Here is a 57,671-nt window from a genome sequence, read left to right on the forward strand (position 1 = left end):
CCAGACGTCTACGTCTTTGCGCTCTTTGGCGCTAATGCCGTAAATGCGCTTAACCACTTCGAACAGCCCTTCGACCACGCGCTGTTCCGGGAAATAAGGCCGTAGCTGCTCATCGCTGATGGCGTAAAGATGCTGCTTCTGCTGTTCGCTGTAGTAGGTGATATCCCACGGCTGTAAATCCTCGACGCCGTAATGTTCTTTGGCGAAGGCGCGCAGCTGCGCCAGCTCTTCTTCCGCCTGGGGACGCGCGCGTTTGGCCAGATCGGACAGGAAGTCGATAACCTGCCGGGGATTTTCCGCCATTTTTGTGGCCAGCGATTTATGCGCATAGCTGTCGAAGCCGAGCAGTTGCGCCAGTTCGTGGCGCAGCGCCAACTCTTCCGCCATGATGTCGCTATTGTCCCATTTGCCGGCGTTCGGCCCCTGATCGGACGCGCGGGTGGCGTAGGCGCGGTACATTTCCTCGCGCAGCGCCTGGTTGGCGCAGTAGGTCATCACCGGGAGATAGCTGGGGATATCCAGCGTCAGCAGCCAGCCGTCCTGTTCTTTGGCTTCCGCCTGCGCTTTGGCGGCGGCCAGCGCGCTTTCCGGCAGGCCATCCAGTTCGGCGACGTCGGTTATCAGCTTGCTCCAGCCCATGGTGGCGTCCAGCACATTATTGCTGAACAACGAACCCAGTTCGGACAGGCGCGCGGCGATTTCGCCATAACGTTTCTGTTTTTCAGGCGGCAGGCCGATGCCGGACAGTTCAAAATCACGCAGCGCGTTATCGACGGCTTTCTTCTGCGCCACGCTCAGCTCGGCGTAGTGCTCGCCGTCTTTCAGGCTACGGTACGCCTGATACAGTCCGGCATGCTGGCCGACCCAGGTGCTGTATTCAGACAGCAGCGGCAGGCATTGTTCGTAAGCGGCGCGTAGCTCCGGGCTGTTTTTCACCGCATTCAGGTGGCCGATCGGCGAAAAGATGCGGCCGAGGCGATCGTCGCTGTCGGCCAGCGGCTGGCAAAGGTTATCCCAGGTAAAAGGGCCGGGTTGCGCCACCACGCGCGCTACGGTCTCACGGCAGGTTTCCAGCGCGGCTTTGACCGCCGGGACAATATCTTCTGTTTTAATCTTGGAGAAAGGGGGCAGGGTAAAGGGGGACAGTAATGGATTCGTCATAGCGCAGTCCTGATGTTATGGGATCGACAAGGCTGATAAATAGCTGATTGCTTATTAAGATGAGGTCAACGATGGTTAAAATCAATGGCGGCGGGCGCGATCGGCGTCAATTCATTCCCGCGCTCTGCTGTTGAAGCCTTGTCCGACCCGACGATCGCTTATCTTCCATCATGAAAAAATTTCAAGTTTGCCTGGCAGGGTGAAGAGTTTTCAGCTCAGCCGCGAAATGTTACGTGGTAGTCTCTTTGCATCATCTTAATTTTAAAATGAAAAATAGAGACTGAATCAATATGGCCACACAACAACAGACTCCTCCTTTTCGCGCCGACGTTGTCGGCAGCTATCTGCGTCCTCAGTATCTGCATGATGCGCGCGCTCAGTTCAGCAAAGGCGAACTGTCCGCCGCACAGCTCAAAAGCGTTGAAGATAAAGCGATCACCGAACTGGTTGAGAAACAAAAACGCGCCGGATTACAGGTGATTACCGATGGGGAGTTTCGCCGCAGCTGGTGGCATCTGGACTTTATGTGGGCGCTGAACGGCGTTGAAAAAGCCGCCATCTCCAAAGGATACGTGTTTGCCGATAAAGAGACGCGCGCGGAAACCGCCCGTCTGAGCGGCAAAATTTCCGGCGAGAACCATGCTTTTGTCGAACATTTCAAATTCCTGCTCCAGTTTGCCGAACCGGGTATCGTACCCCGCATGACGGTTCCCTCGCCGGCGCAATTTCTGGCAGAACTTCAACGTCCGGACAATATGGCGCAGACCCGCGAAATTTACCCGACGGAAGACGAACTGGTTGCGGATATCGCCGGCGCGTATCAGACGTTCATCAAAGAAATTTATGCCGCCGGTTGCCGCAATCTTCAGTTGGATGACTGCACCTGGGGCATGCTGGTCGATCCGAAATTTGCCGGCGCGGGCGCGGCGGATACGCCGAAATCCACCGACGACGGCTGCGGTTGCGGCCATTCCCATGGCGCAGCGCCGAAGAACGGCAAGGTCGGCGCGCTGGCCGAGCTGTATCTGAAAGTGAACAACGCCGCGATTGAAGGCGCGCCGGCGGATCTGGCGCTGACCACCCACGTTTGCCGCGGCAATTACCACTCATCCTGGGCCGCCAGCGGCGGCTATCAGCCGGTGGCCGATGTCCTGTTCGCCCGTGAAAATGTTTCAGCCTACTATCTGGAATTCGATACCGAACGCGCCGGCGATTTCTCGCCGCTGGCGCAGGTTTCCGGCGACAAACAGGTGGTGCTGGGGCTGATCTCCTCGAAGTTCGGCGAACTGGAAGATAAGCAGGCGGTGATCGACCGCATCAATGAAGCGACCCGCTATATTCCTCTGCAACGGTTGTGCCTCAGCACCCAATGCGGCTTTGCCTCCACGGAAGAGGGCAACATCCTGACGGAAGAACAGCAATGGGCGAAAATCGCATTGGTGAAAGCGATCGCCGACCAAGTGTGGGGCTGACCCGCTAATCGCTCTGCGGAGAAGGCGGCGATAAGCGCCTTCTCCGTTTCCGTCATCTATTCCCATCCTTACGAACTCAATTCCGTTACTCTGACCGCGCCTGTTTTTCTGCCAGAATCTTAAGACCTGCTCACCGTTATACGATTTTCCATCCTGCCGGGTATATCCGTTCATGAGGATATAACTGCATGCCAGCTCATTGATAGAACTGTTATTAGCGATATTTTCCGTTTGTCGGAAAATACGTTCTGATCATTTTTTATGCCAAAATATTGGCGTATATTTTACGAAAATTTATCAATCTTGAGGCCCATTTCATGGAAGAACAGTACACCACAATGACCAAAGCCGTACCCCAAGGTGAAGTAGTTTGTGTCCCCTCAAAACCAAGGCTGTATTTTCACCCGGACAGCGAAACGCTGTTAGCGGTAGATAGCGATGAATGCCATACGCTGGAGCAGGAAAGCAATACGCTGAACCTGCTGCTGGCTAGACGCATGGATGCCCTGCAACGCATCGAAACGTTGACTTCCGCGAGTGCTGCGCTGGACTGGACAAAAATAGTGGAACGCAATCGGTATACGGCCCAGTTGAAAGCGGAATACCAGGTGCTGGATGATGTTTGTAATCAACTCCGTAGCGAACTAGCCGACCTCTCCCCGGCCGATACTCTTCCCAAGGCCACTCTGCTGGACGAAAACAGTAAAAAGAACGCCATCGGCATCATGGAACTTATCGAAATTCATGGGGGTAAGCGCGGGGCGAAATATGTTTATGTGCGGTCGGATAAGATTAGAAGCCACTGGCGCCGCTACCGTCTGAATCGCGATGAGCAGAAAAGCGGCGGCAAGAGTTTCCTGAAAACGGTGGAATATGTCGGGGAAGACGGCCAGATGCGAACCCGTCAGAAAATTGACCCGGAGACGCTGAAAAAACAGGTGTCAACGTTGAAACCGTCCCTGAAGTTATGGGAGGCGAAACTGTTGGACGACCGCAGTGGCGTCTGGGGCCAATGGGCGCGGGAATTTAATGACAGCTTGAAAACAGACGGGTACGACGGCAAGCAGATGGCGTTCGATTCACAGGCGCAATTGATGCGCTGGGCATACGGCGCCGGGGTGAAATGCCTGCTTAACCCGTTTGAGGTGGATATTCGCACCGGAAAGCGCAGACCGATATCGGAGCTGAGCGGTAAGGTGAGCGCCTATGCCAATCTGGCGCTGGCCGAGGCGAAGAGCAGCGGAACGTTGTATCTGCCGGACAAGGCCGGGGTGAAAATTTGTTACCCGCTTGACCCGCAGAAAGTGCCGGGAGGCGGAACCGGCGTGCTCGGCACGCTGCGTTTTGACCTGACGTTGACGCTGTCGGGGAGCATCGGCGCGAGTCTGGGTATTGAGGTTGGGGTAAATATGGCGGCGGATCGGGCGAAAGGACTGCCGATGAAAGCATCGCTGGATGGCGTACCGGGTACGCGGCGGGTGGACGTGTCGAAGGCGCTGGAAGAGGTAAAACCCGGCGCGGAACTGAGCGTATTCGTAGGGGCGGAAGCCAGCGCCAATGTGTCCGGCGCGGTGATCTGGAAAAACCCGGACAATAAGGGCGAGGATAAATATAGCACGCTGGCGAAGGTGTCGCTGGGGGCAACGGTACAGGCTGGTATTGGGGGCAGCAGGGTGCTGCTGTTCAGTTATCAGGGGGGCAAGGTGCGGATACAGGTCAGCGGTGGGGTATGCTGGGGCACCGGTGGCAAGGGGGCCGTGCTGTTTGACGTCGACGGCCCGGCGATCATGACCGACTTTATGCCGTGCCTGACATATATGCTGCGCAATGCGGATTATCTCCAACTGATGCACATCATGTCGGCGGAAACCTATTACGGCTTCTGCGCCATTCCGCTGCTGGTCGGGATGTATGGGGTTAACCGACTAATTGATGGGGTGGAAGCAACATCTGAAAAATTGCAGGATAGTTTGAGAGATAGCTGGGAGGCGAAGGAGGCTCGGGTGGCGCTGATGGAGCGAATACTCAGCACCAAAGGCGACTGCCTGAAATATGCGCCGCCGGAGAGCAAAGGCGCGGCCATCGCCTCACTGATTGAAAGCAATTTCTGGGATCGGGCTGCCAGCCCCGCCAGCCATGCGGAAACGCCGTGCGAAGGCGGAACCATATTCAGCGCGCGCAAACGGGCGGTGCTGTACGTGCTGCGTTGGGTGCAGTCGAAGCGCGACTATGAAAATGTGATGCAGCATCTATCGAAAAAAGTAAGTGAAAAAGGCGATTGGCGGCAAAATGAACAACAGGTGGCGGCATTTCTGGGACAGGGAGAAACGCCGCGCACCTACGGCTCAGGCGGTTTTGTGCCGAACGCGGTCAATGTCACGATCGTGCCGAGCCACTACGCGCAGAATCTGCGGGACATTTATCAAAGCCTGCCGGACAGCGAGCGGACTCAGAGGGAGATTGAGAGCCAGTTGCCGCTGCAAGAAGTGCAGCCGATACTGATGTACAGCTGTACCAAACTTATTACGGCAATGCACGGAGCATAACGATGAACAGAAGACAATCAGGGTATTACGCGGCAATCGTGCTGACCGGGCTATTGCTGGGCGGCTGCAAGGACGAGCAAAAACAAGAGGCGGAACGGGCCGCGCTGGCGCAGACGTCGCTGGATAATATGATCATGGTAAAGGGCGGGCGTTTTCAGATGGGGGACTTCGGCCCGCTGGTGGGAGAAAAACTGCCGTTCAGCCCCGAACAGGATACCAAGCCGCTGCATTGGGTGGCGCTGTCGGACTTCCGGATGGGGAAATACCGGGTAACCTGGGGCGAATTTAACCGCTGGCTGGCGTTTCAGGGGCGGGATAAAAATGCTTATTACAAGCGCATCAGGGATAACGATGACAAGGATTTTGCCTCTGACAAGGTGAGGATTAGTGATAACTATCCGGCATCCGTAAACTGGCGCGACGCCCAAGCCTACTGCCGGTGGCTGGGGATGGAAAGCGGACGACGCATAGATTTGCCGACGGAAGCGCAGTGGGAGTACGCCGCCCGCAGCCGGGGACAGTTCTTGATCTATGCCAACAGCGATAACCGATATTACTATGGGAATGACAACGCACGGAATTTCACGCCAGTCATGAGGCCGGTGGGAAACTATGCCCCGAACCCGCTGGGTCTTTATGACATGATGGGAAATGGAACCGATTGGATTAATGACTGGTATGCGGCGGATTATTACCAACACTCGCCGGAAAAGGATCCGCAGGGGCCGAGAGAGGGTACAAAGAAAGTACAACGGGGATATCAGGGGGATCTAGATGGCGCTTATACCATCTATCGAGCCAAGCAAACTCCTGCTGATGAGAGTATAGGAAATGGCTTTCGCTGTGTCGAAAACTCGCCGTTGAAATAATGCCTGGCAAGGGGCGTATGCATAACAATGCAGGAAGCAGCATAACGATGAACAGAAGACAATCAGGATATTATGCGGCGATCGTGCTGGCCGGGCTATTGCTGGGCGGCTGCAAGGACGAGCAAAAACAAGAAGCGGAACGAGCCGCGCTGGCGCAGACGTCGCTGGATAATATGATCATGGTAAAGGGCGGGCGTTTTCAAATGGGGGACTTCGGACCGCTGGTGGGAGAAAAACTGCCGTTCACTTCTGACCAGGACAATAAGCCGCTGCACTGGGTGGCGCTGTCGGACTTCCGGATGGGGAAATACCGGGTAACCTGGGGCGAATTTAACCGCTGGATGGCGTTTCAGGGGCGGGATAAAAATGCTTATTACAAGCGCATCAGGGATAACGATGACAAGGATTTTGCCTCTGACAAGGTGAGGATTAGTGATAACTATCCGGCATCCGTAAACTGGCACGATGCCCAAGCCTACTGCCGGTGGCTGGGGATGGAAAGCGGACGACGCATAGATTTGCCGACGGAAGCGCAGTGGGAGTACGCCGCCCGCAGCCGGGGACAGTTCTTGATCTATGCCAACAGCGATAACCGATATTACGATGAGAATGACAACGCACGGAATTTCACGCCAGACCTGAAGCCGGTGGGAAGCTATGCACCCAATCCGCTCGGCCTGTATGACATGATGGGAAATGGAAGAGACTGGATCAATGACTGGTATGCGGCGGATTATTACCAGCACGCGCCGGAAAAGGATCCGCTGGGGCCGACAGAAGGAAAGGAGAAGGTTATCCGCGGGGATTTGGGCGATATTAGCAATACTTATACAGTATCAAGATTACAGCAAATTCCCTCCCATAACGGAACCGGGTATGTATTTCGTTGTGTCGAAAACTCGCCGTTGAAATAACGTCCGGCAAGGGCCGTATGCATAACAATGCAGGAAGCAGCATAACGATGAACAGAAGAAAATCAGGGTATTACGCGGCAATCGTGCTGGCCGGGCTATTGCTGGGCGGCTGCAAGGACGAGCAAAAACAAGAGGCGGAACGGGCCGCGTTGGTGCAGACGTCGCTGGATAATATGATCATGGTAAAGGGCGGACGTTTTCAGATGGGGGACTTTGGCCCCCTGGTGGGAGAAAAACTGCCGTTCAGCCCCGAACAGGATACCAAGCCGCTGCACTGGGTGGCGCTGTCGGACTTCCGGATGGGGAAATACCGGGTAACCTGGGGCGAATTTAACCGCTGGCTGGCGTTTCAGGGGCGGGATAAAAATGCTTATTACAAGCGCATCACCGACAATAAATATGCAAAATCCTTTTTACCCTATTTAGGTGATAACTATCCGGCATCTGTAAACTGGCACGATGCCCAAGCCTACTGCCGGTGGTTGGGGAAGGAAAGTGGCCGCAGCCTTGATCTGCCGACGGAAGCGCAGTGGGAGTACGCCGCCCGCAGCCGGGGACAGTTTCTTATTCTTGCCAACAGCGATAATTATTACATGATGGGCGAACCGGAAAAAAACTTTACATCAGAGCGAGCCCCAGTGGGGAGTTACTCACCAAATCCGCTTGGCCTGTATGACATGATGGGAAATGGAAGAGACTGGATCAATGACTGGTATGCGGCGGATTATTACCAGTACGCGCCGGAAAAGGATCCTCAGGGGCCGACTGAAGGACAAAAAAGGGTTGTCCGCGGATATCTGGGATCGATTGACGGAACATACACTATCTATCGGGGTAAACAGGCTCCCGCAGATGAAGGACCGGGGTATGGCTTTCGCTGTGTCGAAAACTCGCCGTTGAAATAATGCCTGGCAAGGGCCGTATGCATAACAATGCAGGAAGCAGCATAACGATGAACAGAAGACAATCAGGGTATTACGCGGCGATCGTGCTGGCCGGGTTATTGCTGGGCGGCTGCAAGGACGAGCAAAAACAAGAAGCGGAGCGGGCCGCGCTGGCGCAGACGTCGCTGGATAATATGATCATGGTAAAGGGCGGGCGTTTTCAGATGGGGGACTTCGGCCCGCTGGTGGGAGAAAAACTGCCGTTCAGCCCCGAACAGGATACCAAGCCGCTGCACTGGGTGGCGCTGTCGGACTTTCGGATGGGGAAATACCGGGTAACCTGGGGCGAATTTAACCGCTGGCTGGCGTTTCAGGGGCGGGATAAAAATGCTTATTACAAGCGCATCAGGGATAACGATGACAAGGATTTTGCCTCTGACAAGGTGAGAATTAGTGATAACTATCCGGCATCCGTAAACTGGCATGACGCTCAAGCCTACTGCCGGTGGCTGGGAACGGAAAGCGGACGACGCATAGATTTGCCGACGGAGGCGCAGTGGGAGTACGCCGCCCGCAGCCGGGGACAGTTTCTTATTCTTGCCAACAGCGATAATTATTACATGATGGGTGAACCGGAGAAGAATTTTACGTCAGATCTGAAGCCGGTGGGAAGCTATGCGCCCAATCCGCTCGGTCTGTATGACATGATGGGAAATGGAACCGATTGGGTTAATGACTGGTATGCGGCGGATTATTACCAGCACGCGCCAGAAAAGGATCCTCAGGGGCCGACTGAAGGACAGAAAAGGATTGTCCGCGGATATCTGGGATCGATTGACGGAACATACACTATTTATCGGGGTAAAAAAATTCCTTCCCATAATGGAACCGGATATGGCTTTCGCTGTGTCGAAAACTCGCCGTTGAAATAATGCCTGGCAAGGGGCGTATGCATAACAATGCAGGAAGCAGCATAACGATGAACAGAAGACAATCAGGATATTATGCGGTAATCGTGCTGGCCGGGTTATTGCTGGGCGGCTGCAAGGACGAGCAAAAACAAGAGGCGGAACGGGCCGCGTTGGCGCAGACGTCGCTGGATAATATGATCATATTGACCCGCTAATCGCTCTGCGGAGAAGGCGGCGATGAGCGCCTTCTCCGTTTCCCGCCTGCTATTTGCCCAATCTCAATCCGACGCCGCGTCAAACGCGCGTCCGCACCGATGAAAACACCGGGATCCTTTTCCGCGTCAGGCGGTTATGTTTATACTGTCGGCTATCGCTATGGCGGGTTGAAATTGATGTTGCCCCAACGCCCGGTCGTCGTCGTATCTCCCGCACATCGGTTTAATGGAATAACAAAGGAATAGCCGCATGACTCATCCCTCGCATCCTTCTCTGGCGATTGGCATCGATCTGGGAACGACCAATAGCCTGATTTGCGTCTGGCAGAACGGGAAAGCCCAGCTGATCCCGAATGCGCTGGGTGAGCATGCCACGCCGTCAGCGATCAGCGTCGACGAAGACGGCAGCATACTGGTCGGCAGACCTGCGGTTTCCCGCCTGACCACGCATCCACACCTGTCGGCGTCGCTGTTCAAACGCTATATGGGCAGTCAAAAGACCTTCAGACTCGGCGATCAAACCTTTTCGCCCACCGAGCTTTCAGCCATGGTGTTAAAGTCGCTTAAGGCGGATGCCGAAAGTTTTCTTGGCTGCGCCATTAAGGATGTGGTGATCTCGGTTCCCGCTTATTTCAGCGATGAGCAGCGAAAGCAGACGCGTTTTGCGGCGGAACTGGCGGAGTTGAACGCGGTGCGGCTGATTAATGAACCGACCGCCGCCGCGATGGCCTATGGCCTGCATACGCAGGAGCTGGGGCGGACGCTGGTGTTCGATCTGGGCGGCGGAACCTTTGACGTCACGGTGCTGGAATACGCCTTTCCGCTGATCGAAGTGCATAGTTCGGCGGGGGATAATTATCTCGGCGGCGAGGATTTCACGCAGGCGATAGTGAAAGCCTGTTTGCATCAGTGGAAACTGGATGAGCAAGCGATTCCGGCTGAGGATCTGGCCGGCTTGTATAGTCATGCCGAAGCCCTGAAATGCCGGCCGGGTTATCCTTTCACCGAACACAAGATGGATTGGCACTGGCAAGAACAAGGCTGGCCTATGGTTTCGGATGAGCCAACGATAGAAACGGCCTGGGTGCCGTTGCTGAACCGAATACGCGCGCCGATTGAACAAGCGTTGCATGATGCGCGCCTGAAGCCCGAACAACTGGATCACGTTGTGCTGGTGGGGGGAGCGTCGAAAATGACCGTTATTCAGAAGATGGTCGCCAGGCTTTTCGGCAAGCTGCCGTATCAGCATCTGGATGCCGACACGGTGGTGGCGCAGGGCGCCGCGGTGCAGGCCGCCTGTCGGCTGCGTGAACAGGATATCGAGGAAGTGATCCTGACCGATGTCTGTCCGTATACGTTAGGCATCAGAACGGCAAACGATACGCAGGACGGCCTTTTTTCGCCGATATTAGAGCGCAATACCGTCGTGCCTACCTCGCGGATAGAGACCTTCTCCACGTCTTCGCCCGGTCAGGATAACATCCGCATCGCCATCTATCAGGGGGAAAGCCCCTATGTCGCCAATAACGTTTTTATCGATGAATTCGATATGTCGATAAAACCACAGGCGTATCACCAGTCTATCGATGTTCGCTTTAGTTATGACATCAACGGACTGCTTGAAGTGGATGTTAATTTGCCGGATAGCGGAGACACCTTCACCAAGGTGATTGACCGCAGTCCGACGGGATTAAGTCAGCAGCAACAGCAGACCAGCCGACAGCGATTAAAGGCGTTGAAAATTCACCCCAGAGATAATCTGATCAACCGCAATTTACTGGCTCGGCTGGAGAAGGCCTGGGCGCAGTCCCGGACGGATGAGCGCGCGCTGGTCGGCGCCTGGCTACGTGAGTTCGAGCAGCGGCTGGCGCAACAGAATACGCCGGCGATTGAAGAGACGCGGCGGCGCATTGAGCAAAGCCTGGATGAAATAAAACGGTAATTCGATAAAGCGGCACACGGCTGTACCGCTTTATCGGGCGGCTCAGGATGCGTCGCGCGCCTGCGATTGCGGCGGGCCATATTTATTCCACTGCTTCGAACCGGGCGAGAGTAGCGGGAGCAAGAGAAATATCGGCAACAGCATCGCCACGAACGCCCCCGTTCGCGGCGAGGCCATCCCCATATCATTAAATCGCCGACTTGTTGCGATAAACATATTGCAGATTATCAGCAATGACGTCATAAAGAGGTGAAAGGGGGTGTCCAGGGGGAGCCAGGAGCCTGCGTGGCTGATAAGCATGCTGCCCAGCCCGGCCTGAAGCAGATATCCGCGGCGATTGAGGCGGGTGTCGATGCGCCAGAACTGCCATGCGTGACTCGCTTTGGCCGACGTATCCCTAAACCCGCTTTCCCGTTGTTCAGTCAGTTGCAGCAAGATTCTGGCTATCAGCCGCAGGGCGATATCTTCATGCGGATCGTTGACGCATGCCAGCAAAAACGTCTGGTCGCTATTAATCGGTAACGCGTCGTCCCGCATAGACATACGGTGGAGGATGTCGCCTGTTTGCCTGGCCTTTTTATCCCCGGAAAGCTGTTTTAACAGCGCTGGAAAGTTGCGTGACGGCCCGGCAAGCAGCGCATTTCTGATTTGCTCCTCCAGTTCGGTTTTGACCTCCAGTTGTTCCAGGTGGCGGCGATGCTGTTCGGCTGATTTTCCTTCGTCCAGAAATGCGTAAAGGGCATGGAAGAAAAGCTGATAAATAACCGGGGATTGCGCCAGCGTTGCCGGCCAGCGCCGGTTTTCACGGTAGAAACCGGCGGCGGTGGAAAAAAGGGTGCTTTCCTGATTATCGATATATTCTTCCGGCGACACCGGCAGCTTCAGCCAACAGTGGTAATGCAACGGATCGCTCAGCGTCAATCGTTGCGTCAACGTCGTGACAGGCCCTTCCTGCTGATTGTCCGTCTCATCGAATAGCTTAACGAGCGAATAGGCCGGGTGGGCGGGCGCAGACTGGGGCAGCGCCGATCTGGCGGCGGCGATGATGTCATCCTGCGGATCGTTGAGCATGATGATCAAGAGGATGGCCAGCCGCAACGCATCCCGGGCGCTGATATTTTCTCCGGCCTTGGCAAGATCAATCTCCACCTCCGGCAGCAGATCGGCCAGACAATCTTTTATCGGTTCAATCCGCTGCTGCGGCAATTCGCCGTTATAAAGTTTCCGCAGGCTGGCCGGCGGCAAGGCGCGAAATTGCCGCAGCCAGACCTGAGCCTGCTGCCAACTGGCGGAATTTACCTCGGTGAACGCTTCGGGCAGCGGGGATGCCGCATCGGTCAGCCAATGGGTAAACGACTGAATAATCGCCGATGACGCCAGCCAGGACAGCCGCTGCGCCGCCTGCGCCTGCAATCCCTGGAGAATCAGCGCGTGCAGCGGGTCTTCCGGCAGCGGTTGATCGAGGATGTCCTGCAACAGGCGCTCATCGCCCAGCGTCAGCATGCAGGCATGCCAGTAGAGCGTCTGGGTGATGTCGGCGCCGTCGTTTTGCAACAGGTGGCGGTAAATGGGCAATACATCCTGCCTGCCCAGCTTCCACAATATATAGTCTTGCGCCTGCGGGTTCGGCGACTGCTGTAGCGCCTGCCCCCAACGCGTCATCATTTGCGTATTCTGTTGCGCGATAAAGAAGCGTTGTTGCGGCGCATCAATCGGCAGTCCCGCCAGATCCGGTGCCGGCGTAGGGTTGAACGACTGAATCAGCAAGGGCAGCAGATCGTTCTGATAGCGGGCGCACCAGCTCAGCAGCCACTGTTCGGCTTGCGCATGACCGTTACGCTGATACAGCCTGAGCCAAAGCGTCAAGGCCTGTCGCTCGTCGCTGCACAGGGAACAGTGGCGGGCGGCAAGATACAGCCAGTCATCGTCTTCCGGGTTTTCCGCCATCTGTTGCAGGCAGTAATCCCGCAACTGGGCGCAGGGCTCTTCCGCATGGCTGTGCCAGCGGGCTAAGCGGCGCATCAAGTCCGGGGTATCGGGCCAGTAAATGGTTGTGGCGCTGCGCAGGTGGGCTTTCAGCATAAACCGCGGACGGTTCCAGAACAGACCGTTGCCCTGCTGAAAGTAGAAAATCGTTTGCAACTGCGCCGGCAGACTAAGGTGCGATAAAAGTGAAAAATCGAACAGGTCGTCTTGCTCAAGCGAGTCCAGAAAGTCTCTGATCTCCTCCGTTGGGGCCTCGGCCAGTTCGTCCAGACGCTGTTGCCAGCGCATACGATCGGCCAGTATCCGGGCGCAGCGGTTTGACAGGCCGGGCTCCTGATAAAGACGTTGCAGCATGGGCCAGCGGAGACGATCAATCACGTCGACATCGTGCTGGTTCAGCAAATGAATATAATGCTGCCAATATTGCGCGACGCACCGCTGCGCCGGATTGCTCAGCAGTTGGTCGAAGGCGACCTGTAGCGGCGTTAATTCACTATCGGCTTGCGGGGAGACGGCTTCGTCTTTCGCGTGCTCTTCCGGCGGCGTTTGCGCCAGTTTACAGGCGGTATCGTAGGCCTGACGCAGCCGTTTGAAGCCCTCAGGATCGGTTTCCGGGTGGAATTTCGGCACCGTTTGCCGATAAGCCTGACGAATAATGTCCAGGTCTTGCGTTGGCTCAATGCCTAACAACTGCCAGCACTGGGTGTCCATTATATTTCTGCTCCCGATAGCGACTCAGGTTTGTCTATTTGTAAGATATCCATATCCCAGTCGAGGTCATGCACCGGACTGTCGGGATGGGTGTAGAGCGAGCCGATTTGGTTGATGTAGTTAGACGTCTGGGTGTAATGGCTATAGGCATAACGTTGCAGCGTCGGATCGTCTTCATCCGAGGCGAGCCAGTAGGTGCGGCCAACGAAAAACGCGGCGAAATAATTCTGCCAACTGCGGTAGTAGTAGCGGGCGCGGTCGGCCAATCGGGTATGGATCCACAGGCTTTCCGTTTCGTTCAACCATCCGTTTAACACGCCAATCCGGCTCAGAAAGCTCATTCTCCCCAGATCCCAGGCGCGTATGCCGCCTTCGCCGCACAGCGCCGCCGTTTCGCCGACCAGCGTCATCACCGCCTGCTGCTCCGGCGGTTGATGAGCGCAGTAATCCTGCCACTCCGCCAGTGATACGTGGTGCCACAGAAAATAATGGTACGCCAGATGCTCCGCATGACCGTCATCGGTCATTCTGTTGATCATGGCGATCAACGCCTCACGGGTATCGATTCCCCAGGAACTGTTAATCTCAGCATCCGTTCCTGGCGGATAAAACGAATGATCGCGGTAATTGGCGGTACATTGGATATTAAGCGCAACCATCGGCGCGGAAAGCGCCAGTAACCAACGCTCATTTTCAGGTTCCATGTCAGTTAATGTCCCATTTCATCACTTGTGGCGGAAAATCGTACTTCATGTTGGTGAATATCGATAGCTTTCTATAGGTTAAAAGCGGCGATGTTTAAAATAAAAGTAATAAAAATCATATTGAAGCCGGTGGTTCTCCATCGGTATGGCGCCGAGGCCGTATTGTGAGGATATTTTTCCCGACAGACCGTTTATACTGTGCGCTATGGCTTTTCTTTCCTGTTTACTGTGTTTTCTGGCGCGTTGAGGTCGCTGCGGGCCGACATGGGGGAATAAAAAAGCATTAACTGATTTTTCTCATAAGATATCTCACCGGAAAGCAAGAGTCGCTATGCTAAGTTACCGCCATAGTTTTCACGCCGGCAATCATGCCGATGTAGTGAAACACACCGTTCAGAGCCTGATCATCACCGCGCTGAAAGAAAAAGAAAAACCCTTCCTGTATCTGGATACCCACGCGGGCGCCGGACGCTATCAATTGAGCGGCGAGCATGCGGAGCGCACCGGCGAATATCTGGACGGTATCGCTAAAATCTGGCAGCGCGACGATATCCCCGACGAGCTTGCCCCTTACATGCAGGCGGTTCGCACCTATAACCATAACGGTCAGTTGCGCTATTACCCCGGTTCTCCGCTGATTGCCCGCCAGCTGCTGCGCGAGCAGGACAAAATTCATCTGACGGAGCTGCATCCGAGCGATTTTCCGCTGTTGCGCAATGAATTTCAGAAAGATGCCCGCGCTAAAGTCTTACGCGAAGACGGCTACCAGCAACTGAAGTCGCAGCTGCCGCCGCTGTCGCGTCGCGGTTTTGTGCTAATCGACCCGCCGTATGAACTGAAGACGGATTACCAGGCGGTGGTTAAAGGTATTCAGGAAGGTCATCGGCGTTTCGCCACCGGGGTGTTCGCCCTGTGGTATCCGGTGGTGCTGCGTCAGCAGATTAAACGGCTGCTGAAAGATCTGGAGGCAACCGGCATCCGCAATATCCTGCAAATTGAGCTGGCGGTGCTGCCGGACAGCGATCGGCACGGCATGACGGCTTCCGGAATGATTGTGATTAATCCGCCGTGGAAGCTGAAAGCGCAAATGGAAAACGTGCTGCCCTGGCTGCACAAGGCGCTGTCGCCGGCCGGCACCGGACACATCAGCGTTGAACAGATCGTGCCGGAATAATTCGGCGGACTAACCGCCCTGCGGCGCAGGGCATTAAACCCGGAACGTCGTCAGGTCGGCGGCTATCTCCGTGGCCGGGAAAATCGCCCGGCACTCCGCCAACAGCCGTTCGCTGTCTTCCTTACCGTATCGCGCGCTGATGTGGGTGATGATCAAACGCCCCGCACCGGCTTCCCGAGCCAGCGTCGCCGCCTGCTCCGTCGTGGAATGGCCGCGCTTGTTGGCGCTCTCGGCCATATTGGCCTCCATCGTCGCTTCGTGTACCATCACATCCACCCCGGCGGCCAGCAAGCGTCCGGCTTCCGACGGGCGGGTATCGCCGAATATCGCGAGCGATCGGCCCGGCGTGGACGGCCCGAGGTAATCGGCGCCGTTTAAGGTACGCCCGTCCTCCAGCGTGACGGATTCGCCTCGCTTCAATTGCTGAAACCAGGGGCCGGAGCGAATGCCCTCTTGGGTTAGCCGCGCGACGTCCAGCGCGCCGGGTTTAGGCCGCTCTTCGATGCGATAGCCGACGCAGGTCAGCGTGTGCGACATCGGATAAGCCGTCACTACGCGGCGCTCGTCTTCACAGACCGCGCCGGATATGATCTCGACCACTTCCAGGGGATAGGTGAGATAAGAGCCGCTCAGGCTCAGCGCATTGTCGATAAAGGTTTTCAGCCCGGCGGGGCCGTAGAGCGTCAGCGGCGTCTGACAACCGACCATCGAGCGGGAGCACAGCAGGCCGGGCAGTCCAAACAGATGATCGCCGTGTAGGTGCGTGATGAAAATTTTCTCGATCTTGCCGGCGCTTAAACGCGTATGCAGCATCTGATGCTGCGTGCCTTCTCCGCAGTCGAACAGCCAGAAGGCGGAGCGCGAGTCTTGCAGGTTCAGCGCCAGGCTGGTTACGTTGCGCCCTTTCGTCGGGATGCCCGCGCTGGTGCCTAAAAATATCAGTTCCATGGTGAAACGCTCCGATCAATTAACTTTGTTTGACGTCTTCCCAGCATAAATCGAACCGCGCCAGATACTTGCGCAGCCGGTCGGCGTCGTTCGGGTTTTTTTTCTGCTGACGAGAGACGGCGAATAGCCGGCGGCCCGCTTCCGACAGGCTGCTGGCCTGACGGCACACGCTCAGCACGCTTTCCAACTGGAGACGGTCGAACAGATCGCATTCGCCGACGCTCTCCGGCAGTGGCGCGCGCTCGGCGTCGCCGGGCGTCCACTGCCGCCGCAGGCGCGAGATTTCTTCGTCGACCAGCGCGGGGGTAATGCGACCGTTTTCGGCCAATGTCGCCATTCTGACCACGCTGGCGCTCAATTCTCGGAAATTGCCGCGCCACGGAGCCTGCGGCGAGCAGGCGAATCCCACAAATCGCTGGCGCGCTTCGCGGTCGAAACGGACTTGCAGCTGCTGCGTCTGCGCAAAGCGCTGTAGCTCAAAGTCGATATTCGGCTCGATATCTTCACGCCGCTCCGCCAAGCCGGGGAGGGGAAAGGTCCACATATTGATGCGGGCATAGAGATCGTCACGAAAACGGCCGGCTGCGACCCAGCTCGGCATATCGCGATGCGTACCGGCGATCAGTTGAAAATCGCTGCTGACTTCCTTATCCGAACCGAAGGGAAAGAAGGTTTTTTCTTCAATCGCTTTCAGCAGCATGGCCTGCTCATCCAGACCCAGTTCGCCGATTTCATCCAGAAACAGTATGCCGCCGTCCGCTTCCCTCAGCAGTCCGGTTCGCGCCTGCTGTGCGCCGGTAAACGCGCCCCGCGCGTGTCCGAAGAGCGTCGACATCGCATTGTCGCCCCGCAGCGTCGCGCAGTTGACGGCGACGAAGCGCCCGGAAACCTGATGGCGAGCGGCTTTTAATTCGTAGATGCGCCGCGCCAGAAAGGATTTTCCCGCGCCGGTCGGGCCGGTGAGCAACAACGGCGCGGAAGAACGCAGCGCGACGCGCTCGATTTGGTCGATCAACGCGTTGTACGCCGCGTTGCGCGTCTCAATGCCCGCTTTCAAAAACGAAGCCGAAGCCTGCTGCTCCCGTTGAAAGCGGCTCGTCAGCGTCGCGTAACGGCTGAGATCCAGATCGATAATCGAATAGACGCCGGCCGGGGAAGGCGTGCCTTCACGGGAAGCCGGACTGGTCTGCAACAGGCAGGCCGGCAGGTAGCGCGCCTCCGTCAGCAGAAACCAACAGATCTGCGCCACGTGGGTGCCGGTGGTGATATGCACCAGATACTCTTCGTTCTCGGTGTCGAACGGATAGCGGGCGGCGAAGTCGAGGTACGCGGTGTAGACCTCCTCAAAATCCCAGGCGTCTAGCAAATCGACGGCATGCAAACGCACTTCGGTTGCGGGCGACAGCTCGGCGATGTCCGCCTGAACCTGTTCCGCCAGACCGATGTGGCGCGGCGGATACATGAGTTCCAGCCGGTCCACCGGCAAATCGGGCTGTTGGCACAGTGCGACGGTCGGCCGCCATTTATTCAAGCGGTTGGCCCGTTTGCCGCGTTTATCCAGGACGGTGCCTAGCGTGCCGATCACCACTCTGCGCTTCATACTTATCCTTATTTATAAATTCTTATCTATAAGAATAATCCATTCGTGCAGGTCAGAATAGCATGGTATTAGCGCAATAAATTAAAAAATGATAATTATCAGCATCTTATAATTTTTTCGGCGAATTCCTTCCTGTTGGCACGCTTCTGGCAATACCTCTCTCGTCTACACGCTGGTTTTGCAGTGGTTCAGCGCCACGCCGGCATTCAAGGAGCGGCTTCGCGCCGCTTTCCTGTGGATGTTCCGCCGGCCGTAGCCGACTCGATAAATGGTTAACTCGGCTTCGAATCCCGAATATCGCACCTCGATATTAATAATTGAAAAAAATAACCCTCCCGCAACCGGGAAGTTGACGGTTGCCTCACGGGAAGACCGACCGACGCGCCGGGCGGCAGGCAGAAGACTGAGTCGTTCCATCAGGAACCCTGAGTTTTCCCCCTGCGGCTTCGCCCCGACGTCCGTCTCCCTGTGTGCCGGAGGGCTCATCAGGAGAAAGAAATTAATGTTTAAGTCCATAACAATTCGTAAAGGTCAGTTGGGTTTAGTGAGCAAAGACGGCGATTACCTGCGGGTATTGGAAGCGGGTCGACACCGTATTCCCCGCTGGTTTAATCGACAGAAAATCGACGTCGTGTCTCTGAATGGTTCTGAAGTGCCGGCGCCTCTGGACGACTACCTGCGCCAGTACCATCCGGAGTGGGTAAAGCAGTTTTGTCTGGATGTGGTGTTGCCGGAAGAGGCGATCGGGCTTCGCTATGATCATGATGTGCTACAGGAAATCCTGCCGCCCGCCACGCGCCGGCTTTACTGGCGTAAGGATGAGCATCAGCGCGTCGAACTGGTGAAAACCGACGACATCCGGGTGCCGGACGCGCTCGTGTCCGCGTTGTTGCAGCCGACGCTGCGCCAGCGACACGTGATTGGGCATGCCGGCGTCTTGCTGGCGCAGGTGCCGGCCTGGCATCTGGGCCTCTTGAAGGTCGATGGGGCGGCGCAAGAATTGCTGCCGCCGGGCGTAAGCGGCTACTGGCGTTTTAATCACAGCGTCGAGGTGGAGCTGGTGGATACCCGTCAGCAGGCGCTGGAAGTGAGCGGACAGGAGATTTTGACGCGCGATAAGGTCAACCTGCGGCTGAATCTGGTGGCCAACTGGCGCTACAGCGATGTTTTGACGGCGTTCGGTCAGTTAACGAAACCGGTGGATTCGTTGTACCGCGAGCTACAGTTCGCATTGCGTGAAGCCGTGGGAACCCGCACGCTGGATGAACTGCTGGAAAACAAGCAAATCATCGATGAACGGGTCAACGCGCAGGTCCGTGAAAAAATGGCGGGTTACGGCATCGACGTGGTTTCTCTGGGCGTGAAGGACATCGTGCTGCCGGGCGATATGAAAACCATCCTGTCTCAGGTGGTGGAAGCGGAAAAGGCGGCGCAGGCCAACGTGATACGACGCCGGGAAGAAACGTCGGCGACGCGTTCCCTGCTGAATACCGCCAAGGTGATGGAGAACAACCCGGTCGCGCTGCGCTTGAAAGAGCTGGAAACGCTGGAGCGCGTGGCGGAACGCATCGATAAAATCTCCGTGTACGGCGGGTTGGATCAGGTGTTGAACGGATTGGTGAATTTAAAGGGCGCGTAGTCCGCCGCGGGGCGGCGGCGACGTTTCTAACGGGAGGATAGGGATATGACATTGGCATCTCAGGGCGTCAGCGAAATGATGACGCATCAGATAAACGAGGCGCTGGACGAGGTGGAGCGGACGTTCGATGTCCGCATCCTGTACGCCTGTGAATCCGGCAGCCGCGGCTGGGGATTCGCATCGCCGGACAGTGATTATGATGTCCGATTCATCTACGTTCATCCGCCGGAATGGTATCTGCGGGTTGAACCGCAGCGTGACGTGATCGAATGTCCGCTGACTGCGGAGCTGGACGTGTGCGGTTGGGAATTGCGAAAGGCGTTGGCGCTATTGAAGCGGGGCAATCCTACCCTTATCGAGTGGTTGGATTCGCCGGTGGTCTACCGGCAGGAGGATGTCGCCACAGACCGGCTGCGACAGTTGCTCCCCGGCTGCTTTTCCGCGCTCAAGGCGAGTCATCATTACCTCTCCATCGCGGGCAAAAACTTTCGCACCTATTTGCAGGATGAGCGCGTGCGGCTGAAAAAGTATTTTTACGTGCTGCGATCGCTGCTGGCGGTGCAGTGGATTGCACAGGGAAAGGGGGCGCCGCCCATGCAGTTCGAGGTTCTGCTTAACGCGATGGTAACGGACTCTGCGCTGCTGGAGGAGGTTGGTGCGCTGCTGAAAATAAAACGCAGCGCGGTAGAAACGGATACGGTGGCGCGGCAACCGCATCTCCATGCGTTTATCGCGCGATCGCTGGAGAGCGCGGCAGTGACATCGCAAACGGCGAAGGACGAACGCATCAATGCCGCGTTGGATCGCCTGCTGTTTGAGACCGTGCTGACAGGCGTTTGACGTTGCGCGAGGCCCCGTAAGGCGGCCTCGCCTATTTCATTGATTTCAAAAATCGTCGCAAGGCGCTTTGCGTTTCGGACTACAATCAGGCTGCGATCTTTGCCGGAATAAGATATCTGGCATTACACTCTATATAACTTTTTATTCACACAATTTGGATCTCTCAATGACTAAACATTATGACTATCTCGCCATTGGCGGCGGCAGCGGCGGCATTGCCTCCATTAACCGTGCGGCCATGTACGGCAAGAAATGCGCGTTGATTGAAGCCAAATATCTGGGCGGGACCTGTGTGAACGTAGGCTGCGTACCGAAAAAGGTGATGTGGCATGCAGCGCAGATCGCCGAGGCGATCCATCAGTACGGCCCGGATTACGGCTTTGATACCACGGTTAACCGGTTTGACTGGGGGACGCTGATCAAAAATCGCAGCGCCTATATTGACCGTATTCACCAGTCTTACGATAACGTGCTGGGTAAAAACAAGGTGGACGTGATTCAGGGCTTCGCCCGCTTTGTCGATGCCCATACCGTCGAGGTAAACGGCGAAAAAATCACCGCCGACCATATTCTGATCGCCACCGGCGGCCGTCCGACGCGCCCGGATGTACCCGGCGCCGAATACGGCATCGACTCCGACGGATTCTTTGAGCTGGATGCGCTGCCGCAGCGCGTCGCCGTCGTCGGCGCCGGCTATATCGCGGTTGAACTTGCCGGCGTGGTGAACGCGCTGGGATCGGAAACGCACCTGTTTGTGCGTAAACAGTCGCCGCTGCGCAGTTTCGACCCGCTGATTGTCGAGACGCTGGTCGAGGTGATGAACAGCGAGGGGCCGACGCTGCATACCGGCTCGATTCCCAAAACCGTGGTGAAAAATGCCGACGGCAGCCTGACGCTGCAACTGGAAAACGGCAGCGAACAAACCGTCGATTGCCTGATTTGGGCCATCGGCCGCGAGCCGGCGACGGATAACCTCAACCTGAGCGCGGTCGATGTCGCGCTGGATGAAAAAGGCTATATCCAGGTCGATCGCTTCCAGAATACCAGCGTGCCGGGCATTTACGCCGTGGGCGACAATACCGGCGCGGTAGAGCTGACTCCGGTCGCCGTCGCCGCCGGCCGCCGTTTGTCGGAGCGTCTGTTTAATAACAAACCTGATGAGCACCTGGATTACAGCAACATTCCGACCGTGGTATTCAGCCATCCGCCGATCGGCACCGTCGGGCTGACCGAACCGCAGGCGCGCGAACAGTACGGCGACGATAAAGTGAAGGTGTACACCTCTTCCTTTACCGCCATGTACACCGCCGTAACCCAGCATCGCCAGCCGTGCCGCATGAAGCTGGTGTGCGTCGGCAAAGAAGAGAAGATTGTCGGCATCCACGGTATTGGCCTGGGTATGGATGAGATGCTGCAAGGTTTTGCGGTGGCGCTGAAGATGGGCGCGACCAAAAAGGACTTCGACAACACGGTGGCTATCCACCCCACCTCCGCGGAAGAGTTTGTCACCATGCGCTGAGAGAGAGACGCAGCAAACGCGTTCTGAACAGGCGCCCTGATAATGTGATTATCAGGGCGTTTTTTTATGCCGGGCCAACCGACGCGGGATAGACAAAGCGGATTGGACGGAAAGAAAAACCGACCGGTGTGTTGCACCGGTCGGGGGGAACTACGCGTTGCGGCCTGCGTGATTACGCCAGATCAAAGCGATCCAGGTTCATCACTTTGTGCCAGGCGGCGACAAAGTCCTGTACGAACTTCGCCTGAGCATCCGCGCTGGCATACACTTCCGCCAGGGCGCGCAACTGGGCGTTGGAACCGAACACCAGATCGGCGCGCGTCGCGTTCCATTTCACTTCTCCGCTGTGGCGATCGCGTCCTTCATAGCGGTTTTCGCCCGGCGAAACGGCTTGCCACGTGGTGCTCATATCCAGCAGGTTGACGAAGAAATCGTTGGTCAGCGTGCCGGGGCGATGAGTAAAGATACCGTTGTCGGAGCCGTCGGCGTTGATGTTGATCGCACGCAGGCCGCCAATCAGCACGGTCAGCTCGGGCGCGGTCAGCGTCAGCAACTGGGCCTTATCGATCAGCGCCGCCTCGGCGGGCGTCGCCAGTCCGGCCGCCTCGTAGTTGCGGAAACCGTCCGCGGCCGGCTCAAGTTTGGCGAAGGAATCAATGTCCGTCTGTTCCTGCGAGGCATCGGTGCGGCCGGGCGCGAACGGCACCGTTACCGCATAGCCTGCCGCCTGCGCCGCCTGTTCGATGCCGGCGTTGCCCGCCAGCACGATCAGATCCGCCAGCGAGACCTGTTTACCGTCGCTCGCTTCCTGATTGAAGTTGCGCTGGATGGCTTCCAAAGTACTCAGCACTCTGGCCAGTTTTTCCGGCTGGTTGACCTCCCAGTCCTTCTGCGGCGCCAGACGTATGCGTGCGCCGTTGGCGCCGCCGCGCTTGTCGCCGCCGCGGAAGGTGGAGGCCGAGGCCCAGGCGGTACCGACCAGCTCGGACAGGGTCAGACCCGACTCCAGCGCTCTGGTCTTGAGCGTCGCGGCGTCCGTTTCGTCAATCAGAGAATGATTGACGGCAGGCAGCGGATCCTGCCAAATCAGCTCTTCGCCGGGAATTTCCGGACCGAGATAGCGCGAGCGCGGCCCCATGTCGCGGTGGGTCAGCTTGAACCAGGCGCGGGCGAACGCCTCGGCGAAAGATTGCGGATCTTCCAGGAATCGACGCGAGATTTTCTCGTAGATCGGATCAACGCGCAGCGACAGATCGGTCGTCAGCATGGTCGGCTTACGCTTTTTCGCCGGATCGTGCGGGTCGGGAATGATCGCTTCGGCGTCCTGAGCTTCCCATTGGATCAGGCCGGCCGGGCTGCGGGTCTGGACCCATTCATATTTGAATAAGTTTTCGAAGAAGTAGTTGCTCCACTGCGCCGGCGTCTGCGTCCAGATGACTTCCAGGCCGCTGCCGATGGCGTCGTTGCCGTGTCCGGTGCCGTAATCGCTCGCCCAGCCCAGGCCCTGCGCCTCCAGACCGGCCGCTTCAGGATCCGCGCCTTTGTGAGATTCGGGCGCCGCGCCGTGGGTTTTGCCGAAGGTATGGCCGCCGGCGATCAGCGCCACGGTTTCTTCGTCGTTCATCCCCATGCGTGCGAAAGTTACGCGGATAGCGTGAGCGGCGGCAATCGCATCGCCGCTGGAGTTTGGACCTTCCGGATTGACGTAAATCAGGCCCATCTCGGTGGCGCCGAGTTTCTCATCCAGTTTGTCGGCCGGCCGGTGGGCAAGCCACGAGTTTTCGGAACCCCAGTTGACGTCCTGATCCGGCTCCCAGGTGTCTTCACGGCCGCCGCCGAAACCGAAGGTGCGGAATCCCATGGTCTCCAGCGCGACGTTGCCGGTCAGAATAAACAGGTCGGCCCAGGAGATCGCCTGGCCGTATTTTTGCTTGATCGGCCACAGCAGGCGACGGGATTTGTCGATGTTGACGTTGTCCGGCCACGCGTTCAGCGGCGCGAAACGCTGCTGGCCGCGACCGCCGCCGCCGCGTCCGTCCGCGGCGCGGTAGGTGCCGGCGCTGTGCCACGCCATGCGAATGAACTGCGGGCCGTAGTGGCCGAAGTCAGCGGGCCACCAATCTTGCGAGTCGGTCATCAGCTTGCGCAGGTCGTTTTTCAGCGCCTGATAATCCAGCTTTTTGAAGGCTTCACGGTAGTTGAAGGCCGGATCCAGCGGATTCGATCGCGATGAGTGCTGGCTCAGCAGATCGACGTGCAGTTGATTCGGCCACCAGTCGCGGTTGGTGGTGCCGGCGGCCGATGTGTCTTTGCCGGCGGCGCCGTGTCCGAACGGGCATTTCGCTTCAGTTGACATAATATCCCTTTCCTCTGTTTTTGCGTAATTAGCTATCCGGTCTTGTCGGGCTGCCGGGTTTCTGATGCTGAGCACGACAATGTTCTTGTTGACGTTGCTGCCTGTGTCGCAGGCCGGTCCTCCCGCACTGCCTGTTGCGGCCCTCGCGTGCGGTAAACGGCCTGCCGCGATGCTTTCATGATCGACACGCTTCAAGGGTGCGCTTGCTTGTTCGGGCGATCGTCCGATTAACGGTGATTCATCTTATAGTTTGTCCGGTTATAGATAAAATCGAATAAGATTAATGTTGTGATAGTCATTGGCTATCTTGAGCGATCCGACTAGGCGCATAACGACCCGCTTACGTATTGTTCCCGCCTCTGCGGCATGGCGGTTGGCGGGGTCGTTCGGGCGGTATCATCGGCGCAGGAGACGTTAGCCGCCGCTGTCGCGCTAAAACGGGGCGTATTTGTTGTGCGGCCTCACAAAAGCGAACGGCCTTTTTGCCATTTTCCGTTTGTTTTCTAAGCTATTACGGTGACCTGCGCCGCAATACGCGCAGATCTTGTTCGGTGCATTTCCGGCGTGGATCTTGCAACGACCAACTCACGGATTTTCAAATGAAATAAACAGGACTAAAGGAATTATCATGACAAAAGGAAAATGGTTTTCGTCTTTGATGGCGGCGGCGTTACTGGCCGCCGGTACGGTACAGGCGGCGTCAGCCCCGGCCGTGGAGGCGAAAAACGGCATGGTCGTCAGCTCGCAATATCTGGCTTCGCAGGTTGGGGTCGACATTATGAAAATGGGGGGCAACGCCATTGATGCCGCAGTGGCGGTGGGGTATGCGCAGGCGGTGGTTAACCCCTGCTGCGGCAATATCGGCGGCGGCGGATTTATGACTATCCACCTGGCGAACGGCCAAGACACCTTCATCAACTTTCGGGAAACCGCGCCTGCCGCCGCCAGCGCCAATATGTATCTTGATGCGCAAGGCAACGTGAGGAAAGGGGCCAGCTTATACGGCTATCTGGCCGCCGGCGTGCCGGGTACGGTGCTGGGGCTGGATACGGCGCAGAACAAGTACGGCAAACTGAGCCGCCAACAGGTGATGGCGCCCGCCATCAGGCTGGCGCGTGAGGGCTTTGAACTCACCAGGGCGGATACCGATATTCTGGATACCACCGTGAAACGTTTTAAAGACGATCCTGAAGCGGCGCGCATTTTCCTGCGTCCTGACGGCAGCCCGTTGCAACCCGGCGATAAGCTGGTGCAGCGCGATCTGGCGCAGACCCTGCAGGCCATTGCCGATCGCGGCCCTGATGCGTTTTATAAAGGCAAGATTCCGCAGGCGGTGGAGCAGGCGGCAAAACAGGGCGGCGGTATTTTAACGGCGGCGGATTTCGCCAATTATCGGGTTACCGAAACCACCCCGGTGAGCTGCGATTATCGCGGTTATAAATTTGTTTCTTCGCCGCCGCCCAGCTCCGGCGGGGTCACCCTGTGTGAAATCCTGAATATCGTGGAAGGCTACGACATCAAGGCGATGGGCTTTAATTCCGCGGCCTCCGTGCATGTGCTGACGGAAGCCATGCGCCATGCCTATATGGATCGCAATACGTATCTTGGCGATCCGGAATTCGTCCATAACCCGTTGAATCGGTTGCTTAGTAAGGAATATGCCGCGGAAATCCGCCGTCAAATAGCGCCGGAAATCGCCACGCCGTCGCAGCAGGTGCAGCCGGGGATTGGTCCGCATGAGAAGCCGGAAACCACCCATTATTCGATAGTAGATAATCAGGGTAATGCCGTTTCCACCACCTATACGGTGAATGGGCGGTTCGGCGCGGTGGTGATTGCGCCGGGTACCGGCTTTTTCCTTAATGATGAAATGGATGACTTTACCGCCAAAGCGGGAGAAAAAAATCTGTATGGGCTGGTTCAGGGGGAACGTAACGCCATCGCCCCCGGTAAGCGCCCGCTATCGTCCATGAGTCCGTCGCTGGTGACCAAAGACGGAAAAATATTCATGGTGCTGGGATCGCCGGGCGGTTCCCGCATTATCACCATCACCTTGCAAACGGCGCTGAACATCATCGATCACGGCATGGCGCCGCAGGAAGCGGTGGATGCGCCGCGTATCCATCATCAGTGGCTGCCGGATGAGGTTTATTATGAACAGCGCGGACTTTCCGCGGATACGCTGGCGTTGCTCAAGCAGCGCGGATATAAGATGGTCGAGCAGACGCCCTGGGGCGCGGCGGAGCTGATTATCGTCGGCTTGCCGGGCGCGGCCGGCGTGACGGCCGCCAACTCCGGCAACGACTCCGCCGTCTCCGGTAAAGTACGCGAAGGTTATCTGTACGGCGCCAATGACATCCGCCGTCCGGCGGGCGCCGCCATCGGTTATTGACGCAGGCATCAAGGCGCGCGCTCCCCGTCACGCCGTCCGGCGTCGGGGAGCGCTATCCGTTGCCGCTTACGCCGGTGGATGCGAACTGAATTCCCGCACGATGAAATCAACAAAGGCGCGCAGGCGCGGCGACAGGTGGCGATCGCCGTGAAACAGCAGGTGCATCGGACGTGACGGGGTTTCATAGTCCGGCAGGACGCGCAGCAAATCCCCTCGCGCCAGCGCCTCGTTCAGCAACACCTCCGCGCCTAATACAATGCCGAAACCCTCCAGCGCGGCGCTGAGCATGGCTTTGCTATCGTTAATTTGCAGGCGGCTATGGATATTCACATGCTCGGTTTTACCCTCTTTGGCGAAGACCCAGTTTCCGGTTGGCCTGCTCGCCCAGTAGGTAAATCCCAGACATTCATGTTCCAGCAGATCCGCCGGTTTGGCCGGCACGCCGCGTTCGGCGAGATAGGCGGGCGAGGCGCAGGTCACGCAGCGGTAAGGCGCCAGTTCTCGCGCAATCAGCGCGGAGTCGCTAAGTTGGCCGATTCGGAACACCGCTTCATAACCCTCGTCCAGCAAATCGACGAACAGGTCCGAGAGCGTCAGCTCGACTTGCACCTGCGGATATTGTTGCATGTAGCGCGTGATGGCGGGCATCAGGCTACAGGAACCGAAGGTGACGGGCGCATTGACCCGCAGCAGTCCGGCAGGTTCGGCGTGCATTGACGCCATCAGCCGGTCGGCCTCCTCGGCTGCCTGCAAAACGCGTTTACAGCTCTGATAGTAAAGCCGCCCGGCCTCGGTCAGCTTCTGGCGGCGGGTGGTGCGGTGCAGTAATGTGCTGCCGACCTGCGTTTCCAGCGACAGTACATGCTTCCCCACCATTTGCGGCGAGAGATTAAGGGCGCTACCCGCCGCCGCGAACGAACCGCAGTCGACCGCCTTGATAAAGACCGCCATGCTGGTGAGCCTGTCCATGTCGTTTCCTCTGCTAGTGCTAATCAATTAGAAACTTATCGTTTCTTCTGTCGCAAATAAAGGCCTGTTTATTCGCAATTAGTAATCAAATATTGTTATTTCACCCACCGATCGGGATTTTTCGAACGTTTATCAGAGGTGAAATATGAATATTGGCATCATTGGCGCAGGTTTTATTGGTCGCGGCGTAGCGGAACTGGCGGTAAAAGCGGGACATAACGTGATGTTGAGCAACTCACGCGGCCCGGACAGTATTTTCAGCACGCTATATGCGTTGAAGTGTCAGGGTGGCACGGCGGAGCAGGCGGCCGCATTCGGCGATCTGGTGCTGGTGGCGATACCGTTCAATCAGTTGAAAACATTACCTGTCGCCGCCCTGCAAGGAAAAGTGGTGATGGACGCCAACAACTATTACCCGGAACGCGATGGACGCTATCCGCAGCTCGATAGCCATGAAACCACCACCAGCGAAATGTTGGCGCAAATATTGCCGGGAGCGAAAGTGGTGAAAGCCTTCAATGCCATCTATGCCCGCGATCTGCTGAGCGACGCCAGAGCGCGCGGAGCGGCCGACCGTCGGGCGTTGCCGATCGCCGGCGACGACGCGCAGGCGAAGCAACGGGTGGCTGAGTTTTTGCATCAGATCGGTTTTGATGTGGTCGATGCGGGCGCGCTCGCGGAAGGTTGGCGCTTTGAACGCGATACCCCTTGTTATTGCGTACCGCTGAATAAAGCGCAATTGGTGGAGAAACTGGCGCAGGCCTGAGGCGCGTTACGGGGCGAAAAGGCTTCGCCCCGATTTCCACAGTTTAAAATCGCCAGCGACGGGGCGGGATTAAATAATCGCCATGCCCGCATCGAATCCTTCTCTTATCGCCACCATGGCGTTACTGGTTTTTACCGCGCCGCCAATCACCACCACATTATCGCTGGCTTGATTAAGGTGTTGCGCCAATTCGTTGACGGGAACATAACCCAATGCCAGCACGACGGTATCCGCCGCAATGGCGGCCTGTCCCTGTTGATTTTCGACCATGACATGGCTGTCGGTAATTTCCGTTACCTTGGTATTCAGATATTGTTTGACGTTGAATTCATTCAATATATTGATGACGTGTAATTTACTGACGCCGTCAAGCTCCTGTAATATCTGATCCCGCATTTCTATAACGGTCACATTTTTTTGTTGCATGGCAAGATGCGCGGCCGTTTCGCCGCCCACTTCGCCGCCGCCGGCAATAACAATGTTATTTCCTGTTATTACGTTGCCCAATAAAACATCTTCCGCAAAAACGACATGGGGGAGATTAACGCCTTTTATCGGCGGTATCGCCGGCTTTCCGCCGGTGGCGATAATCACGGCGTCCGGTTTTTCCTGCCGGATAATCTCTTCGGTCAGTTCGGCGCCGCATTTTATATCGACATTCAGTTTTTCTAATTCCTGAATCGCCCACGCGGTATAGGTCGCCAATTCGCCTTTGCCGGGCGGGAAGGCGGCGGAAAGAAACTGCCCGCCCAACTGACGACGTTTTTCAAACAAAGTCACGCGGTGGCCGCGAATCGCCGCGGCGCGGGCGGCTTCCATCCCGCCCGGCCCGCCGCCGGCGACAAAGACGGTTTTGGCGGTTGGCGTTTTGCTGTAGTCCAGCACGCCTTCCCGTCCCAGGGTCGGATTGACCAGACAGGTTAACGGCCCGCCCAGATACAGGCTGCCGGTGCAGCCCTGCATACAGCCGATGCAGTAGCGGATGGCGGTTAACTCGCCGGCTTTGGCTTTGTTGGGTAAATGGGGATCGGCCAGCGAGCCTCTGCCCATACCGATAAAATCGGCTTTGTCCATCGACAGAATGGTATCCGCCATTCTTGGGTCGTTGATGCGGTTGGCGGTGATCACCGGGATATTCACCAGCTTCTTTATCTCTTCGGCAAACGGCACGGTCCAGGCATGGCCCACGTACATGGGGGAAACCGTGCCGAATTTATTGTGGTCCCCATAGGCGCCGACGGAGACATCCAGCCCATCCACGCCCCATTCCTCAAGCAATTGCGCCAGCACGCGGGATTCGGAGATATCTCGTCCGCCGACAAACCCCTCATACGCCGAAAAACGCACGATGACCGGGAAATCCGCGCCGACGTTGCGCCGAACCTCCTGATAGATTTCTTCTAAAAACCGCACCCGGTTGTCCAGACAGCCGCCGTATTTGTCGACGCGCTTATTGACATAGGGAGAGAGGAACTCGGCGATTAAGTAGCCGTGACCCGCATGAATCTCTACGCCGTCAAAACCCGCCTGTTTGACTCTTTTCGCGCAACTGCCGAAATCCTTAACCAGGCTCTGGATCTCATCAAGCGACAACTCCCGCGGCATTTCTCGCAGCCATGGACAGGGAATGGCCGACGGCGCCACGGGTTGCATTCCGCCGTTGACCGCGCCGCAGCTTTGGCGGCCCGCATGATAAATCTGGGCGAAGATCTTGCTTTCATAACGATGAACGGTCTCGGTCAGCTTTTTATGGCTGGCGATTTGCCGGTCATTCCATAAGCCGGCGATATACTGATAGCCCATCGCATGCTCATTGACCGCATAATCCTCGGTGATGATTAATCCCCAGCCGCCTTTCGCTTTCTCCTCATGATAGGCGATGTACCGCTCGGAAGCGGTGCCGTCGGTATTACAATAATTTGCCACCATTGCCGTTACGACAAGCCGGTTGGAAATAACGCATTGGTTTATTCTTTTGGGCTTAAATAAGGTTTTATACATAATGATATATCCTTTTTTATGGATTTATATTTAATAATAAATACAGTTCCAGTCTATGCTCTTAATAATTCGCGTTGCAGAAAGGCGGTAAAAGATTCGGGTGATGAAGCGCGGCCAACGCACATGCAACTTGAAGTATAAAGAGTATAGCGACTTATCATTAATTAATTGTGTGATTCAAATCATGCCGCCTATTTTTTGTTGTTGCTATTTAATCGAGGGTTGTTGATTAAATGTAGAAGCAAGCGCGAACAATTATTTTACAATCAATCAACTTGCAATCAATTCGCAACCTTTTATGCAAATGACGGCGATAAAATAAATGTAGTTTATTTAATTCCTTTCTTTTGGCGGTGGCGATATTCTTCTGAAGTCGCCGACGCTTCCGGCAGGTGGCTGGAAGAGCCCGGCTTTAATATCGGCCAGCTTTTATACCTAAACGGATCGCTTCAGTTGGAAACAAAGGTTGTAATATCACATTGTTATTAAAAATAAATAATTTTGGCGATAACGCTGTAACATCATAAATATGTTCGGCGATTAGGCTTAATTTTGACCTAAACAGAGGAATACTAGCATCATCAGCAAGAACGAATACCTTATCGTTTTTTATTAAATTAGCATCCAGTAAAACATTAATATCTTCATAATCTGAGAACTTAATTTCTGACCAATCAACGCTAGCCTCTAGCTAAAGAATATTTATTAAAAATATCAATGGCATTTTTTTATCCCGGCCCTTTATTATACTAAAATCAGCACTAAGTGCTTCTTTGCACTCTTCAAACAACGTCATTTTCTCTACCTATTTAGCTGCTGCAAGATCGTCTCAAAAGATTTTTCATTACCCTCAAATGGGATAACCTGGTTTACTGCTTTCCCCGACCCCTTACCTTGAGAGTAATCCCACATATTAATATGAGTACCTTTATCAGGATCATAATTAACACGCCAGCCCATTTTACCGTCGTTAGATTGTCGACCAATGACTTTTCCATTTCCGTCACTGACCTCTAACCTTCCAATAACAGATTTAGAATTTGCACCTAAATTATCTACAATATCCAATGCGTTATTTTGAGCACTTTCCCAATTTTTTTCAGGTTTGAGTATTTGCTCAATTCGCTTTCCCGGCTGCGCCCCAGCTTTAACCTTACTAACCCCACCCAGCGTACTTAACGCTACACCCGCAATAATATCAGCCTGCACCTGATCAAGGCCGTATTCGCCATGATCTGCTCGGAGACTTTATTGCCGGCAACGATCCTGTCCGCGTGTATCTGGTGCGCCCAGGTCGCCGTCAGACCGTAACTCATCTTGATCGGATGTCGGAGTCAGCAAAGGTATCGCCCATCACCACTGTCGCCAGTTCAGCGGCAAGCGCGGAGACGGAGGCGTAACTAAGCGCCTTGCTGACGGTATTTTGCACGTAGCCCGACTGATGAATAAGGCCGGCGCCCTCCGCATTGATCTGATTACCGACATTGGCGAGCAGGGAGGTGGTGAAATTATCCTTAAAACTGCCGCGGTTCATAGCATAAGGCTGTATGCAATAAAGCCCAACGGAGAGTTGGGCTTTGCCGAGACATAAAAGGGAAAGGGATCAAATCAATTTTAATAAAGACATGTCATAAATAAGATCCTGTTTTTCCTCTTCACTGATGTCAGCAATAAGCTCATCGAGTTTGTGCTTTGACAGAATATCTTTGATATCTTCCCGAAGGCTTTTTTCTGCGTGTTCCGGCCCCCTAGTGGCCATAAGAACTAATGTGAGAACATTAAGCATTAAATTTTCAATCGGTAAATCATAAGCGTTTTCAAATTGATAGTACGCATAGCCTATCTCCGATTCACGTTCGGCCCACCCTTCACCTCGACGATTAAATGAGTCAAGCTTGTTTCTACAATAGATATAATAATATCTTAAAAAAGAATCTCTTATTTCGTCATAGCTAATTCTTTCGTAGTTCATTTCTTTACTCCAGGTCTAAGCATAACACCATTATTATCAAGTATATCCACTTTGATGCCCGGATATTTTTGTTGAAATTGTTCTACCACACCCAAGCAACTTCCGCAGGCTGGACGCTCTGTAAAAATGGTCACAGCTCCTTTAGTTGATACGTTACTACCTAGTTTGTCTGAAAGATTATCCAATATTTTATATTCAGAGTCAGTATTTCTGGCTATTGGGATTCCTTTATTATTTGGTATCTCCTGGTATTTGAAGTTTTCACTTCCTCTACCAACTAAACCTTTTCCGGGTACATTAACACCACTGTGTGCAGAAAGTGTTTTCGGCATACCAGGAATATTAATATGTGCGACAGCGACATTGCCACTACGTTTGGGATCCGAAGATAAACCAGCTCTTAATTCAGTTATCTGTTTTTTAAATGTCGCTGCCTGCTGAATAGTCTTTATAGTCTTTTCATTAACCAGATAACTTTTCCAACCGGCTGTAGGCGCCTCTAGTTTAGTCGACAGATATTGATTGCCCACATTGGCCTTACCCATCCCTGCGAAGGTACTGGCAATTGATACTGTAATTCCCAGCGAATCGACGGATTCTTTCGACCAGCCGGTTATCTTACTGGCTTCTTCAACCCACTGATTACGTGCGAAGAGTTGGCTGTCGGAAATACTGTCGCCCGCCGTATAGGTGAACAACTGTTGCATATCATACCCGGCATAAAGCGGATAATTCCCTGTCCGTTGCCGTTCTTTCTGCCCCCAGTCGTTGGCGATCAGTCCATCTTCCTCGCGGGCAGGCGATTGAGCTGTTCCATACCTCTTTCCCGGACAAGTCGGGGTTCCCCATGTCAGGAAACCCCGGCCGAGCGGGACTGCGTTATTTGAAATCGGCGTAGGGGGTTAATGATTGCGGCGGGCTGTCCAGATCGCCCTGCCAGCCGGAGGCGGAGTAGCGCAGGTAAATCATACCGTGGCTGGGGGTGTAATCTTTCGCCTGTTGAATATCGACGCCGGCCCCCAACGTCCAGTGCGAGTCAAGCCGGCGTTCGACGGCCGCCTGTACGGTATAGCCCACCCCGTGGCTGCTGCCGCCCTGTTCGATGCCGGGTAAGTCCGACAGCGGATAGCGTCGCTGGTTTTTGCTGGATGAGTGCGACCAGGACACCGAACCGCCGACTTCCCACGACCAGTTTTCCGTGCGCTGACGGTAGTTCACCGGTATGCCCGCCGAAGAGTAGCGTTGCGGGCTGTAGTAACCGCCCTGACCAAGCGTGTAGCCGCTCAAATCCTTCTGATAGTGCATCCACATGCCGTTGAGGCCGACGGTGACCCGGCGGTCGTCCTGATTGACGATTTTGTAGTAATAGCCCGTCATGGCGCGGAAGCGATGATTGTCGGCGACGTTTTTCCCGCTGATTTGGTGCGCGCTGAAGTCGCTCCATACGCCGTGTTTTTCTCCGCGGTCGTAGCTGAGTCCCAGCGCGCCGCCGCTGGCCCGTACGCCGCCCCAGGTGATGCCTGTCGCCGGATCTTCGGCGCCGGCGAACGCCAGTAATGAGCTGGAGATGGGGCGTCGCGATGCGGTGGCGGTCCAGCCGATATCCCGCCATTTGTCGCTGTAGCCGAGGCCGCCGACGATATCGACCACGTCGAAGCCGATCGGCGTAGTGCCGATATCCGCCTGCCAGCGATCGTTTTTCCAGCCTGCGGCGACGCTGGTGCCGGTGGCTTTCTGGGCGCGTCGTCCAGGGCAGCGTAAATCGGCGCAGGCGCCGAATTTCGCAGTATTGACGCCGTCACGGTCAAGCGAAAAGGTTCCCGCGTTCATCTGTACGGTATCGGTGCGGAAAAACGCGCGTCCGTCATGCCAGGGCAGATCCACCTGCAACAGGGTGTCATGCGCTTTCAGGTTGGAAATGCCGCCGGTGCCGCTGGATCGGCCATAATCATGACCGAGCGCGACGTTGATATCCTGCCGTCGATACAGGTCGGCGGCTTCGGCGCGAATGCTGCGTTTCAGCCAGTCATCCGTGGGATTAATGCGCGTCAGTCGGGTGTAGGCGTCGTTATCCGGCGGCAAAACCGGCGTGATGCCGCTGGCCTTCATCGCCTGGCGATAGTTTTGTTCCGCCTGCGCCGGCCGTGACCGCTGCCGTTCAAAGCGCGCCGTATCGCGGTAAACCAGCGCCTGATTTTGTCCGGGCGTTTCCTGGCGCGCGTCGATCGCCAGCCGCTGAAAAAGCGCGGCCGCCCGGTCGTCGTCGCCGACCGCCAGCCAGGCGTTGGCGATCCGACGTCGGACGTTGAGCGTGTTATCCGTCTGCCCGGCGGATTGCAGTAAACGCTGGCGGGCTTCATCCCGTCTTCCCTGCGCGATAAAGGCTTCAACTTCGCCCAGACGCGCGTCAGGGTTGTGCGGTTCCCGCGCGCTGACCTGTTGATAGGCCGCCAGCGCGTTATCGTAGTCGCCGCGCGCCAGCGCCCAGTCTCCCAGTTCAAGATCGATGCGCGGGTTGGCCGGCTGCCGGCGCAGATAGGCTATCGCGCCAGGCTCATCGCCCGCCTCGCGCATCGCCTGCGCCTGAACCAACGCCTGCTGTAGCGTCAGGCGCTGCGCGAGTTCATGCATGTCGCCGCTCCACTGCGCAGCGGGCAGCGTATCAAGGTAAGCCAGCGCCTGCGCGTCGCGATCGGTCGAGGAGAGATAAAGCGCGTACGCATAGGTTTTCCCGGCGCTGGCGGGAGGACGAGAAGCGGTGCTCAGCAACATGCCATCCGCTTGCTCAACCTGTCCAAGATGGCCCAGAGTCAGCGCATAGCGGTAGGCCATCCAGATATCGTCGGCATCCAGCTGCTGCGCCTGACGATATTTTTCGGCGGCCGCTTCCCACTGTTGCCGTGCGGAAAGCTGGTCCGCCTGCTGCGCCAGAATGTCATGCTGCAAACCGTTGAGCGTGGCGCGCAGCGTATTTTGCCGGTCGCGCGGCAGGCTGTTGATATAGGCCAGCGCGCTTTCCGGCGATTGGCGCAGATGAATGTTGACCAGTCTGCGCAATGCGCCGGCGTTGTCGGGCGAGAGACGCAAAGCCTGCTGATAGGCCGTTTCGGCCGCCGCGTCGTTTTTGGCGGCGACGGCGACATCGCCTAAACCGATAAGGGCGAAAGCGTCGCCGTTATCCAATTGCCGGGCCAGCTGATATTTGAGTTGCGCCAGCATCAGATGGTTGGCGGCTAACGCCTTGTCGCCTTCGTCGAGCAGGTGCCAGTAACGCGTACTTTTTATCAGCCTTTCCCATTTATCCGCGTTAAGGTGATTAATATCGGCCTTTAGCGCCAGTTGAAACTGGGTTAACGCTTTTTCCCGCTCGCCGGCGCGCAGGTAGGCGACGCCAATGGCGCCGATGAGTTCCGGATCGTTCGGCGATGCGGCCAGGGCGGTGTTTAGCTCGCTGATAACGGCGGGGCCGCTATCGCCCCGGCTGATTTTATCCAGACCGCGAAGCCGGGCCTGATAAGCCGGATCGGCCAGCATCGCCAGCTGTTTATTGAGCATTTTGCGTCCGGTTTCGGCCTGATTGCTTGCGCCGAACGCGGCGATGAAGCGCTCTAACGCCTCGACGCTTTGCGGCGTGACGTCCATTCTGCCGACAATTTCCAGCCACAGCGAGGATGCCGAGCCGGCACCGTTAGGATCGGCGGCCAGTTGCTGCAATATCGCGTAAGCCTGTTCGTTAAGATGCTGACTGAATAACAGTCGCGCCAGCATGACGCGCAGCGACACATTGCCGGGATAGCGTTGATCCAGCGCCGCCAGTTGGGCAATGGCTATCGGTTCCTGATTGGGCAGCCGCGACACCAGACGCCAGTATTCGACGGCAAGTTCAATCGTAGGCGGTTCGCCGTGCCACAGCTCGTCATACTGAACTTTGGCTTCGGCATAGCGGCCCGCGGTTGATAACAAACGGGCCTGCTGAAGTTTTTGCCGCATGTCCTGCTGCGTCAGCGCCAGATTCATTTCAGCCTGACGATAAAAAGGCGAGTCCGGCGCCAGCGCTTTCAGCATTTCCAACTGTTGACGCGCCAGCGATTGATCGCCCTGACGCAGCGCCAGACGTATGCGCGCGGCCAGAATCTCCGGATTATCCGGGTCGATCAGCGCCAGACGATAAAGCGACTGGCGCACCAGATCGTCTTTGTAGCGGGCTTCCCCCATGCGTATTTGTTCTATCAGAAACTGTTTCGGCGAAATCGCTTCCGCCCCGTGCGCCAGCGGGATGACGGCCGGATATAAAGACAGCAGCGCGGCGATGAGGTATTTCAGTATCCTCATGGGCGTCAGTCTTTTTCGTCAGGCGACAGGCGGCGACGGCTGATGCTCTTCAGCGTGCGCCACAACAGCCAGGCAATAATGATAACCGTCAGCGTGGCAATGACCGCCAGCAGCACCGGATGCGTCGCCAGCGCGTGCCAGATACGCTCCCACCAGGGCAGATGGCCGACATAATAAACATCGCCTACGCGTAAACTGTTTACGCCGGAGTCGCGAATCACCGCCACCGAGCCGAACACGGCGGCGCGTTTGCCGTCATCGATCAGCGCATTATTCAACAGCGCATAGCCCTGCGGGCTGTCCGCCAGCAGCGCGACGATACTGCGCTGATCGTGATAGGGCGATTGCATCCCGATGATGGCGGACATCGGCGCCTCGGCGCTGATGGTGGTTTTGGTGTCCGCTTTGGCGTCATCATCCAGCGCATCGATATCCGGCAGCGTGCTTTGTCGGGTCGGTTGTTTTACCCAGCTCAGGGTCGCATCCGCCAACAGGTTGATTTTTTCGTTATTGCGCAATTCCGGAGGGATAGCGCCGATCAACAGAATATCCCTGTCCTGTTTGCCGGCCTGCGCCCAGTCGTCGCTCAATTGCATGGCCAACGCCGGATAGCCGGTATGCGCGCCGATGCTGCCTAAGGCGTTCAGCAGCGTGCCGACCTGCGCGGGCGTCGGTAGTTTATCGATGAGCACCACGGTTTGCGACAAATCGGCCAGTCGGCTGAAAGGATAGCCGGCATTGGTAAAGGCCCGCAGGTCGGGCATGGAAATAAAGTGGCGGTAGCCGGAGAAGTTGATGGTTGAGCCGCCGTCAATCACCGCATGGTTGACGACCGGCGTATAGGTTTCACAGCGCCCCTCCGCGCCGCTGGCCAGCAGCGTGGTGTAGCTGAAATCAAAGCGCAACTGGTTGGTGGTTCCCAGCGTTAACGCCGGGATCGTCAGGTTTTTATCTGAATCCCATAACCCCTGCGTCAACGGCAACCGCAGCAGCAGCGAATCCTGATCGTGCTCCGGCACCAGAGAGAATGCCTGAACAAACTGGTTGTTCAGGCGCACGCTCAGACGCGAACCATCTTTAAGCTGCGGCGCGGTATAACGGTATTTCAGCTTCATGTCGATGCCCTGGCTGCGGATCATAAACAGATCGGGCGGCAGGTTCAGATTCAGCGAAATAGGGTAGGGTACCGTGCCGCTGGTCTGGAACTGACCTTCATGTTGCTGAAGTTCGGCAAAGGTCATCGGACGGTTGGTTTGTACCCAGTTCGGCGCATCGTAAGGCTGCCTCGGCATCAGTTGCTCAACCTTATCCACGGTGACGCTTTGTCCACGGAACAGAATGTTGCCCTGCACCAGGCCTTTTACCGCGGTGACCAGATCGTCGTCATCCCGGCCTTGCACCAGCAGCAGCTTGACATAAGGGTCGTCGGGATGGTCGGTGATGGAGACCGTCGGTCCGGCGACCGGCGGCGCATCGCGCAGGAAGTCCGGGCGCTGCGCGTTGGTGGCGAACACGACGGCATGGCGGTCCGGCAATTGATTGAACATGGCCGGGAATGACTGCCCGCGCCACTGCGCCTTGCTGCCGAACCAGGAGGCCAGGATCGCGGCCGCCCGCTGTTGCGTCAGATCCGGCCGCTGGCTGAATACCATCGGCAGCGTCAGCGGCCGGTTATCGCGGATATCAAAAAATGGCACCGGGAAAGGAGACAGCTCGTTTTTCAGCGGCAATGTCTGGAACTGCAAATCCAGCGAGCTTGATTTGCTCACGTCCAGCCACAGGGATGAACTGGACGGGCTTTCGCAAACGTTCGGATAATGGCCGATAAATTCCAGCCGCACCCGGTTGAAGTCGCTGATATAACGAGGATCGATCGGCAAGCGGACACGGCTGGGTTTGCCTAACTGATCCCTGGTGATGCTGGTCACCCCCATCAGCTCATCGTTAAGATAAACCTTGAGGTGGGATTCTATCGGCGTCAGCGACGGCGATGGCGTGAATTCCAGATCGAGCGCGGCCTGCGTGACGACTTCATCGCCGCGCACGCCAAATTCGATTTGCCCGTTCGGGCTGGTGCCGCGTAGGGAAAACGTACCCGGCGCGGGCGCGATCTGGGCAAACGGCAACTTCACGTCGCGTACCGGCGCGGGTTTTCCTTGCGGCGTCGGCGCGACGGCCGCCGCGGGTTGGGAAACGGTCTCGGCGGGCGGCGTAACGGCGGCCTGAGACAACGAACTGACGCCTAAAGCGAATGCGGTAAACCAGGTTATTTTTTTCGTCATCATGTCATCATCAATATTAAAAACTAATCTCGCCGTAGCGGGAGGGAATAGGCGTACGGCCTTGGGGATAGGCCGGTATCGCTACCGGATGCCTATGCCGGGCTTTTTCCTACATAACGTGGAATGAACGACAGCAGCCACGTAATCAGGGTGGTAAAAGCAACAAGGATGCGGCGAATAACCGGCGGGGCATAATCGGCCATACGTAAGTAACCCCGGAAACCCAGCGTCAGTACGTCGCGCAGGCTTTCGAGCGGTTTGTCTTCGGGAACCTTGTTTTGCCATTGCGCCCAGGTATCTATCCGGGCAAAGGTGCATTGAATAAAATCAATATGTTGTTGCGTGGTCAGGTCCATCATCCGCAGACCGATTTTATTGCCGAAGACGCGGGTCACCTGAAAAGGGAAGGCGTACTCCTGCGGGCCGCGTTTTAATAGCAGGGAAATATGATCGCCTGCCTGCAACCGTTCCGGCTCGCGTATTTCTACGCCCACGCCGGCGCCGGAATAGTCGTTCATGACGCAGGAAAAGAGGTGGCCGTCGGCGCAGAGAATCGCGGCGGGCATCGATATTTCAACCCGGTGCGACTGACGCACCTGTTTGGTTTCCACCGCGACCGCCATGGCGCCGCCGAGAATCATCATGTTGTAGCCGACCCACAGCAAACTGACGATGACGGTGATGATCTCGTCGGGCGCGCCGTAGTTCAGACGCCATATTCCGGCCGCCAGCCCGGCGATATTCAATAACACCAGGATCAGGTAAGGCCGGGTAATCACCCAGTCGACGTGTTGTTTTTCGACCAGTCCCCCTTTGGCGGTGACGTTGAATGCGCCCTTATGCGGGTTAAGCAGCGCCACGGTCGTGGGTCTGGCGATGTACCACGCCAGCACGGTTTCGTAGATTTCGCTCCAGAAAGAGTGGCGGAAACGTCCCTGAATACGGGAGTTGGTCAGGCTGGCGTGTACCATATGCGGGATAACATATAACGCGATGGCCAGCGCCGGGGCGAAAATAATGTAGGCGTGCAGCAACAGAAAGGCCAACGGCGCGGTAAGGAAAATCAGGCGGGGAATGCCCGACAGAAAGTGCAGCATGGCGTTGGCATAACATAGCCGCTGTCCCAGCTTCAGCCCTTTGCCGAACAGCGGGTTATCCAGCCGGAAAATCTGCGCCATCCCCCTGGCCCAGCGGATGCGTTGTCCGATATGCGCCGACAGGCTTTCCGTCGCCAAACCGGCCGCCTGCGGAATGCGGATATAGGCGGAAGTGTAGCCGAGCCGGTGAAGGCGCAATGAGGTATGGGCGTCTTCGGTGACGGTTTCGACGGCGATGCCGTTGATTTCATCCAGCGCTTTGCGGCGCAGAATGGCGCATGAGCCGCAGAAAAACGCGGCGTCCCACATATCATTACCGTCCTGCACCAAACCGTAGAACAGCGTGCCTTCGTTGGGGGTACGGCGAAAACGGCCGAGATTGCGCTCGAAAGGATCGGGTGAGAAGAAATGGTGGGGCGTTTGCAGCATCGCCAGCTTGTTATCCTGAAAGAACCACCCCATCGTCAGTTGCAGGAATGAGCGCGTGGGAACATGGTCGCAGTCGAAGATGGCGACAAACTCGCCTTTCGCCTGTTGCAGCGCGTGATTGATGTTGCCGGCTTTCGCGTGTTCATGCGTGGCGCGGGCGATGTACTTGACCCCGACGCTTTCGGCGAACGCCTTGAACTCGGGACGGCCGCCGTCGTCAAGGATGTAGATATGCAGTTTATCTTGCGGCCAGTCCATGCCCAGCGCGGCGTAGACCGTTGGTTTCACGATCTCCAGCGGTTCGTTGTAGGTCGGCACGAACAGATCCACCGTCGGCCACGCCCGCATCTCGGCGGGTAAGGGAACCGGCTGGCGGTTAAGCGGCCAGATGGTCTGAAAGTAGCCCAGCACCAATACCACCCAGGAGTAGGTTTCCGCCGCCAGCAGCAACAAACCGCAGATCAGGCTGAACGGATCGTCCCAGTTAAGCGTCTCGGTATAGCGCCACCACAAGTAACGGCAGGAAATGGTGAGGGACAGGGCGATCATCATCAGCGTCGACATCCGCCCCGGTATGCGGCGGAAAACCATCGCCATGCTCCAGAGCAGCAGCATAAAAACAAACTGTGATAAAAGCTCGAACGGCTGGGTGATGCATAACAAAGCCAGCGCGGCGCTTATCAGAGCGAGTACGGCAAGCCATAGCCTTTGCATGCCTTTTCCCCGTTGGGGCGCGTCGGATGGGTTTTTCGCGTCGTTATCGGCGTCGGCCGTTGAACGCATAACATATCGTGGCAGGCGTTGCAGCCCGTTGATATAGCCTTGCCGCCAGCGCCGCAGCCGGGAAAAACGATGTTTACGCGGCGTCTGCCCGTTCCTGACGATCAGCAGCCACAGCCCCTGCACCAGATAGCGCAGCGGATCGGCCGGGCGGGGGGGACGGGATGAGATATGCGGGAACCAGTGGCGGCGAGCTTTTCGCACCTGCTGCCAACTGGCGGACTCCAGCCGCAGGAAACTCCAGCCGATTATCATCAGCGACGTCGTCAGATAAGCGGCCAGCGCGGAGGAACCCTGCCGGCGGTAGTCCTGGTCGCGTTGCCGTATCGCCTGATAGGCCGCCGGCATGAGAAAGAGGCGCAGTATCGGGTTCATACCGCCTCTTTTTTCGTCAGATGAATCAGACACCAGTTTGCCAGCGTGATGATTTCTTCCGCCGCGCCGCTTGCCGGGCGATATTCTCCCAGCGGTTGTTTGGCCGCCGGCGATTCCGCCAGCGCTTCGTCGCGGTGAATAACCAGCGGCAGCAGACGCGGCAAAGTATGTTGCCACAGCTGATATAAATCTTGTTGTATCTGACTGATGGCGGAAAACTGGTTGACCAGAAAATAGCGCTGCGCCGGCAACGCCTGCTGGTGTAATCGCGAGTGGCAGTTCGTATCCGGCGTGAGAAGCAGAAAAACGGCGTCCGCGGCGGCCAGCGCCTGACGAGTCAGCGGGCTGTCGTCCGCCGGCGCATCAATCAGGATCCAACGGTGCCTGCCGTGCGCGATAATTTGCGCCAGATTATCCCGCCAGTACGTCGGGGAGTGAATGCAATGCTGTTGCAACGCATCTATCTCCGTTTGATTGAGCTGGCCGAACGGCAGGAAATCGAGCCGGGGGACATATTGCATCGCGCCTTGTTGCCAGCGGTCGCCATCCGTCGTCGCGCGGGCCCAGCCGCGTGCTTGCGCAAACGTCATATTAAAATGCAGGCGCAACAGATTATTCGAGGAGAAATCGATGGCAAGCGCGCTTTCGCCTAACTGCTGTAACGCCCAGGCCAATCCCGCCGTGATGGATGTTGTTCCCAGGCCGCCGCGAATGCCTTGTAGTACGATGATCGGCATATTCAGCGGCCCCCCGCCGATTCATTCTGTTCCGCCAGCAAGGGCCAGCGTTCCATCATCCGGGCTAGACGGGTTTGGCGGGCGATATCTATATAATTTATTTCCGGCAACGAAAAGGTCTGTCTTAACTCGCGCAGATCATCCTGTCTCTCGGCGTAGACACGCGTTTGCAAATACTCGTTTTTATCATTCATCCCAATTTCTCTGCAAAATAGATTTATTTCATTATTAATAATTGTGGTGGATAACAATTACGCCCCTATATATTCAATCATTGATGTATTGATGTTATTATCCGGCGAGCTTTCGGGCATGGCCTTGCCGCCACGGCCGCGGAACAGGTTTAAATCTACTTCTGACGTATTTTACGTTCACTCAAATTGCGAATGTTAGTAATAATCCCATAGACATTTTCAGTAATGCCGCTTTTCCGCCATTCATCTTAATTAAGATAATAAATAGATTATTATGGAATATTCCTATTTATATCGCCGAAGGGTTTGGATTCCAATAATTAGTGTTAGAGTCTATATCAAGATCATTATTGATGATAAACCATAAAATCATTCTCGGAAAAGAAAATTATCATATGACGCAGTCATTTTCATTAGGTGTCAGAAAGCTTTGGAATGAATTGTCATTACTGCAATCGCCTGGTTTTTATTGGGTTAATATTGCAGGTCAATTGGATGCGTCCTTATTTTGCCAACAAATCATCGGCGCACAGAACGATGTTGCCCGCGTGTCGTTAATATGCTGCGCGGAAAATCAGGCGTCGCTGCCCGCCTCATTATTTGCAACAAAATTAAAACAATTCTCTTACTATTTTTTACCGGAAAATAAATTGGCGCTATTGGGTTTCACGGACGATTTGATGCGGGCGTTAAAACCGAAAAAACGCTTATTAATCCTTTATGCGCCCGCCGGTTTGTGGGGAGATTTTTCGCAGGAAAGACTACAACGCTGGGTCACGGATACGGGCGCATGGCTGCAACAGCGGGAATGCACGCTGATTATTCTCAGCCATGGCGGCGCAGACGGTAAACTGCGCAATAGGCTTATTTCCCAGCATCGCGCGCTGTATGGTTTAGCCAGCCTGCATCGGCAGCAGGATCGCGCGCAATATTGGGTGTCCTGGTGGAGTACGGAACTGGGGATGGTGGCCAACCAGACGCAGATATTACGGCCGGAGGCGGAAGGGTGGCAGGTCGTGGAGGATGAAGCGCCGACGCCGGCGCCTTTTGGGGATGATGAGGGGTTATATCTGGCGCAGACCGACGTGCTGGAAGGCGCGCCGGCCTTATCGGCAAGCTGGCGGCTGTTTGCCGACCACGACGCGCTGGCGCGACGCGGTATGTCGGCGCACGCCGCGACCCTGATTTTCTCGTTGCGCAACGCCCATCAGGTGGATGATCTGGCCAGAGAGATCCATCGTTTGCGCAGTCAGCGCGGCGACAGGCTGAAAATTGTGGTGCGGGAAATGCGTTCCGCGCTGCGATCCAGCGATGAGCGCCTGTTGCTGGCGTGCGGCGCCAATCTTATCGTGGCGCATGCCGAGTCGCTTTCCCGCTTTCTTACCCGTCTTGAAAGCGTGCAGGGGCAGCATTTCACCAGGCGTGTTCCCACGGATATCGAGACGTTGCTGACCGTGATGCGGCCGCTGAAGATTAAAGGCTATCTGCCGACAGACCGGTTTACCCGCGCCGTTGAACAGCTTATGGGCAACGCGTTGATCCCGGAAGGAAGCAAAGGACTGTTGGTCGCGCTGTATCCGGTTCCAGGGTTGCTTGTTGCTCAGGCGTTAACAATTTGTAATTTAAGACGTTCCGGCGATGTCGTGACGCTATCGCAGGGGCGTTTGCTGCTGTTTCTTTCCACCTGCGGTATAAACGAATTGGATACGGCGCTGAAATCCATTTTTTCTTTACCGGTAAATGAAATATTTAGCCGTCGGGCGGTATGGGCGCAGGATTTACAAATTCTTGCTGAGATAAAAGCATTATCGGAATGTCGGGAGGATGAAGTCGTACCGTTGATTAACCATTATGTTCATGCGCATCAGCATCAGCCTGAACAGAAAGTTGGCACGGTACGGCGTCAGCCTGCCGCTATAACTTTATTAACTGGCGGCTAAAGAGAAAACATATGCTAAATCTGAGCGATATCGTTCAACTGGTGTTGTTGAGCGCGGTAATATTTTTTACGCTTGGCTACGTTGCTCGTCATTATATTCCCCGCTGGCTTCAGTATTGGAAAAACCGATTGTTATCACCGAGCTATCTGAAAGCTGGCGACATTGGGATGCGTGACGCTTCTTCATCAAAAAATATTAAGAAATAAAATGAACGAGAAAAAATCTACGCCGCAAAACCAAACTCTGTGGCGTTACTGGCGTGGGCTTGGCGGCTGGAATCTCTATTTTCTGCTTAAATTCGCCTTGCTATGGTTTGGTTATCTTAATTTTCACCCATTATTCAACCTGATTTTCCTGGCATTTCTGTTGATTCCGCTTCCTCCCCTCTGGTTGCACCGCTGGCGGCATATCATTGCCATTCCTATCGGGATCGGCTTGTTTTATCACGATACCTGGTTGCCCGGCGTGAATACGATTATCCATCAGGGAAGCAACCTGATGGATTTCGATGCGTTATATCTGCTGGAATTGATTAACCGGTTTATTAACTGGCAGATGCTCGGCGCCGCGCTGGTGCTGGTGGTGGCTTATCTGTTTCTCTCTCAATGGATTCGTATAACGGTGTTTACCGTGGCCATCCTGGGATGGTTAAATCTGGTTCATCTCAGCGGGCCGATGGTTTCGTTGGTTCCGGATGTGGCGGCGGGGGTCTCCGGCGGCGCGTCCGGCCCGGCTAACGGGGCGTCGCCATTGCCGCCCGCGGCCAATCTGCCGCCCACGAATGATAATTTGACCGCGTATCTGAATCAGTTCTATGCGCGGGAAAAAGAGAGAGCGACGACGTTCCCGGCTTCACTGCCGGCGGATTCGCAACCTTTTGATTTGTTGATTGTTAATATCTGTTCGCTTTCATGGTCGGATATGGAAGCGAGCGAGTTGATGAATCATCCGCTGTGGAGTAAGTTCGACATTCTGTTCAGTCATTTCAACTCGGCGACGGCGTACAGCGGACCGGCGGCTATCCGGTTGCTCCGGGCAAGCTGCGGTCAGGCATCACACCACGATTTGTATCAGCCCGCCAATCGGCAATGTTATCTGTTTGATAATCTGGCCAATCTGGGTTTTGAAAAGCAGCTGATGCTCGATCACTCCGGCGTGTCCGACTTATCGGGGAACTACCTGAAAGGGATACATGATGAAGGCAATCTGCAATCGCCGATGATGTCGCAGGCCGGCATCAGTTACCAATTGACTTCATTCGAAGGCGATCCGATTTATAACGATCTGGAACTGCTTAACCGCTGGTTGGAAAATCGTAAGACATCGGGAGCCGGGCGCAGCGCGACGTTCTTCAACCTGATTTCGCTGCATGACGGCAACCGTTTTGTCGGCACCAATAAATCGGCCGACTTTAAGCCGCGCGCGAAAACCTTGTTCGATCAGCTGGATAGCTTTTTCGATGCGTTGCAAAAGTCAGGGCGGAAAGTGATGGTGGTCGTCGTACCCGAACATGGCGCGGCGTTGGCGGGCGATAAAATGCAGATGTCGGGTCTGCGCGATATACCGAGTCCCAGCATCACGCACATTCCGGTCGGCGTGAAGCTGTTCGGTATGCAGGCGCCGGCGTCCGGCAGCCCGTTGACGATTGAATCGAAGAGCAGCTACCTGGCTATTTCGGCGTTGGTCTCGCGCATGGTGGACGGCAAGGTCTTTGCGGCGCCGACGATCGACTGGCAGGCGTTGGTAAAAGATTTACCGCAATCGGAAGCGATTTCGGAAAATGAAAGCGCCATCGTGATGCCGTATCAGGGTAAACCCTATATTCGTCTTAACGGCGGGGAATGGGTGCCTTATCCGCAGTAACGAATGCGTGTCCGGGCGGGGGCGATCCCTCCGCCCTTGTTCCTCACCCTCCCGCCGATCCGTCGCCTCGCTTGCCGACCCCGCCGCGTTCATCAATCTTTCATCCTTCTTCATTACTTTTTGTCCTGGATGGGCTGATAATAGGATCCCTCTTATGACGTGCGGAGGCGGATTCGGTGTTGTCAGCCGGTTAGGATTAAGATGAAATCCCGAACAGGCAAGAAGAAAACAGCATTGGGGCAAAGGTAAGCTGCCTTATACTACACCGGGTTATATACTCGTCATCTTTCAAGTTGCAGGTGCGTTCGGCTACATTACCCGGCCCTTCCATGGGGACTGTCCCGTAGGGGCCGCCGCGCGCGGCGTGCAGATTCTTTCTGACGAATTTGCCTCCCCGCCGCCGCCGTCCTGCATCTCGAAATCCATCGGGTATAATCAGACCTCAGAGATGAAAGACGAAAATTTAAGTATTTCAATCTTATAGCGGGTATGCTCGCGACAGATTTTATACATACGGCAGCAATACGGAATTGACGGAGAAAGTGCTTGCGGCTTAGACGTTCGTTAACTATTAAGCAGATGACAGCCGTGTCCGCGGTGGCGCTGGTTACCATCAGTCTTTTTATAGTGATACAGCTTTTCCACTTCGTGAATCAACGGCGTGACGATTATGCCAGGCAACTGGAGATCGTCGCTTACTCCGTGCGCCAGCCGTTGACGGAAGCCGTACTGCAAGGCGAAGTGCAACGGGCCGAAGATATTCTGAATAATTTGTTGCCGGTCGGCTTTCTGAGTCGCGCTGAAGTGGTGTTGCCCGGCGAATTCCAGACGCTGCATGCCAATTTCCCGACGGAACGCGCGGTGCCGCAGTGGGTTGCCAGGGCTTTTGAGCTGCCGATACGCATCGCGGTGCCGTTATATTCCCCGCCGCAGACGCAACATTCGACGCCATTGGCGCACCTGGTATTGCAGGCCGATTCTTACCGTATGTTTCAGTTTATCGTCAGTACCTTCTCGACCATGCTGGCGACTTATCTGCTATTGGCGCTGATTTTGTCCATATCCATTACCTGGTGCATGAACCGGCTAATGGTACACCCTCTGCGTGCGATCATTACTGAATTACAGAGTCTGACGGCGGACGCGATCCCCCGTCATCAACTGACGCAGCCGGAATGGCATAAGGATGATGAACTTGGCATGCTGGTTCGCAGCTATAACCGTAATCAGCAGTTGCTGGCGCAATCTCTGGCTTCCGCCGCTGCGCGCTATGGTTTGCCGGATAAAGCGGATTTTATGATTCATCTGCAACGGCAACTGGCGCAAAGCGTACCGCTGAGCCTGATGGTGGTCGGCCTTGATCCGTCGCCGACAGACGCCGGCAATCCGTCTGCTGATGCGGCCTTTAACCTGGTGAATCAACTGAAGGCGGCGGTGGCCGAACGGGGGGATGCGCGTATTTTGCTGGCCTGTCTGGACGACGATGAGTTCGCGCTATTGGGCAGCCCATGGGTGAGAGGAGAACCGGCGCAGATCTGGGCGCAGGACGTGATTGCTCAAATAAACGCGCCGTTTATGGCGGCCAATGACCCGGCCTCGCCGCCGGCCGCCAGCGCCGGTATTATCAATCTGGATGCCCCCGGCGTCAAAGAAACCAACAGCGCAGCGCTTCTGCTGTCACAGGCGCGTTTCGCTATGCAACTGGCCCGCCATGAGAAGAAGAATGGCGTTCACGTTTTTATAAATTAATAGCCTGATCATTATTTTACGGTTATCAGTGTCGGGCTTCCGCCCTCGCACTGATGACCTTTTCCGGCGTTTTTTTCACCGTTTCTTGTTGCGTGATGTGGTTCTTTGTTGCAACTAAATTGCGCTAATGTTTAATATTCATGTCTGCTGAAGCGATTCCTCTCTTATTTTTAACCATTCGTTCACAAACTAAAGTTAGAAAACATTTCCAGACAGTTATTGCGGTGTTACTTTCCGGCGCAATCACAGGTGGTATTCCCTCGCGTACTCTATTATCTACCTGTGTTTCCCTGCCATAGGACATAAGTATGAAAACATCTATTTTTAAAACGCTTTATTTTCAGGTGCTTACTGCTATCACGATAGGGATATTACTCGGCCATTTCTATCCGGAGCTTGGCGAGCAGATGAAGCCTTTGGGCGATGGATTTGTTAAATTAATTAAAATGATCATTGCGCCGGTTATCTTTTGTACGGTGGTGACCGGTATTGCCGGCATGGAAAGCATGAAATCAGTGGGGAAAACCGGTGCGGTCGCCCTGCTGTATTTTGAAATCGTCAGTACCATCGCCCTGATCATCGGGCTGGTGATTGTAAACCTGGTAAAACCGGGCGTGGGTATGAATGTCGACCCCGCCGCGCTGGATGCCTCCGCCGTGGCGGTGTATACCCAGCAGGCCTCGCAGCAGGGCCTGATTCCGTTCCTGATGGATGTGATCCCTTCCAGCGCGGTCGGGGCATTCGCCAGCGGAAATATTTTGCAGGTCTTGTTGTTTGCGGTGATGTTCGGCTTTGCGCTGCATCGGCTGGGTGAAAAGGGCAAGATGATCTTTGATGTGATCGAAAGTTTCTCCCGCGTCATTTTCGGCATCATCAACATGATCATGCGTCTGGCGCCTCTGGGCGCGTTTGGCGCCATGGCGTTCACCATCGGCAAATACGGGCTGGGTACGCTGGTGCAGTTGGGTCAGTTGATTATCTGTTTCTATATCACCTGTCTGCTGTTCGTCTTCCTGGTTCTGGGTAGTATCGCCAGGGCTACGGGATTCAGCATTTTCAAATTTATCCGCTATATCAAAGAAGAGTTGCTGATTGTGCTGGGGACATCCTCTTCCGAATCCGTGTTGCCGCGGATGCTGGAGAAGATGGAGAAGGTCGGCTGTAAGAAATCGGTCGTCGGGCTGGTTATTCCCACCGGCTACTCGTTCAATCTGGACGGCACCTCGATCTATCTGACGATGGCCGCGGTATTTATCGCCCAGGCCACTAACAGCCATATGGATATCTGGCATCAGATTACGCTGCTGGTGGTGTTGCTGCTGTCGTCCAAAGGGGCGGCGGGGGTGACGGGAAGCGGATTTATCGTGCTGGCCGCCACCCTTTCCGCGGTAGGTCATCTGCCGGTCGCGGGTCTGGCGTTAATTCTGGGTATCGACCGCTTTATGTCGGAAGCCCGCGCGCTGACCAATCTGATTGGCAACGGCGTGGCGACGATCGTCGTCGCGAAGTATTGCCATGAACTGGATTCCAAGAAGATGAATGCGGTGCTTTCCGGCGATAAAGGCGATACCGGCAAGAACGGCGATAAACCGGCGGAGTCGACGACGCTGTCCTGACCCTTCCTCCCGCTTGTTCTGACCATCCCCGCCTTACGGCGGGGATGGTTTTTTCAACGTTTTCGCATCGGTCTCTACAGCACGGAAAACAGCGAACGCCGACGGCGCAAGCGCGGATTCAGCGCGGTATGCAGCGCATCGCTCAATAAATTCAGCGCCATGACCGTCAGCATAATGGCCACGCCCGGAATGGCCGTCATATACCAGCCGGTTCTCAGCGCATCCCGCCCGGTGCCGATCATCGAGCCCCAGCTCACGACATTCGGATCGCCCAGCCCGAGGAAAGATAGCCCGGCTTCGGAAAGAATGGCGTTGGCGATCAGCAATGCGGTGGAAACCACCACCGGCGTCCAGGCATTCGGCAGGATTTCACGAAAAATAAGATGCATATCGCTCGCGCCGAGCGAAATGCTGGCGCGCACGAACTCCCGTTGGCGCAGGGATAAAAACTCCGTGCGCACCAGACGGGCGATGCTGGTCCAGGAGGTGATGCCGAGCGCAAAGATGATGGTGCCGATCGAGGGCTGCAACACGGCCACCAGAATGATCGCCAGCAAAAAAGCCGGAATGGTTTGAAACAGCGTGGTGACGCCCGTCAGCACTTTGTCCACCCAGCCGCGATAAAATCCGGCGAGCACGCCGACGACGATGCCGATAACCAGCGCGATCAGGGTCGACGCCACGCCCACCAGCAGCGAGACGCGCGCGCCGTGCAGCAGGCCTGCCAGCAGATCGCGGCCCATCAGGTCGGTTCCCAGCGGGAACTGCGCGTCCTGTCCCGGCCAGAGATAAGGCTCCGCCACCATGTTCATCGGGTCGTCCGGGAACAACCACGGCGCCGCGCAGGCCGCGGCGATAACCAGCGCCAGCGCGATCAGGCCGATTAGCGCGGACGGCTGTAATAACCAGCGGCTCATATCACCCCTCTTTTGTTATCTCTGTTCTTTTTACGTCGACCTTCGCGCACCCGCGGGTCGCAGCCGGCGTGCGCCATATCCACCAGCAGGTTCGATACCACCACCAGTACGCTGCTGAACAACAGTACGCCCAGCAGGATGGGAATATCCCGGTTCCTGATCGCCTCGAACGACAGTTGTCCCAGCCCCGGCCAGGCGAACACCGTTTCCACGACGATGGAGCCGCCCAGCAGGGCGCTGCTTTGCAGCCCCAGCATGGTGATCACCGGGATGAGCGCGTGACGCAAGGCATGGGCGACAATCACGCGTCCTTCGCGCGCGCCTTTGGCCCGCGCGGTACGGATAAAATCTTCGGACAGCGTTTCAATCATTGACGCGCGCGCCAGCCGGGCATAAACCGCCATGTAGTAAATGGTCAGGGTCAGCACCGGCAACACCAGGTGCGCCGCAATATCCCACAGTCTGGCCGCCCCGACGTGGGCGGCATTGATATCCTGCCAACCGCTGGCGGGCAGCCATTCCAGCTTGACGGCGAACAGCACGATCAACATCAGCGCCACCCAGAACATCGGCGCGGAGTAACCGATGGTGGAGAGCATGGAGATCGCCGAGTCCGCGACGCCGTGGGGACGGCGCGCCGATGCGACGCCGAGCAGTACGCCGCCCGCCACCGACAGCAGCAGGGCGCTTCCCACCAGCAGCAGCGTGGCCGGCAGCCGATCGACGATCAAATCCAATACCGGCTCGCCGAAGCGAAACGAAAAGCCCAGATCGCCCTGCGCCAGTTGCGATAAATATGCGACCAACTGCGCGGCGGTAGGACGATCCAGGCCGTAGAGTTCGCGCAACTGCTGAATATATTCCGGCGTGGCGCTGCCGTTTTCGCTGGCGATGACATCCACCAGATCGCCGGGCAACGCCTTGAGCAGAAAGAAGTTCAGGGTGGCGATGCCGACCACCACCCCGACCAGTTGCAGCAGGCGGAAAAAAATACGTGCCGTCATTAGGTTACGCCCCTCGCTCAGGCGCCTTTTTTATCCAGCCATACGTGCGCGAAATTGTTCTGACTGTGGTTGAACGTATCCGTCACGTTGCGCAGATTGCGCGCCCATATGCCGAACCATTTGAATTCAAAAAGGTTAATCTGGGGAAGATCGCGTTGCACAATGCGCTGTAGATCGTGATAGAGCGCCAGCCGTTTTTGCGGATCGACCTCGATCTGCGCCGCCTCGATAATACGATCGGCTTCCGGGCTGGCGTAGCCTGAAGCGTTGGTCCAGGGCGTACCCTTGCTTTCCGCTTTCGACCAGTAGAGTTGTTCGACGCCCAGTTGCGGATCCGTCCAGTTCACGCCCCAGGAGCTGGCGAGCTGGTAGTCGTAGTCTTTGAAAATGTTTTTCGTCCAGGTGGCCAGGTCCAGCGCGCGCAGCGTGACGTCAATGCCGATGGCGCGCAGCGCCTGACGGACGAACTCGCCGGTGCGGCGATAGTCATCGCCGAACGGGATGAAATCGTGGTTCAGCTTAAAGCGCCAGCCGTCCGCTTTTTTCGGGTAGCCCGCTTCATCCAGCAGCGCCTGCGCCTTTTTGATATCGAACGGATACTGCTGGGTATCGGCGGTATAAAAGGTGCTGAGCTGTGAGGAGACCGGCCCTGTCGCCGGTTTGGCGTAGCCTCCCCACACGGTTCTGACCAGCAGATCCTTGTTGACGGCGTGGGCGATGGCCTGACGCACCTTCAGGTTGCCAAGAATGGGGTCGCGCAGGTTGGGCAACAGCCAGAATGAGGTGGCGAAACCATTATAACCGTCGGTATCCAGCGTCAGCGTAGGCAGCTTCGCCAGACGGGCGGCGTCGGCGAAAGTCACGGGATTACGCTCGCCGTACTGGATTTCGCCGGTTTCAAACGCGGTGGCGCGTCCGGAAACATCGGGGATGATTTTGAACAGCAGCTTATCCAGGAACGGGCGTTCAGGCTGCCAGTATTTATCGAAGCGTTCCAGCGCGATGTGGCTGCCGCGCTGCCATTCGCGGAACACGAACGGCCCGGTGCCGACGGGTTTATTGTTGTAAGGGTTGTTGGGAATATCCGTGCCTTCGTACAGATGGCGCGGCAGGATGGGGGTCGCCACCACATCCAGCGCGTTGAGCACCACCGGCGTGGGTTTGGAAAGCGTCAGGATCACGGTATGGTCATCGGGCGTTTCCACGCCGGACAGATACTGGAACACCCGGCGGGCGAACGGCGAGTATTGGCGCCAGACATTTTCCGCCGAGAATTTCACATCGGCGGCGCTGAACGGCTGGCCGTCGTGCCACAGCACGTTGCGGCGCAGAAACAGCGTGACGGTCAGCCCGTCGTCCGATACCGCCACCTTTTCCGCCAGTTGCGGCCGCGGCGACAGATCCGGCGCGTAGTCGAACAGTCCGTCGAAGATCTTGCTGACGACGGTACGGCCGGGCGTCGAGGTGTTGATAAAGAACGCCAGCGTCGGCGGCTCGGGATGCACTACCGCCTCCAGCGTGCCGCCGCGCGCCGCGCCCGCCACGGTATTCGGCAGGCTGCCGGTTTCCGCCGCGCTCTCGCTCGGCCAGATGCCGCCGAATACGCCCGATGCCAGAATCGCGCCGGAGATGCCCAGAAATTTGCGGCGGTTAAGTTCGTATTCGACCAGTGCGTCGATATTGCTGTCTGATGGACGTTTATTCATTATGTGTTGCCCCTGTGCCTGTCAATAAAATCGAGGTAAGACCGCTCAACTTAGCGCGGAAACGGGTGTCGGCGCAGCGGACGGCTGCCGGCCGCGGTTTTTTCGTCCCGGCACGGCATCCAGCAGCGTGCGGGTATAGGGATGTTGGGGATGGCGCCAGATGCGTTCATGGTCGCCTTCTTCCACAATGCGCCCGCCGTTCATCACCAGAACGCGGTCGGCGATATAGCGCACGACCGCTAAATCGTGCGAGATAAACAGATAGGTCAGCCCCAGTTCGGCCTTTAAGTCCACCAGCAGATTGATGATTTGCGCCTGCACGGAAACATCCAGCGCGGAAACCGGTTCGTCGCAGATAAGCAGTTGCGGACGCAATACCAGCGCCCGGGCGATGCCGATGCGCTGACGTTGTCCGCCGGAGAATTCGTGCGGGTAGCGCTGGCGCGCGGCCTGCGGCAAGCCCACGTCGTCAAGAATTCGCACAATGCGCCGCTCACGTTCTCGGCGGTCTTTGACGCCGTGGATCGCCAGCGCATAGCCTAAGATTTCGTCGATGCTCTGGCGCGGATTGAGCGAACCGTAGGGATCCTGAAAGACCATCTGGATACGCTTGCGCCAGGGCAGCAACTGGCGACGCGACAGCGTCAGCAGATCCTGCCCGTCAAACACGACCCGGCCGCTCTGCGCCTGCTCCAGCCGCATAATGGCGCGCGACAGCGTGGATTTGCCGCAGCCCGACTCGCCCACCAGCCCGAGGGTTTCCCCGGCATGGAGCCGAAAGGAAACATCGTCTACCGCGGTAATGTCGTCCTGTGCGGATTCATAGGCCACCGTCAGGTTGCCGACCGTCAGCAAGGGCTGCGCCGCGGCCGCCGTCGGGGCCGCCTCGGTATGCGCCGGGGGCTGAAACAGCGTGAATCCCTGTGCGTCGCTGTAACGGATCTCCGCCAGCCGCGACCGGCGATAGTGCGCGTCCTGCTCCAGATGCAGCGAGGCGTGCAGCAGTCCCTGCGTATAGGTATGTTGCGGATGAAGCAATATCCGATCGGCGGGGCCTTCTTCCAGCTTGCGGCCGTTATGCATGACCGCCACGCGGTCGGCCCACTGGGAAACCACGCCCAGATCGTGGGTGATCAGCAGCACGGCCATGTTCAGCTCGCGTCGCAGTTCGTCGAGCAGGGCCAGTATCTGCGACTGAATGGTGACATCCAGCGCCGTGGTCGGTTCGTCGGCAATCAGCAGATCGGGCTGGCAGGCAATCGCCATCGCGATCATCACCCGCTGGCGTTGGCCGCCGGAGAGATGGTGAGGGTAATCGTCAAAGCGGCTTTCGGGATCGGGCAGTTTGACCTGCGCCAGTAGTTCAAGCGCGCGGGCGCGCGCCTGTGTGCGGCTCAGCGGCAGATGCAGGGTCAACGCCTCTTCAACCTGACGCCCGATGGACATCACCGGGTTCAGCGACGTCATCGGCTCCTGAAAAATCATGGAGACATCGTTGCCGCGCACATCGGCCAACTGCCGCTCTCCCAAACGCAACAGGTCTTTGCCGCCGAGGGTAACGGCGCCGCTGATTTTTGTCTGGGCCGGCAGCAGTCGCATAATACTCAGCGCCGTCGTGGATTTGCCGCAACCCGACTCGCCCACCAGCGCCAGCATTTCTCCCTTTGCGATGCGGAGGTCAAGATTATCCACCGCCACATGTCCGGGGAAATGAACGCTCAACCCGCGTATATCCAGTAATGCCGTCATCCCGATACCCTGAATCCGTTTCTTCAGACAGTAATCGGTTACTTTAATCGCGACGGCCGTTTGTTTTCTATTATGCTTTCTTATTACTTATATTCATTGCTTATATATAAATCGCTAATGTTTTGTATGCGTATTTTTAACCTGATTAACCGGTTATTTTTCTTTCTCTTGCAGCGGGAAACGTCTGCGCACCACCACAAAGAACAGCGGGACGAAAAAGATCGCCAGAATCGTCGCGGACAGCATGCCGCCAATCACGCCTGTTCCCACCGCATGCTGGCTGGCGGAGCCTGCGCCGTTGCTGGTGGCCATCGGCAGCACGCCGAAAATAAACGCCAGCGAGGTCATCAGTATCGGCCGCAGCCGCTGGCGCGATGCCTCCAGCGTCGCCTCGACCAGATCGCGCCCGCGCTGGTTCATCTCATTGGCGAACTCGACGATCAGGATGGCGTTCTTCGCCGCCAGGCCGATAACCGTCAACAACCCTACCTGGAAATAGACGTCGTTCTCCAGTCCCCGGCCCAGGGTGGCGAGCAGCGCGCCCAGCACGCCGAGCGGCACCACCAGCATCACGGAAAAAGGCACGCTCCAGCTTTCATACAACGCCGCCAGACACAGAAACACCACCAGCAGCGAGATGGCGTACAGCGCCGGCGCCTGCTCGCCCGTCAGCTTTTCCTGATAGGACATGCCCGACCACTCCAGGCCGACGCCCGGCGGTAATTTTTCCACCAGCGCTTCCATGATCTCCATGGCCGTCCCGGTGCTGACGCCGGGCGCGGCCTCGCCGACGATTTCCAGCGAGGAATAGCCGTTGTAACGCTCCAGGCGCGGCGAACCGCTTTCCCACGCGGTTTGCGCAAAGGCGGTAAACGGCACCATTCCGCCGTCGCCGTTGCGCACATACCATTTGCTGATATCGTCCGGCTGCATGCGGTATTTGGCCGCCGCCTGAACATACACTTTTTTCACCCGGCCGCGATCGATGAAATCATTAACGTAGGTCGACCCCCAGCCGGTTTGCAACACGTTGTTGATGTCGTCGATAGCGACGCCCAGCGCCTGCGCCTTGCGCTGGTCGATATCAATCCTCAACTGCGCGTTATCATCCAGACCGTTGTGGCGCACCCGGGTCAGACGCGGGTCATCGTCGGTCATGGCCAGCAGTCGGTCGCGCGCCTGCATCAGCGCGTCGTGGCCCAGCCCGGCGTGATCCTGCAACTCCATGGTAAAGCCGGCCGCATTGCCCAGGCCGGTGATGACCGGCGGGCTGTTGGCGATAACCCGGGCCTCTTTGATATCGCGGAAGGTTCGGGTGGCGCGTTCGATTATGGCGAAGGAGGTGTCTTGCGCTCTGGTGCGCGCGTCCCAGTCTTTCAGGCGCACAAACAGGCGGGCGACGTTCTGTCCGTTGCCGCCGGGGCCGGCGCCGACGGTGGCGAATACCGATGTGACATTCTCTTTTTCTTCGCTGAGGTAATATTGCTCGATCTGTTGCACCACTTTTAATGTCTGCTGCTGCGTCGAACCGGGCGGCAACTGCACCTGCGTCATAAAGACGCCCCGATCTTCCTGCGGCAGAAATGACGTCGGCAGCCGGATAAACAGCAACGCCATAATGCCGATGACGCCAAGATAAAGCAGCATCCAGCGGCCGCTTCGGCGCAGGATTTTCGCCACGCCCCGTTCATAGCGCAGCGTACCGCGGTTGAAAACGCGGTTAAACCAGCCGAAAAAGCCTTTGCGGCCGTGATGATGACCTTTGGCGACGGGCTTGAGCAGGGTGGCGCACAGCGCCGGGGTAAGGATCATCGCCACCAGCACCGACAGGATCATCGATGAAACGATGGTAATGGAGAATTGACGGTAGATCGCCCCGGTCGTTCCGCCGAAAAAGGCCATCGGGACAAAAACCGCCGACAGCACCAGCGCGATCCCCACCAGCGCGCCCTGAACCTGCCCCATCGACTTGCGCGTCGCTTCGCGCGGGGAAAGTCCTTCCTCGCTCATCACGCGCTCGACGTTTTCCACCACCACAATGGCGTCGTCCACCAGCAGGCCGATGGCCAGCACCATCGCGAACATGGTCAGGGTATTGAGGCTGAATCCGCAGGCGTAAAGCACCGCAAAGGTACCCAGCAGCACCACCGGCACGGCGATGGTGGGGATCAGGGTGGCGCGAAAATTCTGTAAAAACAGATACATCACCAGGAAAACCAGCAGTATCGCTTCAAACAGGGTTTTCACCACATCAATGATGGAAGCCTTGACGAAAGGCGAGGTTTCAAAGGCGATTTTGGCTTCCAGACCGCGGGGAAAGTAGGGCGCCAGCTCCGCGATCCGGGCGCGCACCCGTTTATCCGTCTCCAGTTCGTTGGCGCCGGCGGCCAGTTTTATCCCCAGGCCGGAC

At 56.5% G+C, this 57,671-nt stretch carries 41 protein-coding genes and 2 pseudogenes (2 of these 43 cut by a window edge); 19 read left to right on the forward strand and 24 right to left on the reverse strand.

Features of this window, described 5'->3' with window-relative positions:
* Positions 1 to 1,161: the 5' portion of an oligopeptidase A gene (prlC, locus tag ABRZ26_RS18575; protein ID WP_319605610.1), read on the reverse strand. It extends 882 nt beyond the left edge of the window; 1,161 of the gene's 2,043 nt are visible here — the first part of the coding sequence; its start codon is at positions 1,159 to 1,161; its stop codon lies beyond the left edge, outside the window.
* Between the two features lie 290 nt (positions 1,162 to 1,451).
* Between prlC and ABRZ26_RS18580 the strand changes: the two genes are divergently transcribed.
* The 8 genes from ABRZ26_RS18580 to ABRZ26_RS18615 all read left to right on the forward strand — a co-directional run bounded on the left by ABRZ26_RS18580 (position 1,452) and on the right by ABRZ26_RS18615 (position 10,914).
* The gene (locus ABRZ26_RS18580; RefSeq protein ID WP_319605611.1) at positions 1,452 to 2,633 is read left to right on the forward strand and encodes a uroporphyrinogen decarboxylase/cobalamine-independent methonine synthase family protein; all 1,182 of its coding nucleotides are present in this window, start codon (positions 1,452 to 1,454) and stop codon (positions 2,631 to 2,633) included.
* Positions 2,634 to 2,950: 317 nt separating this feature from the next.
* Entirely contained in the window at positions 2,951 to 5,179 is a 2,229-nt protein-coding gene (locus ABRZ26_RS18585) for a hypothetical protein (protein ID WP_319605612.1), read from the forward strand.
* A gap of 2 nt (positions 5,180 to 5,181) precedes the next feature.
* Complete coding sequence (locus tag ABRZ26_RS18590; protein ID WP_319605613.1) at positions 5,182 to 6,048, forward strand: formylglycine-generating enzyme family protein; 867 nt, start codon at positions 5,182 to 5,184, stop codon at positions 6,046 to 6,048.
* Between the two features lie 47 nt (positions 6,049 to 6,095).
* Positions 6,096 to 6,962 (forward strand): formylglycine-generating enzyme family protein, encoded by an 867-nt coding sequence (locus ABRZ26_RS18595; protein WP_319605614.1) that lies wholly within the window; start codon positions 6,096 to 6,098, stop codon positions 6,960 to 6,962.
* 47 nt (positions 6,963 to 7,009) lie between these two features.
* Positions 7,010 to 7,867 carry a formylglycine-generating enzyme family protein gene (locus ABRZ26_RS18600; protein ID WP_319605615.1) on the forward strand — a complete coding sequence of 286 codons (858 nt, stop codon included), beginning with the start codon at positions 7,010 to 7,012 and terminating at the stop codon, positions 7,865 to 7,867.
* A gap of 47 nt (positions 7,868 to 7,914) precedes the next feature.
* Positions 7,915 to 8,778, forward strand: coding sequence for a formylglycine-generating enzyme family protein (locus tag ABRZ26_RS18605; protein WP_319605616.1), 864 nt, complete (start codon positions 7,915 to 7,917; stop codon positions 8,776 to 8,778).
* A gap of 47 nt (positions 8,779 to 8,825) precedes the next feature.
* Complete coding sequence (locus ABRZ26_RS18610) at positions 8,826 to 8,972, forward strand: hypothetical protein (RefSeq protein WP_319605617.1); 147 nt, start codon at positions 8,826 to 8,828, stop codon at positions 8,970 to 8,972.
* Between the two features lie 250 nt (positions 8,973 to 9,222).
* Positions 9,223 to 10,914: an Hsp70 family protein gene (locus ABRZ26_RS18615; protein ID WP_319605618.1), complete on the forward strand. Its 1,692-nt coding sequence runs from the start codon at positions 9,223 to 9,225 to the stop codon at positions 10,912 to 10,914.
* 42 nt (positions 10,915 to 10,956) lie between these two features.
* Here ABRZ26_RS18615 and ABRZ26_RS18620 read toward each other — a convergent pair whose 3' ends face one another.
* Together ABRZ26_RS18620 and ABRZ26_RS18625 are read right to left on the reverse strand one after the other, a co-directional pair.
* The gene (locus ABRZ26_RS18620) at positions 10,957 to 13,611 is read right to left on the reverse strand and encodes a J domain-containing protein (RefSeq protein WP_319605619.1); all 2,655 of its coding nucleotides are present in this window, start codon (positions 13,609 to 13,611) and stop codon (positions 10,957 to 10,959) included.
* Positions 13,611 to 14,315 carry a DUF1266 domain-containing protein gene (locus ABRZ26_RS18625; RefSeq protein WP_319605620.1) on the reverse strand — a complete coding sequence of 235 codons (705 nt, stop codon included), beginning with the start codon at positions 14,313 to 14,315 and terminating at the stop codon, positions 13,611 to 13,613. The genes ABRZ26_RS18620 and ABRZ26_RS18625 overlap by 1 nt, the downstream gene beginning before the upstream one ends.
* Before the next feature lie 331 nt (positions 14,316 to 14,646).
* On the opposite strand from ABRZ26_RS18625, the gene ABRZ26_RS18630 reads away from it, so the two are divergent.
* Positions 14,647 to 15,489 carry a 23S rRNA (adenine(2030)-N(6))-methyltransferase RlmJ gene (locus ABRZ26_RS18630; protein WP_319605621.1) on the forward strand — a complete coding sequence of 281 codons (843 nt, stop codon included), beginning with the start codon at positions 14,647 to 14,649 and terminating at the stop codon, positions 15,487 to 15,489.
* Positions 15,490 to 15,522: 33 nt separating this feature from the next.
* Here ABRZ26_RS18630 and rnz read toward each other — a convergent pair whose 3' ends face one another.
* The 3 genes from rnz to ABRZ26_RS18645 form a co-directional block, all read right to left on the reverse strand.
* Positions 15,523 to 16,437: a ribonuclease Z gene (gene rnz, locus ABRZ26_RS18635; protein WP_319605622.1), complete on the reverse strand. Its 915-nt coding sequence runs from the start codon at positions 16,435 to 16,437 to the stop codon at positions 15,523 to 15,525.
* Between the two features lie 19 nt (positions 16,438 to 16,456).
* A complete protein-coding gene (gene rtcR / locus ABRZ26_RS18640) occupies positions 16,457 to 18,037 on the reverse strand; it encodes an RNA repair transcriptional activator RtcR (protein WP_319605623.1) in 1,581 nt (526 codons plus the stop codon).
* 165 nt (positions 18,038 to 18,202) lie between these two features.
* Positions 18,203 to 18,454, reverse strand: coding sequence for a hypothetical protein (locus ABRZ26_RS18645; protein WP_319605624.1), 252 nt, complete (start codon positions 18,452 to 18,454; stop codon positions 18,203 to 18,205).
* An 85-nt stretch (positions 18,455 to 18,539) separates the two neighbouring features.
* On the opposite strand from ABRZ26_RS18645, the gene ABRZ26_RS18650 reads away from it, so the two are divergent.
* From ABRZ26_RS18650 to gorA, 3 genes are all read left to right on the forward strand, one after another.
* On the forward strand, positions 18,540 to 19,676 hold the full coding sequence (locus ABRZ26_RS18650) for a slipin family protein (protein WP_319605625.1): 1,137 nt from the start codon (positions 18,540 to 18,542) through the stop codon (positions 19,674 to 19,676).
* Between the two features lie 51 nt (positions 19,677 to 19,727).
* A complete protein-coding gene (locus ABRZ26_RS18655; RefSeq protein WP_413556330.1) occupies positions 19,728 to 20,516 on the forward strand; it encodes a nucleotidyltransferase domain-containing protein in 789 nt (262 codons plus the stop codon).
* 166 nt (positions 20,517 to 20,682) lie between these two features.
* Complete coding sequence (gene gorA / locus ABRZ26_RS18660) at positions 20,683 to 22,035, forward strand: glutathione-disulfide reductase (protein ID WP_319605626.1); 1,353 nt, start codon at positions 20,683 to 20,685, stop codon at positions 22,033 to 22,035.
* Between the two features lie 172 nt (positions 22,036 to 22,207).
* Here gorA and katG read toward each other — a convergent pair whose 3' ends face one another.
* A complete protein-coding gene (gene katG, locus ABRZ26_RS18665) occupies positions 22,208 to 24,391 on the reverse strand; it encodes a catalase/peroxidase HPI (RefSeq protein ID WP_319605627.1) in 2,184 nt (727 codons plus the stop codon).
* 628 nt (positions 24,392 to 25,019) lie between these two features.
* Between katG and ggt the strand changes: the two genes are divergently transcribed.
* Positions 25,020 to 26,783: a gamma-glutamyltransferase gene (gene ggt / locus ABRZ26_RS18670; protein WP_319605628.1), complete on the forward strand. Its 1,764-nt coding sequence runs from the start codon at positions 25,020 to 25,022 to the stop codon at positions 26,781 to 26,783.
* Positions 26,784 to 26,849: 66 nt separating this feature from the next.
* On the opposite strand, the gene ABRZ26_RS18675 is transcribed toward ggt, so the two are convergent.
* Positions 26,850 to 27,752, reverse strand: a complete 903-nt coding sequence (locus ABRZ26_RS18675; protein WP_319605629.1) for a LysR family transcriptional regulator — start codon at positions 27,750 to 27,752, stop codon at positions 26,850 to 26,852.
* Between the two features lie 145 nt (positions 27,753 to 27,897).
* On the opposite strand from ABRZ26_RS18675, the gene ABRZ26_RS18680 reads away from it, so the two are divergent.
* Complete coding sequence (locus ABRZ26_RS18680; RefSeq protein WP_319605630.1) at positions 27,898 to 28,518, forward strand: NADPH-dependent F420 reductase; 621 nt, start codon at positions 27,898 to 27,900, stop codon at positions 28,516 to 28,518.
* 69 nt (positions 28,519 to 28,587) lie between these two features.
* Here ABRZ26_RS18680 and ABRZ26_RS18685 read toward each other — a convergent pair whose 3' ends face one another.
* The 11 genes and pseudogenes from ABRZ26_RS18685 to bcsR form a co-directional block, all read right to left on the reverse strand.
* The gene (locus ABRZ26_RS18685; protein ID WP_319605631.1) at positions 28,588 to 30,519 is read right to left on the reverse strand and encodes an oxidoreductase; all 1,932 of its coding nucleotides are present in this window, start codon (positions 30,517 to 30,519) and stop codon (positions 28,588 to 28,590) included.
* Positions 30,520 to 30,931: 412 nt separating this feature from the next.
* Positions 30,932 to 31,315: pseudogene (locus ABRZ26_RS18690) on the reverse strand (CDI toxin immunity protein).
* A gap of 5 nt (positions 31,316 to 31,320) precedes the next feature.
* Positions 31,321 to 31,844: pseudogene (locus ABRZ26_RS18695) on the reverse strand (hypothetical protein); the annotation flags it as partial.
* Positions 31,832 to 32,053 carry a DUF637 domain-containing protein gene (locus ABRZ26_RS18700; protein WP_319605633.1) on the reverse strand — a complete coding sequence of 74 codons (222 nt, stop codon included), beginning with the start codon at positions 32,051 to 32,053 and terminating at the stop codon, positions 31,832 to 31,834. The pseudogene ABRZ26_RS18695 and the gene ABRZ26_RS18700, both read right to left, overlap by 13 nt.
* 69 nt (positions 32,054 to 32,122) lie before the next feature.
* Positions 32,123 to 32,491 (reverse strand): hypothetical protein, encoded by a 369-nt coding sequence (locus ABRZ26_RS18705; RefSeq protein WP_319605634.1) that lies wholly within the window; start codon positions 32,489 to 32,491, stop codon positions 32,123 to 32,125.
* Positions 32,488 to 33,198 (reverse strand): deaminase domain-containing protein, encoded by a 711-nt coding sequence (locus ABRZ26_RS18710; RefSeq protein ID WP_319605635.1) that lies wholly within the window; start codon positions 33,196 to 33,198, stop codon positions 32,488 to 32,490. The genes ABRZ26_RS18705 and ABRZ26_RS18710 overlap by 4 nt, the downstream gene beginning before the upstream one ends.
* Before the next feature lie 172 nt (positions 33,199 to 33,370).
* Positions 33,371 to 36,823 (reverse strand): cellulose synthase complex outer membrane protein BcsC, encoded by a 3,453-nt coding sequence (bcsC, locus tag ABRZ26_RS18715; protein ID WP_319605636.1) that lies wholly within the window; start codon positions 36,821 to 36,823, stop codon positions 33,371 to 33,373.
* A 5-nt stretch (positions 36,824 to 36,828) separates the two neighbouring features.
* Positions 36,829 to 39,105 (reverse strand): cellulose biosynthesis cyclic di-GMP-binding regulatory protein BcsB, encoded by a 2,277-nt coding sequence (gene bcsB, locus ABRZ26_RS18720; protein ID WP_319605654.1) that lies wholly within the window; start codon positions 39,103 to 39,105, stop codon positions 36,829 to 36,831.
* A 92-nt stretch (positions 39,106 to 39,197) separates the two neighbouring features.
* Complete coding sequence (gene bcsA, locus ABRZ26_RS18725) at positions 39,198 to 41,786, reverse strand: UDP-forming cellulose synthase catalytic subunit (RefSeq protein WP_319605637.1); 2,589 nt, start codon at positions 41,784 to 41,786, stop codon at positions 39,198 to 39,200.
* Positions 41,783 to 42,523 (reverse strand): cellulose biosynthesis protein BcsQ, encoded by a 741-nt coding sequence (gene bcsQ / locus ABRZ26_RS18730; protein ID WP_319605638.1) that lies wholly within the window; start codon positions 42,521 to 42,523, stop codon positions 41,783 to 41,785. The genes bcsA and bcsQ overlap by 4 nt, the downstream gene beginning before the upstream one ends.
* Positions 42,524 to 42,525: 2 nt before the next feature.
* Positions 42,526 to 42,774, reverse strand: a complete 249-nt coding sequence (gene bcsR / locus ABRZ26_RS18735) for a cellulose biosynthesis protein BcsR (RefSeq protein ID WP_413556326.1) — start codon at positions 42,772 to 42,774, stop codon at positions 42,526 to 42,528.
* A gap of 338 nt (positions 42,775 to 43,112) precedes the next feature.
* Between bcsR and bcsE the strand changes: the two genes are divergently transcribed.
* The 5 genes from bcsE (at position 43,113) to ABRZ26_RS18760 (ending at position 49,885) form a co-directional block, all read left to right on the forward strand.
* Complete coding sequence (gene bcsE / locus ABRZ26_RS18740; RefSeq protein ID WP_319605639.1) at positions 43,113 to 44,657, forward strand: cellulose biosynthesis protein BcsE; 1,545 nt, start codon at positions 43,113 to 43,115, stop codon at positions 44,655 to 44,657.
* An 11-nt stretch (positions 44,658 to 44,668) separates the two neighbouring features.
* On the forward strand, positions 44,669 to 44,863 hold the full coding sequence (bcsF, locus tag ABRZ26_RS18745; RefSeq protein WP_319605640.1) for a cellulose biosynthesis protein BcsF: 195 nt from the start codon (positions 44,669 to 44,671) through the stop codon (positions 44,861 to 44,863).
* 1 nt (position 44,864) lies between these two features.
* Positions 44,865 to 46,520 carry a cellulose biosynthesis protein BcsG gene (gene bcsG, locus ABRZ26_RS18750; protein ID WP_319605641.1) on the forward strand — a complete coding sequence of 552 codons (1,656 nt, stop codon included), beginning with the start codon at positions 44,865 to 44,867 and terminating at the stop codon, positions 46,518 to 46,520.
* 579 nt (positions 46,521 to 47,099) lie between these two features.
* Positions 47,100 to 48,269, forward strand: a complete 1,170-nt coding sequence (locus ABRZ26_RS18755; RefSeq protein ID WP_319605642.1) for an adenylate/guanylate cyclase domain-containing protein — start codon at positions 47,100 to 47,102, stop codon at positions 48,267 to 48,269.
* A gap of 308 nt (positions 48,270 to 48,577) precedes the next feature.
* The gene (locus ABRZ26_RS18760; protein WP_319605643.1) at positions 48,578 to 49,885 is read left to right on the forward strand and encodes a dicarboxylate/amino acid:cation symporter; all 1,308 of its coding nucleotides are present in this window, start codon (positions 48,578 to 48,580) and stop codon (positions 49,883 to 49,885) included.
* Between the two features lie 74 nt (positions 49,886 to 49,959).
* Here ABRZ26_RS18760 and ABRZ26_RS18765 read toward each other — a convergent pair whose 3' ends face one another.
* The 5 genes from ABRZ26_RS18765 to acrD all read right to left on the reverse strand — a co-directional run.
* The gene (locus tag ABRZ26_RS18765; RefSeq protein ID WP_319605644.1) at positions 49,960 to 50,802 is read right to left on the reverse strand and encodes an ABC transporter permease; all 843 of its coding nucleotides are present in this window, start codon (positions 50,800 to 50,802) and stop codon (positions 49,960 to 49,962) included.
* Positions 50,799 to 51,806 (reverse strand): ABC transporter permease, encoded by a 1,008-nt coding sequence (locus tag ABRZ26_RS18770; protein WP_319605645.1) that lies wholly within the window; start codon positions 51,804 to 51,806, stop codon positions 50,799 to 50,801. Before ABRZ26_RS18770 ends, ABRZ26_RS18765 begins: the two co-directional genes overlap by 4 nt.
* A gap of 17 nt (positions 51,807 to 51,823) precedes the next feature.
* Positions 51,824 to 53,512: an ABC transporter substrate-binding protein gene (locus ABRZ26_RS18775; protein WP_319605646.1), complete on the reverse strand. Its 1,689-nt coding sequence runs from the start codon at positions 53,510 to 53,512 to the stop codon at positions 51,824 to 51,826.
* A 45-nt stretch (positions 53,513 to 53,557) separates the two neighbouring features.
* Entirely contained in the window at positions 53,558 to 55,261 is a 1,704-nt protein-coding gene (locus tag ABRZ26_RS18780; protein ID WP_319605647.1) for an ABC transporter ATP-binding protein, read from the reverse strand.
* A 153-nt stretch (positions 55,262 to 55,414) separates the two neighbouring features.
* A protein-coding gene (acrD, locus tag ABRZ26_RS18785) for a multidrug efflux RND transporter permease AcrD (RefSeq protein WP_319605648.1) crosses the window boundary here: on the reverse strand, positions 55,415 to 57,671 show its 3' portion. The gene runs 857 nt beyond the window's last position; only the last 2,257 of its 3,114 coding nucleotides appear in the window; its start codon lies beyond the right edge, outside the window; the stop codon is at positions 55,415 to 55,417.

Source organism: Brenneria sp. L4-2C, from assembly GCF_040240335.1.
Lineage (GTDB): Bacteria > Pseudomonadota > Gammaproteobacteria > Enterobacterales > Enterobacteriaceae > Brenneria.

Excerpts from the sequence above, each read along its gene's own strand:
- ABRZ26_RS18580 (WP_319605611.1), top strand. The coding sequence starts at position 1,452 with ATGGCCACACAACAACAGACTCCTCCTTTTCGCGCCGACGTTGTCGGC.
- ABRZ26_RS18585 (WP_319605612.1), top strand. The coding sequence starts at position 2,951 with ATGGAAGAACAGTACACCACAATGACCAAAGCCGTACCCCAAGGTGAA.
- ABRZ26_RS18590 (WP_319605613.1), top strand. The coding sequence starts at position 5,182 with ATGAACAGAAGACAATCAGGGTATTACGCGGCAATCGTGCTGACCGGG.
- ABRZ26_RS18595 (WP_319605614.1), top strand. The coding sequence starts at position 6,096 with ATGAACAGAAGACAATCAGGATATTATGCGGCGATCGTGCTGGCCGGG.
- ABRZ26_RS18600 (WP_319605615.1), top strand. The coding sequence starts at position 7,010 with ATGAACAGAAGAAAATCAGGGTATTACGCGGCAATCGTGCTGGCCGGG.
- ABRZ26_RS18605 (WP_319605616.1), top strand. The coding sequence starts at position 7,915 with ATGAACAGAAGACAATCAGGGTATTACGCGGCGATCGTGCTGGCCGGG.
- ABRZ26_RS18610 (WP_319605617.1), top strand. The coding sequence starts at position 8,826 with ATGAACAGAAGACAATCAGGATATTATGCGGTAATCGTGCTGGCCGGG.
- ABRZ26_RS18615 (WP_319605618.1), top strand. The coding sequence starts at position 9,223 with ATGACTCATCCCTCGCATCCTTCTCTGGCGATTGGCATCGATCTGGGA.
- ABRZ26_RS18620 (WP_319605619.1), bottom strand. The coding sequence starts at position 13,611 with ATGGACACCCAGTGCTGGCAGTTGTTAGGCATTGAGCCAACGCAAGAC.
- ABRZ26_RS18625 (WP_319605620.1), bottom strand. The coding sequence starts at position 14,315 with ATGGAACCTGAAAATGAGCGTTGGTTACTGGCGCTTTCCGCGCCGATG.
- ABRZ26_RS18630 (WP_319605621.1), top strand. The coding sequence starts at position 14,647 with ATGCTAAGTTACCGCCATAGTTTTCACGCCGGCAATCATGCCGATGTA.
- rnz (WP_319605622.1), bottom strand. The coding sequence starts at position 16,437 with ATGGAACTGATATTTTTAGGCACCAGCGCGGGCATCCCGACGAAAGGG.
- rtcR (WP_319605623.1), bottom strand. The coding sequence starts at position 18,037 with ATGAAGCGCAGAGTGGTGATCGGCACGCTAGGCACCGTCCTGGATAAA.
- ABRZ26_RS18645 (WP_319605624.1), bottom strand. The coding sequence starts at position 18,454 with ATGGAACGACTCAGTCTTCTGCCTGCCGCCCGGCGCGTCGGTCGGTCT.
- ABRZ26_RS18650 (WP_319605625.1), top strand. The coding sequence starts at position 18,540 with ATGTTTAAGTCCATAACAATTCGTAAAGGTCAGTTGGGTTTAGTGAGC.
- gorA (WP_319605626.1), top strand. The coding sequence starts at position 20,683 with ATGACTAAACATTATGACTATCTCGCCATTGGCGGCGGCAGCGGCGGC.
- katG (WP_319605627.1), bottom strand. The coding sequence starts at position 24,391 with ATGTCAACTGAAGCGAAATGCCCGTTCGGACACGGCGCCGCCGGCAAA.
- ggt (WP_319605628.1), top strand. The coding sequence starts at position 25,020 with ATGACAAAAGGAAAATGGTTTTCGTCTTTGATGGCGGCGGCGTTACTG.
- ABRZ26_RS18675 (WP_319605629.1), bottom strand. The coding sequence starts at position 27,752 with ATGGACAGGCTCACCAGCATGGCGGTCTTTATCAAGGCGGTCGACTGC.
- ABRZ26_RS18680 (WP_319605630.1), top strand. The coding sequence starts at position 27,898 with ATGAATATTGGCATCATTGGCGCAGGTTTTATTGGTCGCGGCGTAGCG.
- ABRZ26_RS18685 (WP_319605631.1), bottom strand. The coding sequence starts at position 30,519 with ATGTATAAAACCTTATTTAAGCCCAAAAGAATAAACCAATGCGTTATT.
- ABRZ26_RS18700 (WP_319605633.1), bottom strand. The coding sequence starts at position 32,053 with ATGAACCGCGGCAGTTTTAAGGATAATTTCACCACCTCCCTGCTCGCC.
- ABRZ26_RS18705 (WP_319605634.1), bottom strand. The coding sequence starts at position 32,491 with ATGAACTACGAAAGAATTAGCTATGACGAAATAAGAGATTCTTTTTTA.
- ABRZ26_RS18710 (WP_319605635.1), bottom strand. The coding sequence starts at position 33,198 with ATGCAACAGTTGTTCACCTATACGGCGGGCGACAGTATTTCCGACAGC.
- bcsC (WP_319605636.1), bottom strand. The coding sequence starts at position 36,823 with ATGAGGATACTGAAATACCTCATCGCCGCGCTGCTGTCTTTATATCCG.
- bcsB (WP_319605654.1), bottom strand. The coding sequence starts at position 39,105 with ATGACGAAAAAAATAACCTGGTTTACCGCATTCGCTTTAGGCGTCAGT.
- bcsA (WP_319605637.1), bottom strand. The coding sequence starts at position 41,786 with ATGAACCCGATACTGCGCCTCTTTCTCATGCCGGCGGCCTATCAGGCG.
- bcsQ (WP_319605638.1), bottom strand. The coding sequence starts at position 42,523 with ATGCCGATCATCGTACTACAAGGCATTCGCGGCGGCCTGGGAACAACA.
- bcsE (WP_319605639.1), top strand. The coding sequence starts at position 43,113 with ATGACGCAGTCATTTTCATTAGGTGTCAGAAAGCTTTGGAATGAATTG.
- bcsF (WP_319605640.1), top strand. The coding sequence starts at position 44,669 with ATGCTAAATCTGAGCGATATCGTTCAACTGGTGTTGTTGAGCGCGGTA.
- bcsG (WP_319605641.1), top strand. The coding sequence starts at position 44,865 with ATGAACGAGAAAAAATCTACGCCGCAAAACCAAACTCTGTGGCGTTAC.
- ABRZ26_RS18755 (WP_319605642.1), top strand. The coding sequence starts at position 47,100 with ATGACAGCCGTGTCCGCGGTGGCGCTGGTTACCATCAGTCTTTTTATA.
- ABRZ26_RS18760 (WP_319605643.1), top strand. The coding sequence starts at position 48,578 with ATGAAAACATCTATTTTTAAAACGCTTTATTTTCAGGTGCTTACTGCT.
- ABRZ26_RS18765 (WP_319605644.1), bottom strand. The coding sequence starts at position 50,802 with ATGAGCCGCTGGTTATTACAGCCGTCCGCGCTAATCGGCCTGATCGCG.
- ABRZ26_RS18770 (WP_319605645.1), bottom strand. The coding sequence starts at position 51,806 with ATGACGGCACGTATTTTTTTCCGCCTGCTGCAACTGGTCGGGGTGGTG.
- ABRZ26_RS18775 (WP_319605646.1), bottom strand. The coding sequence starts at position 53,512 with ATGAATAAACGTCCATCAGACAGCAATATCGACGCACTGGTCGAATAC.
- ABRZ26_RS18780 (WP_319605647.1), bottom strand. The coding sequence starts at position 55,261 with ATGACGGCATTACTGGATATACGCGGGTTGAGCGTTCATTTCCCCGGA.